This is a genomic window from Mycobacterium bourgelatii, assembly GCF_010723575.1.
Classification (GTDB): domain Bacteria; phylum Actinomycetota; class Actinomycetes; order Mycobacteriales; family Mycobacteriaceae; genus Mycobacterium; species Mycobacterium bourgelatii.
Genome location: NZ_BLKZ01000002.1, coordinates 1 through 56,893, shown reverse-complemented (window position 1 = coordinate 56,893; position 56,893 = coordinate 1). Strand labels below are relative to the sequence as shown.

Here is a 56,893-nt window from a genome sequence, read left to right as displayed (position 1 = left end):
CCGAGTCGCTCGTCCGGCACCCCGATCACCGCCGCGTCCGCCACACCCTCCATCCGGGCCAGCACCTGCTCGACCTCGGCGGGGTAGACGTTGAAGCCGCCGCAGATGTACATGTCCTTGAGTCGGTCGGTGATGCGCAGGTTGCCGCGGTCATCGACGGTTCCGATGTCTCCGGTGTGCAGCCAGCCGTCGGAATCGATTGCGGCAGCGGTGGCTTCGGGATCGTCGAGGTAGCCCAGCATGACATTCGGCCCGCGCAACAGGACTTCGCCCGTTTCGTCGATGCGCAGTTCGAAGTCGGCGAAGGGGCGCCCGCAGGTGGTTGCGACCGTCACCGCGTCGTCCTCGGGGCGACATGCCGTTCCCATCCCGTTGGCCTCGGTTAGGCCGTAGGCGGTCAGGACGATGTCGATGTCGAGTTCGGACTGCATGCGTTCCACCAGCACCACCGGCACCGTCGCCGCACCCGTCACTGCGAACCGCAGCGAGCTCAGGTCGTAGTCGCCGCGGGCCGGGTGGTCCAGCAGGGTCTGGTAGATGGTCGGGGGGCCGGGCAGCACGGTGATGCGGTGTTGCTCGATCGCCTGCAACGCGCGCAACGGGTCGAACGTCAGGTGCGGGATCAGCGTCGCCCCGGTTTGCAGGCACGCCAGGATGCCGGCCTTGTAGCCGAAGTTGTGGAAGAACGGATTGATGCACAGGTAGCGGTCGTCGCTGGTGATCTTGCCGTTGGCGGCCCACGCGGCCGAGGCCGCCAACGACTGGCGGTGCGCACACAGCACGCCCTTGCTGCGGCCCGTCGTGCCCGATGTGAACAGGATGTCGCTGATGTCGTCGGGGGAGACGACGGCCGCGCGGGCGTGAACGGCGCTCAGGTCGCTGCCGCGCGAGATGAAGTCATCCCACGTCCCGTCATCGGCTTCGATGGGAATGCGCACGATGTCGCGCAAGGCCGGTAACGCGGAGCGGTCCAGGTCCGCCGCACGATCGTTGCCCAGGAACCGCCCCGCCGCGAACAGCACCGGCGCCGCGGTACGGGCCAGGATGTCGGAGGCCTCCGAGGCGGTGTAGCGCGTGTTCAGCGGCACCATGGTGGCGCCCGCGTGGTGAATGGCCAGGCAGGCCACCACCCAGTGCCAGGTGTTCGGCGACCAGATGGCCACTCGGTCGCCCGGTTGGACACCCAGCGCTATCAGCGCGGCTGCGGCCCGGTGAACCTCTTCGCGCAGGGCGGTCGAGGTGAAGCTGCGGTCATCGGTGATCAGCGCGGCGTGCTCGGGGAGTTGCTGGACGAGACGATCCAACGCCGCGGGCACGGTGCGCGGATCGGTAGTCACGGATACTCCTAGGCCAGATGCTCCTAACAAAGCAAGTGCTTGGTAGGTTAGCCTACAAGACATGCAGGACGTCGAGGAGTTCCGGGCGGAGGTCCGCCAATGGCTCGCCGACAATCTGGTCGGCGAATTCGCAGCTCTGAAGGGTCTTGGCGGCCCCGGGCGCGAGCACGAGGCGTTCGAGGAACGTCGTGCGTGGAACCAGCACCTGGCCGCTGCGGGGCTGACGTGTCTGGGGTGGCCGGTTGAACATGGTGGTCGCGGATTGTCCGTCGCACACCGGGTGGCCTTCTACGAGGAGTACGCCCTTGCCAACGCTCCGGACAAGGTCAACCACTTTGGCGAGGAATTGCTGGGACCGACGCTGATCGCGTACGGGACAGAGAAACAGCAGCAGCGGTTCCTGCCGCGCATCCTCGATGTCACTGAGTTGTGGTGCCAGGGATACTCCGAACCCGGCGCCGGCAGCGACCTGGCGAACGTCTCCACCACCGCCGAACTAGACGGCGACCAGTGGGTGATCAATGGCCAGAAGGTCTGGACATCGCTGGCACACCTGTCGCAGTGGTGCTTTGTGGTGGCGCGCACCGAGAAGGGATCGAAGCGGCACGCCGGCCTGTCGTATCTGCTGGTGCCGCTGGACCAACCCGGGGTGGAGGTGCGGCCGATCGTGCAGATCACCGGTACCGCCGAATTCAACGAGGTCTTCTTCGACGACGCCCGCACCGACGCCGACATGGTCGTTGGACAGCCGGGCGACGGTTGGCGGGTGGCGATGGGCACCCTTACTTTCGAGCGTGGCGTCTCGACCCTTGGCCAGCAGATCGTCTATGCGCGTGAGCTTTCCAATTTGGCCGAGCTGGCACGGCGCACCGGTGCCGCCGACGATCCGCTCATCCGGGAGCGGCTGACCCGCGCCTGGACCGGGCTGCGGGCGATGCGCAGCTATGCGCTGGCCACCATGGATGTCGAGCAGCCTGGTCAGGACAACGTCTCAAAGTTGCTGTGGGCCAACTGGCATCGCGACCTGGGCGAGCTCGCGATGGATGTCGCCGGCAAGGCGGGGCTGACACTGACCGACGGCGAATTCGACGAGTGGCAACGCCTGTACCTGTTCACCCGGGCCGACACCATCTACGGCGGGTCCAACGAGATTCAGCGCAACATCATCGCCGAGCGGGTGCTCGGCCTGCCCAGGGAGGTTAAGGGTTGAGTCTGTCCGAAGCGCCGAAAGAGATTGCTGGACACGGACTTCTGGAAGGCAAGGTCGTCGTCGTGACGGCGGCTGCAGGCACCGGAATCGGATCGGCGACCGCGCGTCGCGCGCTGCTTGAGGGCGCCGACGTAATGGTCTCCGATCACCATGAACGTCGGCTGGGGGAGACCGCCGACCAATTGTCCGCGTTGGGTCTGGGCCGGGTGGAGAGCGTGGTGTGTGACGTGACCTCGACCGCTCAAATTGATGCCCTGATCGCTTCGACCACCGCGCGGTTGGGTCGCCTGGATGTGTTGGTCAACAACGCCGGGTTGGGTGGGCAGACGCCGGTGGCCGACATGACCGACGAGGAGTGGGACCGGGTACTGGATGTTTCGCTGACGTCGGTGTTTCGGGCCACTCGGGCCGCGCTGCGCTACTTCCGCGAGGCGACCCACGGTGGCGTGATCGTCAACAACGCAAGCGTGTTGGGTTGGCGGGCGCAACATTCGCAGTCGCACTATGCCGCCGCCAAGGCGGGCGTGATGGCCTTGACCCGGTGCAGCGCAATCGAAGCCGCCGAGTACGGGGTCCGGATCAACGCGGTATCGCCCAGCATTGCCCGGCACAAGTTCCTGGACAAGACAACGTCGAGCAAGTTGCTGGACCGGCTGTCGGAGCGCGAAGCCTTCGGTCGCGCCGCCGAGCCGTGGGAAGTGGCGGCCACCATTGCGTTCCTGGCCAGTGACTACTCGAGTTACCTAACGGGTGAGGTGATTTCGGTCTCCAGTCAGCACCCCTAGGCCGGTCGCGGAATCAGCGATCCGATCCGGTTTGGAGGCCCTGGTTGCGTGCGGGCGGTCCGGTCAACGCGTCAGGCCAGGTTCTTCAGCAGTTGAACAAGGCTAAAGAAGCCGGCCATGTCGTTGCCTATGTTGAGGAAGCCGGAGATTCTGCCGGCGATCAAGTCGCCTATACCTGTGTTGAAGAATCCCGACATCTGGCCGCTGATGGCTCCTCCGCTGGCGTTGTTGAAGAAGCCGGAGATAGAGCCACTGTCAAGCCCGCCGGGTGTGGTGTTGAAGAAGCCCGATCCTCCCAGATTTCCTGAGTTGCCAAAGCCCGAGGTAAAGATGCCGCTGTCGGTGGCGAACCCGCTGCCTGTGTTCCCGCTGCCCGAATTGAACAAGCCGGTGTTGAAGTTCCCCGAATTGCCGTCGAATGTGTTGCCAACGCCTGAGTTATGCATGCCGGTGTTCACTTGGCCGGAGTTTCCGAACCCGGTGTTTATATCGCCCGAGTTCCCGATGCCGGTGTTCGCGTAGCCTCCATTGCCAATGCCGAAGTTGCCTTGGCCGGCGTTTCCGAAGCCGATGTTGCCAAAACCGCTGTTACCTATGCCAATACCCTGGAGTTGGCCCAGGTGAGCAGGATTCGCATTGGAGCCTGAGTTGAAGATGCCGACGTTGCCGTCGCCGGAGTTGAAGAAGCCGATGTTGTTGGTGCCCGAGTTGAAGAGGCCGATGTTGCCGCTACCAGAGTTCAGTCCGAAGGTGAATTGACCAGTCGCGGTATCGTAGTACGTGCCACCGATACCGATCAGATTATTGCCGGTCAGGCCGAAACCGATGTTGTTATTTCCGGTATTTCCTGCGCCCTGGTTCCCGATGCCGTTGTTGCCTAAGCCGAAGTTACCGCTGCCCAAATTCCCAAACCCGATATTTCCGGGTTCATTAGCGGAGTAGTTGGCGTTCCCGAAGCCTCTGTGCCCGTGGCCGATGTTCCCGAAGCCAATGTTGTTACTGCCGGCGTTACCGCTGCCGATGTTCTCTTTGCCGATGTTGCCGCCACCGAAGTTGCCGTGGCCGAAGTTGCCGATACCGACGTTGCCGGCACCATCAAGACTGTTGTTGCCAAAGCCGATGTTGCCGCCGCCCTGGTTCCCGACGCCGAAATTCGGATCACCTGGTTCGGCCCGGCCGACCCCTCCGGCGCCGAACAGCTGGCCGATACCCGGCAGGCCCTGGAGCGTCTGCTGCCACGGCGCCAGCTGCGCGGCCACGGCCGAGACTGCGGAGTGATAGCCCGTCATCGCCGCCACGTCGGCAGCCCAAAACTCCTCGTAGGCGCCTTCGACCGCGGTGATAAAGGGCGCGTTGAAGCCGAAGAAGTTCGAACGCACCAGCTGAACGAACGCATCGCGGTTCGCCGCGACGGCCAGCGGATGAACGACAGCGGACTTGGCTGCCTCGAAGGCGCTGGCCACCGCCTTGGCCTGTCCGGCCGCATCCGCGGCGTGGGCCGAAGCTGCGTTCAAGAACGCCGAGTACGGCGAGGCGGCGGCGGCCATCGCGGTCGCGGACGGACCCTGCCAGGCGCCGCTGACCAAATCTGAAGTCACCGAAGAGAAGGAGTTCGCGGCCGCGCTGAGCTCTTCGGCCAACCCTGACCACGCCGCCGAGGCCTGCAACATCGGGGCCGAACCCGCGCCGAGGTACATCCGCAACGAGTTGATTTCGGGCGGCAAGACCAAGAAGTTGACCATTGTGACCTCCGTTAACGTCCGTCGTTTCGGATCGAGCAGCCTGCGACAGGTGTGAAGATACGGCGGCATAAGGGGCCAAATCTACGTTTTGCAAAGGTTTATTGTCGGTAAGGCAGAATTTGAAACACATGGTCAATTTCGATTGCAACACTTGGTCAATAGCCGCCCGGATCCGCAGTCGGCTGAATTGTCCTGAACGGACTGATCAGGACTCTCAACACGCGCGATCCTTGAAGGTCCCAGGGGGCCTGCGTTTCCATGTTTGGCAGGCCAAATACTGGCCGATAAGTCGGTCTGATGTCAGCCAGAATAAATGCCTATAACAGCTGCGGTTGCGCCTATCTATAAAGCCGGTACCGCTCAAATTTCCGCGGAAAAGCCCGAATTGCGGTTGCCGCTACTAGGGGAAGGTGCTTAACTCAAAGCGCTGGAAAACTACGTCAACGTGTCAGGTCAAGTCCTTCAACAGTTGAACGATGCTGAAGAAACCGGCCATTCCGCTGCCCCTATTCAAGATGCCAGAGATTTGGCCAGCAATCGCATTACTCACACCAGTATTGAAGAATCCTGAGATCTGGCCGTTAAGCACTCCGCCGCTGGCGCTGTTGAAGAAGCCGGATATTCCACCATCTCCGAGCCCACCGGGTGTTGTGTTGAAGAAGCCGGACCCTCCTGCGTTTCCTGAGTTGCCGAAGCCCGAGCTAGTGGCACCACTATTGGTGTTGAACCCGCTGCCGGTGTTCGCGTTGCCGGAGTTGAAGAATCCGGTGTTGAGGCTGCCCGAATTACCATCGAACGTGTTTAAGTTGCCCGAGTTCTCCATGCCGGTGTTCAGCAGCCCTGAATTTCCCAGGCCGGTATTCAGAGTGCCCGTGTTCCCGAATCCGGTGTTCGCGAAGCCCGTGTTGCCAATACCGAAGTTGCCTTGGCCGCTGTTTCCGATGCCGATGTTGCCGAAGCCGCTGTTCCCTATGCCAATACCCTGGAGTTGGCCCAGGTTGGCAGGATTCGCATTGAAGCCGGAGTTGAAGATGCCGACGTTGCCGTCGCCGGAGTTGAAGAAGCCGATGTTGCCGGTGCCCGAGTTGCCGAAGCCGATGTTGCCGGCGCCGGAGTTGAGGCCGGTGAATGTGAACTGGCCGTTCGCGGTGTTGTAGTAGGCGTTGCCGATGCCGATCAGGTTGTTGCCGGTCAGGCCGAACCCGATGTTGTTGTCGCCGGTATTCCCGGCACCCAGGTTCCCGACACCGTTGTTGCCGAACCCGAAGTTGTTGCTGCCGACGTTCCCGAATCCGATACTGCCGGGCCCGTTGGCGGAGTTGTTGACATTTCCGAAGCCCCTATTGCCGTTGCCGTTATTCCCGAAGCCAATGTTGCCGTTACCGGCGTTGCCGCTGCCGATGTTGCCGTTGCCGTTATTGCCGCCGCCGAAGTTGCCGCTGCCGGTGTTGCCGTTGCCGATGTTGCCGGCACCGTTGCCGCTGTTGTTGCCATTGCCGATGTTGCCGCCGCCCTTGTTGCCGACGCCGAGGTTGGGATCACCCGGGGCGGCCGGGCCGACTCCTCCGGCGCCGAACAGCTGGCCGATGCCCGGCAGGCCCTGCAGCGTCTGCTGCCACGGCGCCAACTGCGCGGCCACGGCCGAGACTGCGGAGTGATAGCCCGTCATCGCCGCCACGTCGGCAGCCCAAAACTCCTCATATGCGCCCTCGACGGCGGCGATAAAGGGGGCGTTGAAGCCGAAGAAGTTCGAACGCACCAGCTGAACGAACGCATCGCGGTTCGCCGCGACGGCCAGCGGATGAACGACGGCGGACTTGGCTGCCTCGAAGGCGCTGGCCACCGCCTTGGCCTGTCCGGCCGCGCCCGCGGCGTGGGTTGAAGCTGCGTTCAGGAACGCCGAGTAGGGCGAGGCGGCGGCGGCCATCGCGGTCGCGGACGGACCCTGCCAGGCGCCGCTGACCAAATCGGAAGTCACCGAAGAGAAGGAGTTCGCGGCCGCGCTGAGCTCTTCGGCCAAACCGGACCAGGCTGCCGAGGCCTGCAGCATCGGGGCCGAACCCGCGCCGAGGTACATCCGCAACGAGTTGATTTCGGGCGGCAAAACCAAGAAGTTGACCATTTTGACCTCCGTTGATGTCCGTCGTCAGGATCAGCACGCCGTCACACGTGTGAACATACGACTGCAAACGGGACCGCAGGTGAGTTTTGCCGAAGTTTGTTAGCGGGAACTTCGACCCGAAACCCCTCACTTTCAGCGAACGCACCGCCGCGTTGGCCAGCAGCCGTCAGCGCCCCACGCCGGCGGCCGGAAACTCGGCGGGGCTGTTAGCTCAAGCTCTTCAATAGCGAAACGATGTTGAAGATGCCGGGGATGCCTGAGCCCATGTTGAGCAGGCCAGAGATTTGGCCGGCTATCGTGACCCCGCCGGGGCCGGTTGGTGCTCCGGTGTTAAAGAAGCCGGAAATTAGGCCATTCGTGCCGATCACGGGGCTTGCGCCACTAGCGGTGTTGAAGAAGCCGGACATAAAGCCGTTGCCAGCGGCACCTGACGCTGTGTTGAAGAAGCCGGAGCTTCCTAGATTGCCCGTATTCCCGTAGCCCGAATGTAGGTTGCCGCTGTTCGTGGTGAAGCCGGAGCCCGAGTTTGCGTTGCCGGAATTGAAGAATCCGGTGTTTCTGGTACCCGAGTTTCCGTCGAACGTGTTCCAACTGCCCGAGTTTTCCATCCCCGTGTTGAAGGCGCCCGTGTTCCCGAAGCCGGTGTTTACGCTGCCTGTGTTCCCGAAGCCGGTGTTGCCGCTTCCTGTGTTTCCGATACCGAAGTTGCCTTGGACAGCGTTGCCGATGCCGATGTTCCCAAAGCCGGAGTTCCCAATGCCAATGCCCTGAAGTTTGCCTAGGTCGGCGGGATTGACGTTGTGACCGGAGTTGAAGATGCCGACGTTGCCGTCGCCGGAGTTAAAGAAGCCGATGTTGCCGGTACCCGAGTTGCCGAAGCCGATGTTGCCGCTACCCGAGTTCAGACCAATGGCGAATGTGCCATCCGCCGTGTTGTAGTAGGTACCGCCGATGCCGATCAGGTTGTTGCCGGTAAGGCCGAACCCGATGTTGTTATCGCCGGTGTTTCCGGCACCCCGATTCCCGACGCCGGTGTTGCCGAGTCCGATGTTGTTGCTGCCCTCATTCCCGAAACCGATATTGCCGGGGCCGTTGGCGGAGGTGTTGACGTTTCCGAAGCCTCTGTTCAGGTTGCCGTTGTTGCCGAAGCCAATGTTGCCGTTACCGGTGTTACCGCTGCCGATGTTGTTGTCGCCGGTATTGCCGCCGCCGAAGTTGCCGCTGCCGGTGTTGCCGTTGCCGATGTTGCCGGCACCGTTGCCGCTGTTGTTGCCATTGCCGATGTTGCCGCCGCCCTTGTTGCCGATGCCCAGGTTGGGATCACCCGGGGCGGCCGGGCCGACTCCTGCCGGTGCGCCGAAGAGCTGGCCGATGCCCGGCAGGCCCTGCAGCGTCTGCTGCCACGGCGCCAGCTGCGCGGCCACGGCCGAGACTGCGGAGTGATAGCCCGTCATCGCCGTCACGTCGGCAGCCCAAAACTCCTCGTAGGCGCCTTCGACGGCGGCGATGAAGGGTGCGTTGAAGCCGAAGAAGTTCGAACGCACCAGCTGAACGAACGCATCGCGGTTCGCCGCGACGGCAAGTGGATGAACGACGGCGGACTTGGCCGCCTCGAAGGCGCTGGCCACCGCCTTGGCCTGTCCGGCCGCGCCCGCGGCGTGGGTAGAAGCTGCGTTCAAGAACGCCGAGTACGGCGAGGCGGCGGCGGCCATCGCGGTCGCGGACGGACCCTGCCAGGCGCCGCTGACCAAATCGGAAGTCACCGAAGAGAAGGAGTTCGCGGCCGCGCTGAGCTCTTCGGCCAACCCTGACCACGCCGCCGAGGCCTGCAACATCGGAGCCGAACCCGCGCCGAGGTACATCCGCAACGAGTTGATTTCGGGCGGCAAGACCAAGAAGTTGACCATTGTGACCTCCGACGATGTCCGGCGTTCCGGATTAGAACGTCGTAACAGAGAAAAATACGGCTATACACGACACCGCATGTACGTTTTGCGAAAGAAACTTGGCGAAAAAAAGTCAGGATGGATTTTGTCGGACCAACGCCCGGGGCGCTCGTTGGCCGAGCAAGTGCTTGGTTGGTAGTCTGTCCGGGTGGACCGAGTGACCGGTCAGGCTAATAGCCGGCGAGACGAGCTGCTGGCGCTCGCCGCGACGATGTTTGCCGAGCGTGGGCTACGCGCGACCACCGTGCGAGACATCGCGGATGGTGCCGGAATCCTCTCGGGCAGCCTGTACCACCACTTCGCTTCCAAGGAAGAGATGGTGGACGACCTGCTACGCGGCTTCCTGGACTGGCTGTTCGAGCGCTACCAACAAATTATCGACAACGAGCCCAACCCGCTGGAACGCCTCAAAGGGCTGTTCATGACCTCTTTCGAAGCGATCGAGCACCGGCATGCGCAAGTCGTGATCTACCAGGACGAGGCCCAGCGGTTGTCGTCGCAACCCCGGTTTTCCTATCTCGAGGAACGCAACAGACAGCAGCGAAAGATGTGGGTCGACGTACTCAATCAGGGCATCGAGGAGGGCTACTTCCGGCGCGACCTCGACGTCGACCTGGTTTACCGATTCATCCGTGACACCACATGGGTGTCGGTGCGCTGGTATCAACCCGGCGGGCCGCTCACCGCAGAGCAAGTGGGTCAGAAGTATCTCGCCATCGTGCTTGGCGGGATCAAGACAGAAGGAGTCTGAAAATGCCCGAGGCGTACGTCGTAGAGGCCGTACGGACCGCGGTCGGCAAGCGCAACGGCGCCCTGGCCGGGATACATCCCGTCGACCTAGGCGCATTGGGGTGGCGCGGACTGTTCGACCGGGTCGATGTTGACCCCGCCGCCGTCGACGATGTGATCGCCGGTTGCGTGGACGCGATCGGCGGCCAGGCAGGCAACATCGCGCGGTTGTCATGGCTGGCCGCGGGCTACCCCGAAGAGGTGCCCGGAGTCACCGTCGACCGACAGTGCGGGTCCAGCCAGCAGGCCATTTCCTTTGGGGCCCAAGCGATCATGGCCGGCACGGCCGACCTCATCGTGGCCGGCGGAATGCAGAACATGAGCCAGATCCCGATCTCGTCGGCGATGATCGTCGGCGAGCAGTTCGGATTCACCACGCCGACAGCCGAGTCCAAGCAATGGCTGCACCGCTACGGGGATCAGGAGATCTCTCAGTTCCGTGGCTCGGAGCTCATCGCCGAGAAGTGGAACCTGTCTCGGGAAGAGATGGAACAGTACGCGCTGACCAGCCATGAGCGCGCGTTCGCGGCGATTCGCGGTGGCCACTTCGACAACGAAATCATCACTGTGGAAACCGAATCCGGCCCGTTCCGGGTGGATGAGGGTCCGCGAGAGACGTCGCTGGAGAAGATGGCCGGCCTCAAGACATTGGTCGATGGCGGCCGGCTGACGGCGGCGATGGCCAGTCAGATTTCCGACGGTGCCAGCGCTGTCCTGCTCGCGTCCGAACAGGCGGTCAAAGATCATGGACTGACGCCGCGCGCGCGCATTCATCACATCAGCGCCCGGGCTGCGGACCCAGTGTTCATGTTGACCGGCCCCATTCCGGCCACCCGCTACGCGTTGGAAAAGACCGGCCTCTCCATCGACGACATCGACACCGTCGAGATCAACGAGGCGTTCGCGCCGGTAGTGCTGGCCTGGCTCAAGGAGATCAAGGCGGACCCGGCGAAGGTCAATCCAAACGGCGGCGCGATCGCACTCGGGCATCCGTTGGGCGCTACCGGTGCCAAGCTGTTCACCACCATGCTGAACGAATTGGAACGAATCGGTGGTCGTTACGGACTTCAGACCATGTGTGAGGGTGGCGGTACGGCTAACGTCACCATCATCGAGCGGCTCTGAATTCGGCGAAGGTCCGTCGCTGGCCACGGTGTGTGGAAAGCTGCAGGTCTATGAGCACCAATCCGTTTGACGACGAGAACGGCCGGTTCGTAGTTCTGGTCAACGACGAGGAGCAGCACAGCCTGTGGCCGACCTTTGCCGCGATCCCGGAGGGTTGGCGGGTCGTGTTCGGCGAAGACTCTCGACAGGCATGTCTGGACTACGTCGAAGAGAATTGGCCGGACATCCGTCCGAAGAGCCTGCGTGACCGGCTCGCCGAAGGGTCAGGATAAGGAGCCCGACTTCTTGTATGAGTGCGTAATACCACTAACCGCCGCGACGCACAGGTCGGCGATCGCGGCGGCAAGTTCGGCAGGGGGTTCCTGGGGATCATCGAGCCAGTTTTCGATGAGCTGGTTTGCCCCGCCCACGATGAACTGTGCGACGCGTTTCCACTCTGGACTATTCGGTGTGTCGGGGCCTAGGACGTCCGGGGTGTACTGGACGACTGCATCGGCGATCATGTCGAGAATGCGCGTGCGGTGTTCGGCGAGGCCGGCGACGCTGCTCACGTCCTGGGTGGCGATGCGGTGGATGTGGGGGTCGGCGGCGAGGATCTCCAGGAACGCTTGGAGCGCCGAACGTAGCTTGTCCTTCAGGGTGCCCGGGTCGCCGATGCCGGCGAGGACCAGTGCCTGCAGCAACTCGTCGCGAACGTCGTCGGAAACGGCGAACAGCAGCGCTTCGCGGTTCGGGAATTGCTCGTAGAAGTAGCGGGGGGTCAGACCAGCTACTGAGCACACGCCGCGGATCGTGACGTCGGAGATTCCTGACTCACCCCAGATGCGCCGACCTGCGGCGAGCAGCTTACGGCGGCGTTCGGCGATGCGGTCGGCTGCGCTCACGCCGCCGTAACCGCGTACCACCTCCGCTCGCTTCATTGACAGTCAGGGTACCCGAAGCTAGTTTCTGACCACAGTTGTTATCCAAAATTTATTTTCGAGAATTTTCCGCGAGAGGAGCGTGGATGAACCAGGCGGTTCCGGCGCGCCATCCTGATGGACCGCGCCCGGTTCCTCCCGCCATCAGACTGCTTGCGCTGGTGCTCGGCTTGCGTGGACCCAATGCCGAGGAGATGCGGCGGCTCGGCGAGCGCTTGACCGTGGGCGACGAGCCGATGGACCGTCTGGTCGAGTGGATGTCGGCCGCCGGAATGGAGCAAACCCGGCCGTTGTTCGAGCGCGCCTTGCTTGACGGCATCGCCAACGTCCCCGACGCTCCGGAACCATTGCGCGATTTCTTCGTCGAGGTTGAGACGGTTCCAGACTGGGTCGACTGGGATCTCGTGCGCCGGGGCCAAAAGGCGCTGCGCAGTGGCGGCGCCGACGGCATGTACGTCGCGCGCGACGTGTCACTTCTTGGCGGGTACCAATTCGCGGCGTTCAACCAGACGCTGCTTCGAACGGGAGCGCTGGAGAAGGGGTCGAACAAACGGTTCGCCGAGACGATGCAGTGGGCGATGGACGTCATCTCCAAAGACGGCCTGGCCCCGCTCGGAGTGGGCTACCGGTCCACGCTCCGCGTCCGCTTTATTCACGCGTTGGTCCGACGGCACGTGGCGACAATGCCAGACTGGCGTGCCGACCTGTGGGGCCTGCCGATCAACCAGACGGACATGGCGGCCACGCTCGTCGGCGCACTCATTGCCCCACCGGTTGGCGGCATCGGCATGGGAATACTGCTTACGCCAAGGGAATTCGACGCAATCGCGCATGTGACCCGGTATGCCGGCTGGCTGATGGGTGTCCACGAGGAGTGGTTACCGCAGAGCTTTCGAGACGGTGTCCGCATCCTGTATCACACGCTGAGCGCGATCTCGACACCCGACGAAACCACCAAACAACTGGCGGTGCCGATGGCTGCGGACCCGCTGAGCTGGAACTACGAATGTCTGCCTAGCCTGCGCCGTCGCCTCGCTTGGGCCCAGCACTTGTCTGTTACGAGTGGCTTTCTCGGACGTGGTGGCATGGCCACGCTCGGCTTGCCGACCTACATTCCACCCGTTTATCCGCTCTTGCGGTTCCCGTTCAACGTCACCCGCAGCCTCGTCGCCCTGAGTTTGCCGGGCGGGCGCAGCCGCGCGGCGGTGCGCGGCGAGCGTGAGCATAAAGCGTTGATGCAAACCATGATTGGCGACAGCGGAGCCACCGTCGGTGAGGCCGCGACGCACGTGGATGGAGTCGCCTGAGGGCTAGCGCTTGGGCGTCTGGCCGTCTGGACGTGTGGACGCCGGGTGTGAATCTCTTGCGTTTGGTGCTAGGGCTCGACGACTACGCGGAATACTCCCTTGGACTTGTCCTGGGCTACCCGGAAAGCCTCCACGGCGTCCTCGATGGGGAACCGGTGTGTGATCAGGGTGCTGGTCAACTCCGGACGTGAGGCCAAGAGGGCCGCGGCCTCGGCGAAGTCCCGGCGCCGATAGTGACTGCAGTAGCCAAGCGAAGGACGTATCGCGACTTCTTTGCTGAACGCCGCGTCCATCGGCCACACCGTACCGGGGGGATAAAACCCCAGGTGCACGACCGTGCCACCCACTCTCGCCAGTTCGACGGCACGGCTGAGACCGCTTTCACTGCCTGCGGTTTCAATGACCACGTCGTATCCGCTCGTCGGCAGGCCGGCGCCAATGAGTTCGCGAGCGTCGTGCTGATGGGGGTGGCGCGCTTCTAGGTCGACCTCAGCCGCGCCCATCTGTTGGGCTGCCGCGGCGGTGAGGATTCCGATGGCGCCCGCTCCGACCACAGCTACCCGACAGTGTGGTCCGATCCCAGCTTGGTGGCAACTGTGCCAGGCCACGCTTGCCGGTTCGACAAGGCAGCCGTCGGCGGGGTCCAGCCCAGACGGCAACGGTACGAGCATGTTGCGCGGTGCCCGGAACCATTCGCTCATTCCGCCAGGGCTCAGCATCCCAGGTGCTGTCGGTCCTTCGATGCACATGTTGAAGAGGCCCTGTTCGCACTGTTCGCATCGGCCGCAGCCGAAGAAACCTTCGACGGCGACGGCCGTGCCGTCGTCGAGCAACCCGGCGAACTCGTGGCCCGCGATCTGAGTGCTGCCGAACTGCAAGTATTTCAGGTCCGACGCGCAAATCCCCGTCGCCACAACACGGACAAGCTCTCCGACGCCGTCCGGTTCATCGACATCGACGACCTCAATCGTGGGCGGGGCATTGCGCACTGCCTTCACGAGATGTCCTCCCCGGGTGGAGGGTGAGTCGTTCGTCGGTGGGTACAGGTGGCAGCGTATCGGGCCGGGGCGTGGTAGCCCAGTGATGAGTGGCGGCGGCGGTGGCCGGACGCTAAGCGTCGTAGTCGACGGAGACGAACGGTGTCGTCGGATGCGACTGGCAGGTCAGGATGTAACCCGCGTCCAGCTCGGACCGGCCCAACGCAAAGTTGTGGTCCATCTCCACTTTGCCCTCGACGAGTTTGGCGCGGCAGGTGCCGCACGCGCCGCCCATGCACGCATAAGGCGCATCGCTGCGGCGTTGCAGCGCGCCTTCCAGAATGGAGTCCCCGGGGGTTAGATCGAAGGTCTCCTGTTTCCCGGACAGCGTGAAGGTGACGGTCGCCGTGTCGTACGACTGCTGGGTAGTCGGCGCATCCGCGTACCCGAAGAAGAGCTCGACGTGAATGTGCTCGGGGGCCACGTCATGCTCGACCAACACATCCCGCAGATTCGAAATCATCTCGAGCGGACCGCAGAGGAACCACTCGTCAACATCGGCCGGGCGCAAGCGATCCGCCAGCCAGGTGCTGAGCTTGTCCCGGTCGATGCGCCCACGCAGCTCCGGAATGTGCAACGACTCGTTGGACAGCACATGCAAGATCTCGAGTCGGTCCGCATAACGAGACTCCAGCCGGTCGAGCTCGGCGCGGAACATCGTCGACTCCCAAGTCCGGTTGCCGTAGATCAGGGTGAACCGGCTTTCGGTCTCGACCTCGAGCGTCGTCGCGATGATGGACAGCACCGGCGTGATCCCGCTGCCGGCGACCAGACCGACGTAGTGCTTGCGGTTCAGCGGATTCAGCGGGGTGCCGAATCGCCCCGTCGGCGTCATCAGCTCCAGTACGTCGCCGGCCTTGAGGTCGTTGGCCACGAACGTCGAAAACGCCCCGCCCGGAATGTGCTTGACGGCAATCCTCAGCTGGGCACGGGTGGCAGGAGCGCAGATCGAATAGTTGCGCCGAACGTTCTGGCCGCCTAGGTCGGTGCGCACGGTGACGTGCTGTCCCGGCTCGAAGCGGAACGCGTCCTGTAGCTCCTCGGGCACGGCGAACGTGACGAGCGTGCTGTCGGCGGTGATGGGATCGACCGACGCGACCGGGATGCGGTGCAGCACCGCGTGCGTCGAGCTCGAGCGGGTAGGCATCCGCACCGGCAGCAGTTTCGCGAGCCGGCCGTTCAGTTCCTTCCACTCGCGGTATTCGTCCGGATTCAGTTGCTGCCCAAAGACCGTGCCGATGGCGGCATTGCGCTCGAGGTAGGCCTCCTCGTTGCGCCGCCACGTCCGCAGATACCGGTAGAACGGCACCGACGGGTGCAGATGGTGCACCAGGTGATAGTTCTGCGACAGCAGCACCGGGGTGAACAGCCACTCCGCGCCGACGCGGTTACGGGTCGCCCGGTAGCGGTTGGAACGCTGAGTGTCCTCCAACCCGTGGTGGGGCAGCCAGTCGAACCACCACGCCAGGATGGTGACGCCGATGCGTTGCGGAATCAGGAACACGACCGCCAGCGTCCAGAAGTGGCCGGTGACGATCGCGACGATGAGCCCGGTCAAGCTCAGGGTCAACATCACCAACGTCTCGGCGACCTCGGCGACTGGGCGACTGCGGGCACGCGGCAGGTAGTACCGCAGGTAGAAGTACTCCACCGCCGGCCAGCGAAACGGCAGCTGCCACCACTTGCCGTGCGACGCGAAGGTGTCGGGGTCCTGTTCGTCGTCGTTGGAGTGGCGGTGATGCTGGATGTGGATGTACCCGAACGACGGGAAGGCGACCACCGGCCCGACGAGCAGCCACGCCAGCCGGCCGAACAATCCATTGACCCAGCGCGTCGAGCTGATCGAGTAGTGCGAAGCGTCGTGCACGACGGTGAACATGACGAACGTGACTGCCGCGTTGACGGGGATGGTGACCCACGCGGGCGACCAGCCGTTGATGTAGCCGATCGTGGATACGACGAACGCCGTCAGCGCGGCGAAGTAGATCCCGACGGTGGGCAGAGCGAGCCTGGGAACCGACTCGCCGGGGTCCGGCAGAGCATGGGGCGCGGCCGACTCAGGCGCCGCGTGGTGCTTCTCGACGGTCGTCATAGCGCGTAGCCTAGCCCACGTACCCGACGACCTCAGAGTGTAAAGTTTTTGGACTTTCCGCTGGTTACTGGCGTTTTTGCGGTCTACCTGGGGCGTCGGTGACGTTCGCGTAGATTTGCCGAGCCTATTCGATGAGCGCGGACGCCTGCTGCAAATGCTCGATCGCGTCCCGCACGATCGACTCGATCAATTCGGCGCAGGACGGCAGGTCGTCGAGAATCCCGGCGACCTGGCCCGAGGCCAACACCCCGGCGTCGGTGTTGCCCTCGACCAACCCGGCCTTGAGCAACATCGGGGTGTTCGCCGCCATCACCACCTGCGACCAGGTCAACTCCTTGCCGTGGCGCATGGCCAAGCCGTCTTGAATCATCGACCGCCAAGTCATCCCCGACATCTGCTTGAACTTGGCGGCATTGCGCACCGCAGCAGTAAAGCCCCGGGCCCGCGAGCCACTCTCCAGCTTCTCCACCAGTCCCGTGCGCAGCACGCGGTGCGGCATGCCGTCGACGCGGGTGGTGACGACCGTGCCGTCCAGTGCCGACTCCAGGTAACGCCGCTTGACCGCTTCGGGCACGGTGGAGTCCGAGGTGAGCAGGAACCGGGTGCCCATGGCAACGCCCGCCGCGCCGTAGGACAACGCCGCGGCCAGTCCGCGCCCGTCGAAGAATCCGCCGGCGGCGATCACCGGGATGCCGGTGCCCTTGACCGCGTCGAGTACCGACGGCAGCAGCAGGGTAGTCGCGACGGGTCCGGTGTGGCCGCCGCCTTCGCCGCCCTGCACGATCATCGCGTCGGCGCCCCAGCTCGCGACCTTGCGCGCATGCTTGGCCGCACCGATGGACGGAACCACCACGGCGCCAGCTTCTTTGAGCCGGGCGATCAGCTCCTGCTTGGGTGCTAGGGCAAAGGATGCCACCTTGACGCCCTCGCGGATCATGAGCTCGACGCGATCGCCGGCGTCTGCGGCGTCCGCTCGGATGTTGACCCCAAACGGTTTGTCGGTGTTCGCCTTGACTTTCTTGATCGCCGTTGCCAATTCGTCCAGCGTCATGGTCGCCGAGGCCAAGATGCCGAGTCCGCCCGCATTGGCTGTCGCCGACACCAGTCGCGCGCCGGCCACCCAACCCATCCCCGTCTGCACCACGGGGTGTTCGATCCCGACGAGTTCGGTCAGCGGTGTGCGCAGTCTCACGACCGTATCTCTCTGTCGCGCAGCGCCTTCGGGTCGATCACCTCGCGAATCAAACGAAGTTCTTCCTCGGTGGGCTGCCGTGATTCCTCGGCCTCGTCGAGTCCGTGCACCTCAAACGACGTGGCTTCACGCACCTCGTCGGGGGTCACCCCGGGGTGCAAGGACAGGGCGCGCATGGTGCGGTCCGGGCCGCCGAAGTCGAACACACCTAGGTTCGACACCACCCGGTAGACGTTGACGAACCGGAATGCCGGATTGTCCTTGTCCACCTTGTCGTAACCGATACCGGAGACAATGTCGACGGAGTCGGTGAAGACCCGCTTGGAGTGGTTACCCACCCAGTAGCTGGTCGCGTGGTTGATGGTGTTGCCCGGCGAACCCCGCACGCCGAACATCTGCCGGGTTGGCTTCTGCAGCGGGCCAAATGCCGAAATGTTCTGATTGCCGTATCGGTCAACCTGATTCGCGCCCATCACAACGTGGCGCCAGCCCCAGGCCAACGTTTCGAACACCCGACCGAACGGCATCCAGCCCTCGACGGCTCCCGGCTTGCCCAGCGCTGGGGTGTCGGCCAGCAGTTGCGCCTCGCCGTCGGTCAGCAGGATGTCGGGAGAGAACGTGAGACGCGCCAAACGTGCTCCCACGGAGGCCATGTTCGTCATCGGGCTGATCATGATTTCGCCCGCATCCCGGAACAATTCGGCACAGGCGACCGCGCATATTTCTGCTCGGGTGCTCACTTGGCTGCCTCCTCACCGAATGCGCGCACGGCTTTCTGGTAGTCCTCTTCGCTGCCGGACAGGTACGTCTGAACGAACTGCTGCCAGCCCTCTTCGGAACCTGCGGCCTCGGCGTAGTGCCGTTGGAACTTCTCGTCGCGTCCGTAATCGGGTGCGGCGGTGGTGAAGTGCGCCCCACCCGGTGCCTCCACCACGGCGTCGACCATCATGCGGTTGATCAAAAGTGCCTGCGGGGGTACGGCTTTGATGAGATCCTCGGTCGGGACAATCCGCTCGACGGAGAGGAAGCGCTTGTCGGCGGCCATCAGGAACAGGTCATCGAAGTAGGGGTCGATGCCGGTGTAGGCCGCATTGCCTTTGGCGTCACCGATATTGAGGTGGGCGAAGGCCGCGTCCAGGCGCAGTGCCGGCATCGCGATCAGCTTCTCGTACCCGCCCCCGGGCGCAGGGTAAGGGCTGGTCACCGTTTGCAGCTCACCTTCCCAGAAGTCGAGCACCGAGCTGCCCAGACCGGCCCGGATGGGCAGGAACGGAAGCCGTTGTGCGGCAGCCTGTAAGCCGCAGCGCAGCATGCCCTCGTCCATCTCGCGGGCCTCGATCGCGCCGCTGGTGCGGGCTTTGGCGAACCACGGGTCGTAGAACGGCGGCGAATCCAGCGAAACGAACCCGTAGTAAACGCGTTTCACCTTGCCTGCCGAGCACAGCAACCCCAGGTCGGGACCGCCGTAAGTGACTACCGTCAGGTCTTTGATATCGGTGCGCAGGATGGCGCGCACGAAAGCCATCGGTTTGCGCCGCGAACCCCAACCGGCGATGCCGATGGTCATACCGCTTTCCAACTGGGCTACGGCCTCGTCCAGGGTGGTGACCTTGTTCGTCATTCCTTCTTGCCCTTCGACGTGCCGGCGAACGCGTCGCGGTGCTCGTCGGCGACACCGGCGAGGTTGAGTTCGAACGTAAAGCCTTGTTCCATGCGATAGCTCGAGTTCACTCGTTGTACGTCAATGAAGTTCAGCGCTTCCTTGGCGGCACGGATGACCCGGGTGTCCTTCGCGGCGATGTCGCGGGCAACCCGTAGCGCCGCCTCATCCAGCTGGTCGCGGGGGACCACCTCGTGCACCGAGCCGAAGTGGTGCAGCGTGGCCGCGTCCACCGTCGCTGCGGTGAAGAACAACCGTCGCATCATGTGCTGTGGCACCAACCGGGACAGGTGGGTGGCGGCGCCGAGTGCGCCACGTTCCACTTCCGGCAAACCGAAGGTGGCGTCGTCGGAAGCGACGATGACGTCCGAGTTGCCCACCAGGCCGATGCCGCCGCCGACGCAGAAGCCGTTCACCGCCGCAACCACCGGCACCGCGCACTCGTAGACCGCACGGAATGCGTGGAAGCAGCCGCGGTTGGCGTCGATCAGCGCGGTGAATCCCTCGGTCCGCTGCATCTCCTTGATGTCCACACCGGCGTTGAAGCCGCGGCCTTCCGCGCGCAAGATCACCACGTGCGTCTCGGGATTGGCGCCGGCGGCTGTGATCGCGTCGCCTAGCTCGAACCATCCGCGCGAGGGAATGGCGTTGACGGGCGGATAGTCGACGGTGACGGCGACTATGCCGGGTTCCACGGTGGAGGATGTGATGGTCATGGCACTTCCTGCTGGGGTCCAAGTTACCTAAGCAAGCACTTGCTTGGTACGCTAGCACAGTGGACGGCATCAATTTCGGGCTGGCTGGGCGAGTGGTGCTGGTGACGGGGGGCGTTCGCGGCGTCGGCGCAGGTATCAGCTCGGTGTTCGCCGGGCAGGGCGCGACGGTCGTGACATGCGCCAGACGTGCAGTCGAAGGCTTGCCCTATGAATTCCATTCCTGCGACGTTCGCGACGAGGAGGCCGTCAAGGCCCTGATCGACGCGATCGTGGACCGGCACGGCCGGCTCGACGTCGTGGTCAACAATGCCGGCGGTTCGCCGTATGTGCTGACTGCGGAGTCCAGTCCGAAGTTCAACCGCAAGATCATCGAGCTGAATCTGATTGGTGGGCTGTTTGTTTCGCAGTACGCCAACGACAAGATGCAAGCTCAGCCTGAGGGTGGGTCGATCGTCAACATCTGCAGCCTCAGCGGTCGACGCCCGTCACCGGGCACCGCCGCGTACGGCGCAGCGAAGGCCGGCCTGGAGAGCCTCACGCAGACGTTTGCCGTCGAGTGGGGCCCGAAGGTCAGGGTGAACGCCTGTGTGGTCGGCATGGTGGAAACCGAACAGGCGGACCTCTTTTACGGCGACGCCGAGTCGATTGCCGCGATATCCGAGAACGTGCCGTTGGGCCGACTAGCCAAGCCCGACGACGTCGGTTGGGCCGCAGCGTTTTTGGCTTCAGACGCGGCCTCATACATCAGTGGTGCCACGTTGGAGGTGCACGGTGGCGGCGAGCCGCCGCACTACCTGGCCACCACGAACGCCAGTGCGGTCAAGTAGAGGAGAGCAAAAATATGGGAGTGGTTGACGGCCGGGTAGTCATCGTCACCGGGGCGGGCGGCGGTATCGGTCGCGCACATGCGCTTGCTTTCGCGGCAGAAGGCGCGCGTGTGGTGGTCAACGACATCGGGGTGGGGCTGGACGGCTCACCCGCAAGCGGTGGCAGCGCGGCGCAGGGCGTCGTGGACGAAATCGTCGCCGCCGGTGGCGAAGCCGTCGCCAATGGATCCAACGTGGCCGACTGGAACCAGGCAGCCGAACTGGTTCAGACTGCCGTCGACACCTTCGGTGGACTGGACATCCTGGTGAACAACGCCGGCATCGTGCGCGACCGGATGATCGCCAACACCAGCGAGGAGGAGTTCGACGCCGTCATCGCCGTGCACCTCAAGGGTCACTTCGCCACGATGCGGCACGCGGCGTCCTACTGGCGCGGGCTTGCCAAAGCCGGTCAGGCGGTGGACGCGCGCATCATCAACACCAGTTCCGGCGCCGGGCTGCAGGGCAGCGTCGGACAGGGCAACTACAGCGCGGCCAAGGCCGGCATTGCGGCGTTGACGCTCGTTGCGGCGGCCGAACTCGGACGCTATGGGGTGACCGTCAATGCCATTGCGCCGTCGGCCCGCACCCGCATGACCGAGACGGTCTTCGCCGAGATGATGGCAACGCAGGACCAGGATTTCGACGCGATGGCGCCGGAGAACGTCTCGCCGCTGGTGGTGTGGCTGGGTAGCGCCGAGTCGCGTGACGTCAACGGGCAGGTGTTCGAGGTCGAGGGCGGCAAGATCCGGGTCGCCGAGGGATGGGCGCACGGTCCGCAGATTGACAAGGGCGCCAAGTGGGACCCCGCCGAGTTGGGCCCCGTGGTCGCGGATTTGCTGGCCAAGGCGCGCACGCCGGTCCCGGTCTACGGCGCAGGTGCCTAGAGCATGTCGTCAACTCAGGCGTTGAGACTGCGTCCTGGGCGGAGAAATGCGAGTAGACACCGCCCAAAGCGCAGACTCAACGCAGAATTGACTAGGGTTCGCAGACTACGAGCGGGATGACGCGATCGGTCCACGTCTTGTAGTCGTCGAGCGGCGGATAAACGGCCGCGAGCTGAGACCAGTATCGTTCGCGCTCTTCGTCATTGGCGTCGCGGGCCTGCAGCTGCAGCACCTCTTTGCCGATCTGCACCTGTACCTTCGGGTTGGCCTTCAGGTTGAGGTACCACAACGGGTGTTTGTCGGAGCCGCCCCGTGACGCGGGCACAACTACGCGGTCGCCGTCACGCACATAGATCAACGGAGTCACCCGCGGTTCGCCACTCTTGCGGCCGATGGTGGTCAGCAGCGCGACCGGGGCCTTCTGAATCGTGCCGCCGAGCTTTCCGTTGCTGAGCCGGTACAGCCGGGTGTTGAAGCGCGACATCCACTTGATGAAGAAGTCGGCGAACGGCGAATTCAAGAACCGTGGTGCTGTTTTCGGCATGGCGGTAATCCTAGCTATGACTGGCTACGAAGGAATGGCTTGAAGTGTGCCCGGATGTGCTGAATCTCAGCCTTCCCGCTGGGACTCTCGGCAGGGATCACGAAGGTCTCGTCGACCCGTGCGGCGATCCGCCGGCCGGCCACCGCCGCCTTGGTCAGCACGTCGTAAACGGCGTGCACCTCGTCGCCGTCGATGCGGTAGTCCGGCGTTGTGGCGTCGGCGATGATCCGGTACTGAAGGCCGCGATTGAGGCTGCGCCGCAAGTGATTTCCGGAGAAGCCATTCTTGAGGCCCAGCTCGATGCGGGTGCAGCCAGCCGCGAACGGGACCGCCGCGGCGTCATGACTGACTAACGCATCGATGTATGCCTGCGCGGCCCCGATCCGGCTTTCGTCGGAGACAAGCACTGACTAGATGCGCTCGATGATGGTGCCCGTCGAGAGGGCGCCACCGGCGCACATGGTGATCAACGCGGTGCTCTTGTCGGTGCGCTCCAGTTCGTGCAGCGCGGTGGTGATCAGCCGGCTGCCGGTGGAGCCCACCGGGTGTCCCAGCGCGATGGCTCCGCCGTTGACGTTGACGCGATCCATGTCGGGCTCGTGGACCCGGGCCCAGGACAGCACGACGGAGGCGAAGGCCTCGTTGATCTCGACGATGTCGATGTCGCCGATCTTCATGCCAGCCTTCTCCAGCACCTTCGCCGTCGACTGCACCGGACCGTCGAGGTGGTAGTAGGGCTCGGCGCCGACGAGAGCGTGGCTGACGATCCGGGCGCGCGGGCGCAGACCGAGTGCCTTGGCCTTGTCTTCGTCCATCCACAAGACCGCGGCCGCGCCGTCGGAAATCTGCGACGACGTGCCGGCCGTGTGGATGCCGCCTTCGATCACCGGCTTGAGCTGGCTCAGGCCCTCCAGGGTGGTGTCGCGCAGGCCCTGGTCGCGGGTCACGGGTGCGCGCTCGTCCGTAGGCCGCTTGTTCTCGTCCAGCACCGGGGCCTCGATCGGCGAGATCTCCCGGTCGAAGCGGCCCTCGGCCCACGCCAGCTTGGCCTTGCGCTGCGAGTCGAAGCCGAACTGGTCGATGTCCTCGCGCGTGATGCCGCGGCGCTTGGCGATCCGCTCGGCGGCGGTGAACTGGTCGGGCAGGTCGATGTCCCACGATGCGGGCCGCAGGATGCTGCGGTCGGGACCCGCATTGGCGCCGAGGCCCACCCGGCTCATGGCCTCGATTCCGCATGCGATGCCGATGTCGATAACGCCGGCCGCGATCAGGCCGGCTACCAGACCGTTGGCCTGCTGACTGCTGCCGCACTGGCAATCCACCGTCGTAGCGCCGACGTGCTCGGGCAGGCCGGCCACGAGCCAGCTCACTCGGGTGATGTTGTTCGACTGCTCGCCGAACTGCGTTACGCAGCCACCGACGACCTGTTCGACGTCGCCGGCGTCAATACCGGCCTTCTCCACCAGCGCCTTCTGAGTCGCCCCGAGCAGCTCGGTGGCGTGCAGTCCTGATAGCCATCCCCCGCGCTTGCCGATCGGGCTGCGAGTGGCTTCGACGATTACCGGGTTACCCATGTGGCAAGGCTAGAACACGTTTCATTAATATGACAAGCAAGGATGCTCTGATGCCTTTTGCCTACGGTGAAGGCATGTTTTACTGGCATCAGAAGATCACTAGGACAACTAGTGCTTGAAACCTGAGTTGTACCGGTCGGTCAGCGAAGACTGTAGAAGGAGAACTACCGTGCCCACCCCCAATCTTCCCCCCGGGTTCGATTTCACCGATCCCGACATCTACGTGAGTCGGCTGCCGGTCGAAGAGTTCGCGGAACTGCGGGCGAAGGCCCCGGTCTGGTGGACCGAGCAGGCTCCTGGCAATGGCGGCGGCTTCCATGACGGCGGGTACTGGGCGGTCACCAAGCTGAACGACGTCAAGGAGGTGTCGCGTCGCAGCGACATCTTCTCCAGCTACGAAAACGGCGTGATTCCCCGGTTCAGCAACGACATCGCCCGCGAGGACATCGAGGTGCAGCGGTTCGTCATGCTGAACATGGACGCGCCACACCACACCCGGCTGCGCAAGATCATCTCCCGCGGGTTCACTCCGCGTGCCGTCGGGCGGCTCAAGGACGAGCTGAACGCGCGCGCGCAGAAGATCGCCCAGGCGGCGGCCGCCGCGGGTTCCGGTGACTTCGTCGAGCAGGTGGCCTGTGAGCTGCCGCTGCAGGCAATCGCCGATCTGCTTGGAGTGCCCCAGGAGGACCGCGGCAAGATCTTCGACTGGTCCAACGAGATGACCGGTACCGAAGACCCCGAGTTCGCCCACGTCGACCCGAAGATGTCGTCGGCGCAGTTGATCGGCTACGCGATGCAGATGGCCGAGGAGCGGGGCAGGAACCCGGGCGACGACATCGTCACCCAGTTGATCCAAGCCGACATCGACGGCGAGAAGCTCTCCGACGACGAGTTCGGCTTCTTCGTGGTGATGCTCGCGGTGGCCGGCAACGAGACCACCAGGAACTCCATCACGCACGGCATGATCGCGTTCTCGGAGAACCCCGACCAGTGGGAGCTGTACAAGCGGGAGCGCCCAGAGACCGCGGCCGACGAGATCGTCCGATGGGCCACCCCGGTGACCGTCTTCCAGCGCACCGCACTGGAGGACTACGAGCTGAACGGCGCGAAGATCAAGAAGGGCGACCGGGTGCTGATGTTCTACCGGTCGGCCAACTTCGATGAAGAGGTCTTCGAGGACCCGTACAAGTTCAACATCCTGCGTAACCCCAACCCGCACGTCGGCTTTGGTGGGACCGGTGCGCACTACTGCATCGGCGCAAACCTGGCGCGCATGACGATCAACCTGATCTTCAACGCGATTGCGGACAACATGCCCGACCTGAAGCCGATCGGGACGCCCGAACGGTTGCGGTCGGGGTGGCTCAACGGCATCAAGCACTGGCAGGTCGACTACACGGGCAAGTGCCCGGTGGATCGTTGAGTCTTTTGAATACGACGATGGATTTCGATCTCAGCGCAGAACAGCAAGCCGTCGCCGACGTCGTCACGTCCGTCCTTGATCGTGAGATCTCTTGGGAGGCACTCGTTCAGGGTGGCGTGACGGCGCTGGCGGTGCCGGAGCGTCTCGGTGGTGACGGATTGGGCCTCGCGGAGATCGCGACGGCCCTGACCGAGGTGGGACGCCACGGTGCCATTACGCCCGCGTTGGCCACCCTGGGTTTCGGTTTGGTGCCGCTGCTGGACGCGGCCTCCGACAAACAGCAGGACCGTTTCCTGTCCGGCGTTTCCAAGGGCGCGGTGTTGACGGCGGCGCTCAACGAGCCCGGCGCGGCGTTGCCGGACCGGCCGTCGGTGAGTTTTTCCGACGGTCGGTTGGCGGGCACCAAAGTCGGTGTCGCGTATGCGGAGTCGGCGGATTGGATCGTGGTGACCGCCGACAGCGCGGTGGTCGTGGTGTCGCCGAAGGCCGATGGTGTGCGGTTGGTTCGCACACCGACGTCCAATGGGTCCGACGAGTACACCGTGACGTTCGACGACGTCGCGGTCGCCGATTCGGATGTGTTGGCCGGGGTGTCGGCGGCGCGGGTAAATCAGTTGGCACTGGCGGCGATTGGCGCCTACGCCGACGGGTTGGTGGCGGGCGCGCTGCGGTTGACCGCCGATTATGTGGCAAACCGGAAGCAGTTCGGCAAGCCGTTGTCGACGTTCCAGACGGTGGCGGCACAGCTCGCTGAGGTCTACATCGCTTCCCGCACCATAGATTTGGTGTCCAAGGCCGTGGCATGGAAGCTGGCCGAAGGGCTGGATGCCGACGCAGATCTGGATGTCCTCGGATACTGGTTGGCGTCGCAGGCGCCACCGGTCATGCAGATCTGCCACCACCTACACGGCGGCATGGGCATGGACGTCACTTACCCGATGCACCGCTATTACTCCACGATCAAGGACCTGACCAGACTGCTGGGTGGGGCCTCTCATCGACTCGATCTCGTGGGAGCGCAATGTACATAGACCTCACTCCCGAGCAGCGGAAGCTGCAGTTGGAGCTACGGGAATACTTCTCCAACCTGATTTCGTCCGACGAGGCGAAAGCGATGGAGCAGGACCGTCACAACGAGGCCTACCGCGCGGTGATCCGCCGGATGGGTAAGGACGGCAAGCTCGGCGTGGGATGGCCAAAGGAGTTCGGCGGCTTGGGCTATGGGCCGATCGAGCAGTCCATCTTCGTCAACGAAGCGCATCGGGCCGACGTGCCGCTGCCCGCGGTGACGCTGCAGACGGTCGGTCCCACGCTGCAGCAGTTCGGCAGCGAGATGCAGAAAAAGAAGTTCCTGCCGGCAATCCTGGCCGGCGAGGTGCACTTCGCAATCGGCTACACCGAACCGGACGCGGGCACCGACCTGGCGTCGCTACGGACCACGGCGGTGCGCCAGGGCGACGAGTACATCGTCAACGGCCAGAAGATCTTCACCACCGGCGCACACGACGCCGACTACATTTGGCTGGCCTGCCGCACCGACCCGGAAGCCGCTAAGCACAAGGGCATTTCGATCCTGATCGTCGACACCAAGGACCCTGGCTACTCCTGGACGCCGATCATCTTGTCCGACGGCGCGCACCACACCAATGCCACGTACTACAACGACGTGCGGGCGCCGGTCGACATGCTGGTCGGTGAGGAGAACGGTGGATGGCGCTTGATCACCACCCAGCTCAACAACGAGCGGGTCATGCTCGGTCCCGCCGGTCGCACGGCCGGCATCTACGACCGGCTGCACGACTGGGCATCCAAGCCCGGCAGTGACGGCGTCGCCCCGATCGATCATCAGGACGTCAAACGGGCGCTCGGCGAGATCTATTCGCTGTGGCGGATCAACGAGTTGCTCAACTGGCAGGTCGCCGCGGCCGGCGAGGACATCAACGTGGCCGATGCCGCGTCGACGAAAGTGTTTGGCACCGAACGTATTCAGCACATTGGTCGGCTCGCGGAGGAGATCGTCGGTAGGTACGGGAACCCGGCCGATCCGGAGACCGCCGAGTTGTTGAGTTGGTTGGACGTACAGACCAAGCGCAACCTGGTGATCACCTTCGGTGGCGGCGTGAACGAAGTTATGCGAGAGATGATTGCCGCCGCCGGCCTCAAGGTGCCGAGGGTGCCACGATGACCGAATTCCAGGACGCTATCGCGGAGATTTGCTCGGCTGGCGCCGTCAAGCCGCGCGTCGGCCGTGATCCGGTGAACCAACCGATGATCAACAACTGGGTCGAAGCCATTGGTGACCGCAACCCGATTTACGTCGATGAGGCGGCGGCCCGCGCCCAGGGGCACCCGGGAATCGTCGCGCCGCCGGCGATGATTCAGGTGTGGACGATGTTCGGTCTGAACGGACAACGGCCGGACGACGACCCCATGGGTCCGCTCATGAAGCTGTTTGACGACAACGGGTATGTGGGTGTGGTCGCAACAAACTGCGAGCAGACCTATCACCGCTACCTGCGGCCCGGTGAGGAAGTGAGCGTCACCTCCGAGATGGGTGATGTCGTCGGACCCAAGCAGACCGCGCTCGGCGAGGGCTTCTTCATCAACCAGCACATCATCTGGCGGGTGGGCGATGAGGATGTCGCCGAGATGAATTGGCGCATCCTAAAATTCAAGCCTGCTGAGTCGGCTTCGGCTGCTTCGACTTCGACCGTGCCGGATGACCTGGACGCCGACGCCATGATGCGTCCCTCGTCGTCGAAGGACACCGCCTTCTTCTGGGAAGGGGTGAAGGCGCACGAGCTGCGGATCCAGAAGCTGGCCGATGGGAGCCTGCGCCACCCGCCGGTGCCGGCGGTGTGGCAGGACCCCGCGGCGCCGATTGACTACGTGGTATCCAGTGGTCGAGGCACGGTGTTCAGCTTCGTCGTGCACCACGCGCCGAAAGTGCCCGGCCGCACTTTGCCGTTCGTCATCGCGCTGGTCGAGCTCGAGGAAGGCGTGCGCATGCTGGGCGAGTTGCGCGGCGTCGATCCTGCCGCGGTGGAGATCGGAATGCCGGTCCGTGCAACGTATATCGACTTCCCGGCCGGCGACAGCGGGCCGGAGTGGACTCTCTATGCGTGGGAGCCTGAGGCATGAGCGCACCTGTTGTAGAAGTGGGTACGAAGCTGCCCGAGCTGAAGCTGGAAGGGACCCCGACCTTCATCGTCTCGACGGCCTTGGCTACCAGGGACTTTCAGGATGTGCACCACGACCGCGATCTGGCGCAGGCCAAGGGGTCGAAGGACATCTTCGTCAACATTCTCACCGACACCGGACTGGTGCAACGCTACATCACTGACTGGGCCGGGCCGTCGGCGCTGATCAAGTCGATCGGGTTGCGGCTCGGTGTGCCTTGGTACGCCTATGACACGGTGACGTTCTCCGGCGAAGTGACGGCCGTGGAGGACGGATTGATCACGGTGAAGGTGGTGGGCGCCAACAGCCTTGGTAACCATGTCATTGCGACCGCCACGTTGACGATTGGGGATGCGTAGTGTCGTCGGGTTTGTCGGGTCGAGCGGCCATCGTCGGCATTGGCGCCACTGACTTTTCGAAGAACTCGGGTCGCTCCGAATTGCGGCTGGCGGCCGAGGCTGTGTTGGATGCGTTGGACGACGCCGGTTTGACGCCCGCGGACGTCGACGGGTTGACCACCTTCACGATGGACACCAACACCGAGATCGCTGTCGCGCGTGCCACGGGAATCGGTGAGCTGAAGTTCTTTTCGAAGATCCACTACGGCGGCGGCGCGGCGTGTGCCACCGTGCAGCATGCGGCAATGGCTGTGGCCACCGGTGTGGCCGATGTCGTGGTGGCGTACCGGGCCTTCAACGAGCGTTCCGGCATGCGGTTCGGCCAGGTGCAGACGCGGCTGACGGAGAACGCCGATTCGACCGGTGTCGACAACTCTTTCTCGTATCCGCATGGGCTTTCGACGCCGGCCGCGCAGGTCGCGATGATCGCTCGTCGGTATATGCACCTTTCGGGCGCTACCAGCCGGGACTTCGGCGCGGTGTCGGTGGCCGATCGTAAGCACGCCGCCAAAAACCCGAAGGCTTACTTCTACGAGAAGCCGATAACCATTGAGGACCACCAGAATTCGCGCTGGATCGCCGAGCCGCTGCGGTTACTGGACTGCTGCCAGGAGACGGACGGCGCCGTGGCGATCGTGGTGACGTCGGTGGAGCGGGCGCGCGATCTCAAGCATCGGCCCGCGGTGATCGAGGGCGCGTCGCAGGGTTCGAGCCCCGACCAGTACACGATGGTCAGCTACTACCGACCGGAGTTGGACGGCTTGCCGGAAATGGGGTTGGTGGGCAAGCAACTGTGGGCGCAGTCCGGGCTTACTCCGGCCGATATTCAGACCGCGGTTCTGTATGACCACTTCACGCCGTTCACGCTGATTCAGTTGGAGGAGTTGGGCTTCTGCGGTCGCGGAGAAGCGAAGGACTTCATCGCCGACGGTGCGATCGAGATCGGCGGGCGGCTGCCGATCAATACCCACGGTGGACAGCTCGGTGAGGCTTACATTCACGGGATGAACGGGATTGCCGAGGGCGTAAGGCAATTGCGGGGGACTTCGGTGAATCAGGTGCCCGACGTCGAGCATGTGTTGGTGACGGCGGGGACTGGGGTGCCGACGTCGGGGTTGATTCTGGGGTAGGGCTTCGCGGCTGCTAGGCGTTGGCGTCGAGCGCCACGCTGGCGTGGCTGTGGGCGCCGAACGTCACGCTGGCGCAACGGCTGTGGACAACTGCCTTACGGTGACGTGACGGCCACCGGGTTCCGTGTGACGCTGACGGCGTGGGGCAGCCATTCATCGGCAGTGAGGCCGTCGCCAGTGGGGATCTGGCCAAAAGCGCACTTCGCACGCAGTACAGAAAGTTGCTCCGTGACGTGTACGTGGGCCGGAATGTCGAGCTGACACCAGAGGTGCGCGCCAGAGCAGCATGGCTGTGGTCCCGGCGGCGGGGCATCGTTGCGGGTCTGACCGCCAGTGCGGTGCACGGCGCGAAGTGGGTCGAACCCAGCGCGCCGTTGGAAATCCTGCACACGAACCGGAACCCATTGGCAGGAATCAAGGTTCGCAATGATCGTATCGAAGACGACGAGATCATTTGGCTGGACGGCATGCCGGTGACGACTCCGGCCCGAACCGCGCTTGATATGGGTTGCTGGTATCAAACGGACGACGCAGTGGCCAGGATCGATGCCTTGATATCAGCCACCGACTTGAAGCCTGCCGACGTGGAAGCGCTAGCCCAGCGGTATCCCGGGCGACGCGGAACACGGATGGCAGGGATCGCACTCGATCTGGCTGACGGTGGATCGCAGTCACCGAAAGAGACCTGGCTCCGGCTGCTGCTGATTCGCGCTGGCTTCCCACGTCCGAAGACGCAGATTCCCGTTTGTAACGACTTTGGCGAGCCCTTCGCGTATCTCGACATGGGTTGGGAAGACTTAAAAGTCAGCGCCGAGTACGACGGTGAACACCATTGGACTGATAGGCGGCAACAGGCCTGGGACATTCGTCGACAGGAAAAGGTCGAAGGTCGGGGCTGGATAAACATCCGGGTTGTCGCGGGGGAGCGGCCGGCAGACATCATCCAGCGTGTTGCGGCCGCCCGTGCCCGTCGAGGGTCGAGCTAGCGTGACGCTCGACGGAAGTGGTGACGCTCGCCCCACTCCGCGCCCGGCGAGGGTCGCGCTAGCGTGACGTTCGGCGTCGGCGGCCACGCTGGCGTGACGTTCGGCGGAGGTGATTGCGGGCGGCCCGCCCGCGCCCGTCGAGGGTCGCGCTAGCGTGACGTTCGGCGTCGGCGGCCACGCTCGCGTGACGTTCGACGGCAGGCAGCGGGAAGAGGGTTTACGACGAAACCGGCACCAGCTCCACGCCGCTGAGCACCGTGGCGTTGTCGCGCGCAGGCGCGATAACGGTGGCCAGGAAGCGGCCCCCGGACTCGCCAGATTCGTCCTTCCAGATGTTGACCGTAAGTGTCTCACCGGGGAAGGCCACGCCGGCAAAACGTGCACCGTAGGCCGCAACAGCCCCAGCGTCGCCGTCGAGCAGCGTATCTGTGATGGCCTTACACGTCATGCCGTAGGTGCACAGACCATGCAGGATGGGCCTGGGAAAGCCTGCGGCGGCGGCGAATTCGGGGTCAGAGTGCAGCGGATTGCGGTCACCGCAGAGCCGGTAGAGCAACGCCTGCTGCGGCAGGATCGGTATCGCCACCTCGAGGTCGGGTGCCCGGTCTGGCGGTTCGACGGACCCAGACGGCCCGCGCTCACCACCAAAGCCGCCCTCCCCACGCGCGAATATGGAGCGCTTCTGCTTCCACAGCAGCGTGCCGTCGGGTGCGGTCACTGTCGTCTCGCTCCAGATCACCGCGGCCTTGCCCTTGTCCCAGATGTCAGTGAACCGGGTAACAGAGCTCGCCGAACCCGAAGGAGGTAGCGGCGCAGGCACTTCCACACGCTCGCTGGCGTGCAGCACCTTGCTCAGCTCGATGTCGATGCCGGGAAACTTGACCGTCGGCGGCGTCGTCTGATGGAAGGTGGCGGCGACATTGCCGAACGTCGGCAGTACCTGTGGCTTGTCGTCGATCAGGTAGCGCAGCTCGCGGGGATCCATCGGATCCGCCCCAGCGCCCAGACCCAGGTGATAAAGCTGCACATCGGTGCTGGACCAAGAGAATTCGATCGGCTCCAGCTCAGCGTTCAGCGCGACGTCTACGTCGATTGGCATGTCAGCGAGCACCCTCCTGTTCGGCCAAATGCAGTGCGGCCAGATATCCGAATGTCATCGCCGGCCCGATGGTGCCGCCTGGGCCGGGATAGGTGTGTCCCATCACCGGTGCGCTGACATTGCCTGCGGCGTAGAGGCCTTCGATGACGCTGCCGTCGTCGCGTAGGGCACGCCCGTGCACGTCGGTGCGGATGCCACCCTTGGTCCCCAAGTCGCCCGGCACCAACTTGGCTGCGTAGTACGGGGCGTGCTTGATTTCACCAAGGTTGGGGTTGGGCTTGTTGGTGGGATCGCCGTAGTACTTGTCGTAGGCACTTTCGCCGCGGTGGTAGTCCTCGTCGACACCCGATCGTGCGAATCCGTTGAAACGCTCGACGGTCGCGGCAAATTCGGTGGCCGGCAGTCCGGCCTTCGCCGCCAGCTCCTCGAGCGTGTCGGCCTGAACGATGACCCCGGATTCCAGCCACTTACGCGGAATACGTTGCCCGGGCTGCAATCCCGCGAAAATGTAGCGCTCACGGTACTGCTGGTCGAAAACCAGCCAGGCCGGAATGTTCTCGCCGGGCCCAGGTCCTTGACCGTATTGCCCGCCGTACATGTGGTGGCACGCCTCGACATACGGCATCGATTCGTTCATGAACCGCTTACCGGACATGTTGACGATGATCGATCCGGGCGAATTGCGCTCGGACAGCGCGAACCACGGCGCGTTCACCAGCGGCACCGTCGGGCCCCACCAGGCGTCTTCCATCAGATCCAATGCGGCGCCCAGCTTTTCGCCGGCGATGATGCCGTCACCGGTATTGGCCTTGGCGCCGACCGTCCATTCGGTGGTGATGGGCGCACGTTGGTACTTGATTCGCATCTGCTCGTTGTGTTCGAAGCCGCCGGAGGCGAGGATGACGCCGCGCCGGGCGCGGATCAACCGCGGCTCGACGGACTCCGCTGCTTGGGTATCGCGCACGTAGATCCCGCGCACCACACCGTCTTCGACGTACAGATCGGTGAGCGCGGTGTTGAGCAGCACCGGAACACCCGCTCGCTGCAACCCGATTCGCAGCGGACCGATGAGCGCACGGCCCATTCCGACCAGGTTCTTGCCGGTCGATTTCGCCCACATGGTGCGAACGCCGACTTTCAGGCTGCGCAGCACACCGCGCGGGTGCCGCTTGAGCTGATTCAGCCGCACGTAATCCTGTTGCATCACGACCACATTGAGCGGCACCTTGCCGTACGGCGGCTCCAGACCGGCCTCGTCGGGGCCGAGTTTGCGCGCGTTGAACGGCTTGGGCTCGATGGAGCGGCCTTCGGCGAGGCCGCCCGGGGCCTCAGGGTAGTAGTCGGAATAGCGCGGTACCCAACACATCTTCAGCGGCGTGTGCTTGAGCACGAACGAAAGCATCTCGGGGCCACGTTCGAGGTAGGTGTCGATACGTTCCGGTTCGACGATGTCGCCGATGATGCCGTGCAGGTAGGTACGGGCCGCCTCGGGAGTGTCGTGCACGCCGGCGCGCTTGAGGATTTCGTTGTTGGGGATCCAGACCCCACCGCCCGAACGCGCAGTTGAACCGCCGTAGTGCGGAGCCTTCTCGACGACTACTGTCGAAAGACCTCGGTGCGCGGCGGTAAGGGCGGCTACCATGCCGGCGCCGCCGCTTCCGACCACGACGACGTCGTAGTCCTGTGCTGTCATGTAGAACACGTTATAGAATTGCCCGGGCCAGGCGCTACTTACCCGGTCAAAACGACGAAGGGACTTCGGTAAATGCTCACTGCTGAGACGCGTGAACGCTTGGCCGCCGACCTGGCCCAAGCCGAGCGAAGCCGTGAGCCCATCGACCAGTTGACGGCCGCGAACCCGGACATCGACGTCGTCGACGCCTACGAAATCCAGCTGATCAACATCCGGCGGCGGGTGGCCGAGGGCGCACGCGTGGTGGGGCACAAGGTGGGGCTTTCGTCGCCGGTCATGCAGCAGATGATGGGCGTCAACGAGCCGGACTACGGCCACCTGCTCGACGACATGCAGGTGTTCGAAGACACCCCGGTCAAGAGCGGCAAATACCTCTACCCCCGCGTCGAGGTCGAGGTGGGCTTCATCCTGTCCGCCGACCTGCCGGGCGCCGGATGCACCGAAGAGGACGTCCTGGCCGCCACCGAAGCCCTGGTCCCGTCCATCGAGCTCATCGACACCAGGATCAAAGACTGGCAAATCAAAATCTGCGACACCATCGCCGACAACGCGTCGGCGGGAGGTTTCGTGCTGGGCCAGGCACGGGTGAAGCCGGGCGACGTCGACATCCAGGGGATCGATGCGGTGCTGACGCGCAATGGCGAGGAGATCGCCCAGGGCCGCAGTGACGCCGTGCTGGGCAATCCGGCGACCGCCGTGGCCTGGTTGGCTCGGAAAGTGGAGAGTTTCGGGGTCCGGCTCAAGGCCGGCGACGTGGTGTTGCCAGGGTCATGCACCTTCGCTGTGGATGCGAACCCCGGCGACGAGTTCGTCGCCGATTTCACTGGGCTAGGTGCCGTCCGTCTGACGTTCGAATAGCCTTCAAATAAGGGAGTGATGAACATGCCGTCGAAGGCGAGTGTGGCCATCGTCGGGTCGGGAAACATCAGTACCGACCTGCTGTACAAGCTGTTGCGGTCCGACTGGCTGGAACCGCGTTGGATGGTGGGCATCGACCCGAACAGCGAAGGCTTGGCGCGGGCGCGCAAGCTGGGCCTGGAAACCAGCCACAAAGGCGTCGACTGGCTGCTGGAGCAGCCGGAGAAGCCCGACTTGGTGTTCGAGGCGACCAGCGCCTACGTCCACAAAGAAGCGGCGCCGAAGTACGAAGCCGCCGGGATCCGCGCCATCGACCTGACGCCCGCCGCCGTCGGTCCTGCCGTCATTCCGCCGGCAAACCTGCGCGAGCACCTCGACGCCCCGAACGTCAACATGATCACCTGCGGAGGACAGGCGACCATCCCCATCGTGTACGCGGTGTCCCGGGTGGTGAGCGTTCCCTACGCGGAGATCGTGGCGTCGGTGGCATCGGTATCGGCGGGGCCGGGAACCAGGGCCAATATCGACGAGTTCACCAAGACCACCTCGCGCGGTGTCGAGACCATCGGTGGGGCGGAGCGCGGCAAGGCGATCATCATCCTGAACCCGGCTGACCCCCCGATGATCATGCGCGACACGATCTTCTGCGCGATTCCGGAGGACGCCGATCGGGACGCGATCGCGAAGTCCATTCACGACGTCGTGGCCGAGGTGCAGACCTACGTGCCCGGCTATCGGTTGCTCAACGAGCCGCAGTTCGACGAGCCGTCGTTGAACTCCGGCGGACGGGCTGTGGTCACCACGTTCGTCGAGGTCGAAGGCGCCGGCGATTACCTGCCGCCGTACGCGGGCAACCTCGACATCATGACGGCCGCGGCGACCAAGGTCGGCGAAGAGATCGCCAAAGAAACTTTGTCAGTGGCGGGAGGCGCACGATGACTGGCCACATTTTGAAGGAGCGTGGGACGTTCGGATCACCGACACGTCGCTGCGCGACGGCTCACACCACAAGCGGCACCAATTCACCAAGGACGAAGTTCGCGCGATCGTGAGCGCCCTGGACGCCGCCGGCGTTCCGGTCATCGAGGTGACCCACGGTGACGGACTGGGCGGCTCGTCGTTCAACTACGGCTTTTCCAAGACACCCGAGCAGGAACTGATCAAACTCGCCGCAGAGACGGCGAAAGACGCCAAGATCGCGTTCCTGATGTTGCCGGGTGTGGGAACCAAGGAAGACATCAAAGAGGCGCAAGACAACGGTGGGTCGATCTGCCGGATCGCGACCCACTGCACCGAGGCCGACGTCTCGATTCAGCACTTTGGGCTGGCTCGCGACCTGGGGCTGGAAACCGTCGGGTTCTTGATGATGGCCCACACGATCCCGCCGGAGAAGCTGGCCGCGCAAGCCCGCATCATGGCCGACGCCGGATGCCAGTGCGTCTACGTCGTCGACTCCGCCGGCGCCCTGGTGCTCGACGGCGTGGCCGATCGGGTGTCGGCGTTGGTTGCGGAGTTGGGTTCCGACGCTCAGGTCGGTTTCCACGGGCACGAAAACCTGGGCCTGGGCGTGGCCAACTCGGTGGAAGCGGTACGCGCCGGAGCCAAGCAGATCGACGGCAGCGTGCGCCGGTTCGGCGCGGGCGCTGGCAACGCGCCGGTCGAGGCCCTGATCGGGGTGTTCGACAAGATCGGGGTGAAGACCGGTATCGACTTCTTCGACATTGCCGACGCCGCCGAGGACGTGGTGCGGCCGGCGATGCCCGCCGAATGCCTGCTCGACCGCAACGCGCTGATCATGGGGTACTCCGGGGTCTACTCCAGCTTCCTCAAGCACGCCGTTCGCCAGTCCGAGCGTTATGGTGTGCCGGCACACCAATTGCTGCACCGCGCCGGCCAGCGCAAGCTCATCGGCGGGCAGGAAGACCAGCTGATCGACATCGCCTTGGAAATCAAACGCGAGCAAGAGAGCGAAGCCGCGGCTACCCGCTAATTTTCTGCGGATTTCGTCAAACGCCAGTGAGATCGCTGCTGGTGTTCTAGCGTGACACGTGGGGATCGGGCTCTGAGGGGGACACAATCCGACGGCGTATTCGGTTACGCCGTCGGACGTTTGAGTCCTCGTCAAAGTTTCGGTGCGGGGGTCAGCCCCAAATAGCAAGTCGTGGGGGGCACGTCGGGGTCGGCGGGTCAGGCGTGGGAAGGTGCGGCGGCGGCGGCGTGGGGGGCCGCCGCCGCATCTTTTTGCGTCTGAGCGAATGCCCGGTTTCGGGCGCTAACAGCCAGCTAATGCCACTGCCGCGTCTCCCTTCTCCCGCGTAGCCTCGATATGGCGGGCTGGTGTGGGCCAACCGTAGAGAAGGAGCAATCCGATGACCGTCATGAAAGGCGTGCTAGCTGGTGGGCTGTTGAGCGTCGTCGCCTCGGCATTGATTGCGGTACCGGTCGCCAACGCGTGCGAGACAACCGTGGGTCAAACGGCGTCCGAACAGATCCAGAACTACCTGGACCGGCATCCCGACGTGAAGGCCACGCTTCAGGACCAGGCTGGGTCGGGCACCGATTTGATCGATTACCTCAACCGGCACCCGCACCAGCGACAGCTTCTGATCACGCTGGCCAACGAGTGCACCTCCTAGTCAGACTGGTGAGGATGCTTCGTCCTTAGCCGGTGCTGGCGACACGCGAGAATGTTCGCGGTTGACTCAAAATAGGAACACGTTCTAGCGTCGAGTGCGTGTTGCGTCCTGCAAGCTGGACTGAACTAGCGGGTGAGAGTCCCGTCCCGGTAGGTACCGGAGCGCCGGGTAGCAGGCCCCGGTTCGTCGTTGAGAAGCGGCGGGCTAAGCGGGGTGTCAAAAGCCTCTTTGGGGGGAGCAAGTGTGCGGGCCGTAGTGCCATTAGGCGCGAGTCCTGCAGCCTCGTCAAGATGTACAACGTAGGAGCCGAGCCGCTCATGTCACGGCGAAGGCCATGTCCGTCGAGCCCTGGTCCGGGGTCAGCTTGGCGGGTCCTTCCGGGGTACGGGGAGCGGCACGTGCACATAGTTCAGTCGGGAACAGGAGAGGCCCGTCTGCCCAGCCTGCGTCGGGCAAAGACCAAAGGTATAAGCCGATGGTGAAATCCTTTGGAGGGCAGCGGGAGTCCGAGGGGGTCGTAGTACCGCTGATCGGCGTGAGAGACACGCCGGGAGGGAAGGGCCCCTGCTTTGATCACGCGCGCGAAGCGGGTAAGCATCAGGGCATGACCGAGGTGACTCGGTCCAACTACCCCGGCAGGCCTTCGCTTGCCGTAGCCGACGACGAACCGTTGGTGGTGTCGCCGGTGAAAGTGCAACAACTGCAACGGGTGCTATGGGCTGCGGCCAAGCAGTCTGAGGGTCGGCGTTTCCACGCCCTGTATGACCGTATCTACAGGGGTGACGTCCTGTGGGAGGCGTGGGAGCGGGTGCGTAAGAACAAGGGGGCGCCGGGGTGGATCGGATCACCGTGGCCGCGGTGGAGGACTACGGCGTGGACCGCATGTTGCGCGAGTTGCGTCGTGACCTTCGCGAGGGTGTGTATCTTCCCGCGCCAGCCAGGCGTGTGGAGATTCCGAAACCACGAGGTGGTAAGCGGCCGTTGGGGATTCCTACGGTGCGAGACCGGGTGGCTCAGGCGGCGGCCAAGATCGTGTTGGAACCGATTTTCGAGGCGGACTTTTTTGCCGTGCTCGTATGGGTTTCGGCCGAGGCGGTCGGCGGTGATGGCTAAGGAACGCTTGCGGACCGGGTTCATCGAGGGCCAGGTGTTTGTGGTCGAGTTCGATATCGCTAATTTCTTCGGCGAGATCGACCACGAGCGTCTACTTGCCGAGGTGGGTAGGCGGGTCTCGGATCGGCGGGTGCTCAAACTGCTGCGTTTGTGGCTGCAAGCAGGGGTGTTGGTCGAGGGGGTGGCCCAGCGGACGGTCGCGGGCACCCCGCAGGGCGGGGTGATCTCGCCGTTGTTGGCCAATATCTATCTGCATGTGCTCGACACTGAACTCGCTGCCCGTGGGGTGGGTGAGTTGGTGCGTTACGCCGATGATGGTGTGGTGTTGTGCCGCACGGCGGCGCAAGCTGAGCACGCTTTGGCGGCGGTGGGAGAAGTCCTGGCGTCGTTGGGGTTGCGGCTGCATCCGGAGAAGACGAAGGTGGTTGACCTGCGGGCAGGACGTGAGGGCCTGGATTTTCTGGGTTGTCATTTCCGGGCGCGTATGTCGGGACGGCTGTGGGAGCAAAAGCGAGTGATCCGCTACTACTTGCACCGTTGGCCCAGCCAAGCGGCGATGGCCCGGTTGCGGGCCAAGGTGCGCGATCGCACCGGTCGTACCCGGGTCGGTCTCGATATCCGTGATGTGATCGCGGAGTTGACGCCGATTCTTCGCGGCTGGGGAAACTACTTTCGTACCGGTAATGCCGCTGAGAAGTTCCGCCAGATCGACCGGTACGTCTGGTGGCGGCTGTTCCGCTTGATGGTCAAGAAGCGGGGCCGCAATCTGCGTGCTGGACAAGCAGATCAGTGGACCGAGAAGTGGTTTAACGGGCACGGCCTGCACCGGCTTGGTGGCACCATCCGCTACCCAAAGGCTGCGTAACCATGTCTAGAAGATCATCGGTAAGCCGTGTGCGGGAAAATCGCACGCACGGATTGAAAGGGGGATGGGGAAACGGATCCACACTGTGGACACCGCGCCCCTGACTACCAATGGCCGTCAGTTCTGTCTCAGACCCGTTCACCGCAGCGATCGCCGAAGCCGAAAAATTGGTGGCGGAGGCACCCTTCATCGAAACCGAGGCCGACCTGCTCGAGGGTCTGCAATACCTGGCCGGCTGCATCGCGGCCTGTACCCACCTGGCCTTCGACTACGACCGTGACCACCCGTTCCTCCAATCGGGTACCGGGCCGTTCACCAAGATGGGTTTGGACAACCCCGACACCCTGTACTTCGGCACCCGGGTGCACGCCGACCACGACTACGTGGTCACCGGCCGCCGCGGCACAACCACCGACCTGAGCTTCCAGCTGCTCGGCGGTGAGTACACCGACGACAATGTGCCCGTCAGTCAAGCCGCGTTCGACGACCGGGAACTCGAGATCGCGCCCGACGGCACCTTTGAATGGCGGGTCCGGCCGAACAGCAACGGGCAATTGGTCATTCGCGAGGTGTACGGCGACTGGTCGGCGCAACGCGGCACGCTGGCCATCGCCAGGCTGGACACCGCGGGCACCGCGCCACCGCCGCTGACTCGGCAGACCATCGAAAAGCGTTACGCCACAGCGGGAAAGCAGCTGGTCCAGCGGGTCAAGACGTGGCTGCAGTTCCCGCAGTGGTTCTATCTCGACATCCCGGTCAACACCATGGTCCCGCCGCGGCTGACGCCGGGCGGCCTCGCCACCCAGTATTCGTCGGTGGGGCATTTCGATTTGCAGCCGGACCAGGCGCTGGTGATTACCATCCCGGTGAGCGACGCACCGTACCTGGGCTTTCAGCTGGGCAGCCTGTGGTACATCTCGCTGGACTACATTAACCACCAGACATCGCTGAACAACACTCAGGCGCAAGCGGATCCGGACGGCAAGGTGCGCATTGTGGTCAGCGATCAGAATCCCGGCGTCACCAACTGGGTGGAGACGCTGGGCCATCGGCGCGGCTTCCTGCAATTCCGCTGGCAACGTGTATCCCGGCAACTCACCGACACCGACGGACCCACCGTCGAATTGGTCGATGTCGGCGCCGTACCTGCGGCGCTGCCCTTCTACGAGCACAACAAGATTTCCGAGGACGGTTGGCGTGCGCGAATCGCACTGCGTCAGCAACAAATTCAGGCAAGGATGCTGGGATGACCAATCTGCTTGACGGCAAGGTAGTCGTGATCAGTGGTGTGGGTCCCGGTCTGGGCACCACCCTGGCACGCCGATGTGCGAACGAAGGCGCGGACCTGGTGCTTGCCGCCCGCAGCGCAGACCGGCTGGATGACGTTGCCAAACAGATCGTCGACCTGGGCCGCAAGGCGGTGGCGGTGCCCACCGACATCACCGACGACGACCAGGTGAGCAACCTCGTCGACGCCACCCTGGAGGCCTTCGGCAAGGTGGATGTGCTGGTGAACAACGCCTTTCGGGTGCCGTCGATGAAACCGTTGGCCGGAACCAGTTTTCAACATATCCGTGACGCGATCGAACTCAGTGCGCTGGGCGCTCTGAGGCTCATTCAGGGCTTCACGCCGGCGCTGGCCGAGTCGAAGGGCTCGGTGGTCAACGTCAATTCCATGGTTATCCGACACTCACAGCCGAAGTACGGGGCGTACAAGATGGCCAAGTCCGCCTTGCTGTCCATGTCCCAGTCGCTGGCCAGTGAGCTCGGCGACCGCGGCATTCGTGTCAATTCCGTTGCACCCGGCTATATCTGGGGCGACACACTGCAGAGCTACTTCAATCACCAGGCGGGCAAGTACGGCACCACCGCCGAGCAGATCTATCAGGCGACGGCGGCCAACTCCGACCTCAAGCGACTGCCCACCGAGGACGAGGTGGCGTCGGCAATCTTGTTCATGGCAAGCGATTTGTCCAGCGGCATCACAGGCCAGACGTTGGACGTCAACTGCGGGGAGTACCACAACTGATGGCAGATTTAGCTGGCCGGACCGACATTGGCACCGTCGAGGACTTGCACGCGTCGGCAACCAAACTGACCGGGCTGGACGACTTCGGCTCCGATGACGACAATTACCGCGAAGCGCTGGGGGTGCTGCTCGACTCCTACCGGCGCGAGGCGGGCTTGACGGTGTTGGGCAGCAAGATGAATCGGTTCTTCCTGCGCGGCGCCCTGGTGGCCCGGTTGTTGTCCGAAGCGGCATGGAAGCAGTACCCGCAGTATGCGGACATCGCCATCGAGCGGCCAATTTTCGTTACCGGCTTGCCGCGCACCGGGACCACCGCGTTACACCGGCTGCTGGGTGCTGACCCCGCGCATCAGGGCCTGCACCTGTGGTTGGCCGAGTTTCCGCAACCGCGACCGCCCCGCGACACCTGGGACTCGAATCCCTGGTATAGCCAACTGAACGAGCAATTCAACAAGCACCACGCAGAGAACCCGGACTACACCGGGTTGCACTTCATGGCCGCCTATGAGTTGGAGGAGTGCTGGCAGCTGCTGCGGCAGTCGCTGCATTCGGTGTCCTACGAGACGCTCGCGCACATACCCAGCTATTCCCAGTGGTTGTCGCGCCAGGACTGGACCCCGTCCTATCAGCGGCACCGTCGCAATCTGCAGCTGATCGGGTTGAACGACGCCGACAAGCGTTGGGTGCTCAAGAATCCGAGCCACCTGTTTGCGCTGGACGCATTGATGGCGACCTATCCCGACGCACTCGTGATTCAGACCCACCGGCCGGTGGAGACGATCATGGCGTCGATGTGCTCGCTGGCCCAGCACACCGCGCTGGAATGGTCGACGACGTTCCAGGGCGCCCAAATCGGGGCTGACCAAATGGAAACCTGGTCGCGCGGGCTGGAACGCTTCAACGCCGTGCGGGCCAAGTGCAACCCGGCGCAGTTCTACGACGTCGACTATCAGGACTTGATCGCCGACCCGTTGGGCAGGGTGGCCGAGGTGTATCGCTACTTCGGCCTGACGCTGACCGACGAGGCGCGAAAAGCGATGGAAGACAGCCACGCCGAGAGCCAGACCGGCCCGCGGGCACCCAAACACAAGTACTCGCTGGCCGACTACGGGCTTACCGCCGAAGAGGTGAAGGAGCGATTCGCCGGGCTGTGATCAGTCTGGTTCCGGGTAGTCCAGGTAACCTTCGGCGACGGCGTGTTCGATGCTGTCGGACAGGCGCGGGCAGGCCTTGGTGCGCGCGGGATCCCCGCCCGCGGCACGAATCTCGGCGAAATAGGCGCAGCGGTGCGACGAGTCGGTATTCCACTGCACCGCAGTGTGTCCCGGCCCTAGCCGCCTGACATTGACAGTCACGTGGCAGAACCGGCAGTCCACCGGCTTCAGGCCTGAGGTCAGGTAGCGTTCGCGGTCAGCGCGGCTGGCCTCGGCCACAGCGGCGGCACGTTGCGGATCGTTGCTGAAATCCCTTGACTTCGACCAGGATCGGGAACCGCCGGTGCTCGGGGTCCGGTCGTGATCGTTATCGTGGTGATCACCGTGCAGCGCCAACATCGACCGGGCTAGCCGGTCGACGTCGGGGACAGCCGGCCGATCGTCAGACATGCTGATCGGCGTTACTGCGCGGGCACTTCGTCCGAGACCGACTGTTGCGCATCTCTTGCCTTCAGATTCTCGGCGACCTCTTTGTTCCAGAACTCGTTGGCCCGGGTGGTGTCCACCTCAATCTCAAAGCGCTCCACCATTTCCGGCTGGATGTCGGCCACGTCGACATAGAACTGCTGGTACCAGCGACGCAGCTGATAAACCGCGCCGTCTTCCTCGACCAACAGGGGATTCTCGATTCGCGTCTTGTGCTTCCAGATCTCCACGTCTTGCAGGAAGCCCTTGCTGACCCCGTCGGTGAAGACGCGGGAGAGCTTGTCGGTCATCTCCTCGCTCATGCCTTTCGGCTTTTCGACGATGACACCCCACTGCAACACGAAGGAGTTCTGCGTGACCGGGTAGTGGCAGTTGATCAGGATCGACTCGGCCTTATAGTCGCCGTACTTGTTGTGCAGCCAGTTGATCATGAACGACGGGCCGAAGTAGGACGCCTCGGAGTCCAGGTGCGCCTCACCGTAGGAGGTGCCCAGGTCGTCGACGTCCGGCCGGCCCACGTTGTGCAGGTACTGCGACGCGATGTGACCCTCGAAGACGTTCTTGAAGTACGTCGGCAACCCGAAATGGATGTAGAAGAAGTGCGCCATGTCGGTGACGTTGTCGATGATGTCGCGGCAGTTGGACCCCTCGATGAGGATGCTGTTCCACCGCCAATCGGTCCACTCGTCGGAGTGGGCCTCGGGAATGTCGGGGATCCGGACTGCGGGGTCCGGGGGATTGCCCTCGTGGTCGTGCCAGACGAACAGCAGACCGCCGCGCACGTCGGTCGTCCACGACCGGGTGCGTGCGGTCTTGGGTGTGCGCTTGGCGTAGGGCACCAGCTTGCAGCGCCCGTCGCCGCCCCAGCGCCAGTCGTGGAACGGGCACGCGACCTCGTCGCCCTTGATGGTGCCTTCGGACAGGTCACCGCCCATGTGGCGGCAGTAAGCGTCGAGAACCTTGAGCTCGCCCTGCGAGTCGGCGAACACCACCAACTTGGTGCCGAACGCGTTTATCGCATGGGGCTTGCCGTCGCGGAAGTCCTTCGCGACGCCCAGGCAATGCCAGCCTCGGGCATACCTGGTTGGTAAGGCGCCGGGATCGATTTCCCGGACACCGACGCCCTTCGTGTCGGTACTCACCCTGTCACCTCCAGATCGCGGGCTACTAACTAGAACACGTTACAGTTTTGCGGCCAGGGAGCGCAACGACGGCTGGTCCGGCCGGGTTAACTGGCAGGTTATACGCATTGCGGTATATGTAATTGATGCCGCTGTTTTCCTTCGAGGGTCGTTCACCAAAGGTCGACCCCACCGCTTTTGTGGCGCCCACCGCCACCCTGATTGGCGATGTCACCGTCGAGGCAGGTGCCTCGGTTTGGTACAACGCCGTGCTGCGGGGCGACTACGCGCCGGTGGTGGTGCGCGAAGGCGCGAACGTGCAGGACGGCTCGGTGTTGCACGCCCCGCCCGGCATCCCCGTCGATATCGGGCCAGGGGCGACGGTGGCGCATCTGTGCGTCATTCACGGGGTCCACGTGGGTCCAGAGGCGTTGATCGCCAACCACGCCACGGTCCTGGACGGAGCGGTGATCGGGGCCCGCTGCATGGTCGCTGCGGGCGCGCTGGTGGTGCCGGGCACGCAGATACCCGCCGGGATGCTGGTGGTCGGTTCGCCCGCCAAGGTGAAGGGGCCTATCGAAGGAACCGGGGCGGAGATGTGGGTCAACGTGAACCCGCAGGCCTACCGTGACTTGGCTCAGCGGCATCTGACTGGGGTGGAGCCGGTTTGAGTTCCGGCAGCGTTGCGGGCCGGCGTGGTGGGCCGTGCGGGGCGCAGTGTGCCCGCCTTTCCGCGACAACTCTGGTACCTGCATTGATGCGCTGAAATGGCTCTCGTCTGCGCGCGCTCGAAACGGCGCTGACGTGCGCAAATGCAACTGTCGCTTAAAGGCGGGCATGGCGACAGCCGCTTCCCGGCGAGACCAGTGTGGCTGTGTGACGGCGCGGCTGGATGCGCACCTCGAGTGCGAACGACGTGGCGCGCTCGCGGCGTGTCGCGCAGCAGAATTCACACCCGGCGGCACGCTCGGTGGCCGCGAATGTGTTGGCCGGCCGCCTAGTCCTGCCACCCGGAGTGGATATAGGTGTCGGCGAAGCGCTTGAGCGAGTCCTTCTTCTTGTCCAGCGGCGCGTCGAAGCCCAAGCCGTCGAAGACCCACGGAATGGTGATGTAGTCGGTGACACCGATCTCGGCAAGCTCGCGATGACCGTCCACTCCGAACTTGTCCAAGCAGACGGCCTGGTACTCGAACGGGTCATCCGCACGGCCGTTCTCGGCAAGTAACGCCTTGAGCTTTCGGATGGTTTCGTCCAACTGGGCGTGCGTCATCATCGCGCTGGTCCAGCCGTCGCCAACGCGGGCGGCGCGCTTGAGGGCCACGTCGGTGTGTCCGCCGACGTAGAACGGCACCGGCTCGCTGGGGGCGGGGCTCATCTGCAGGCGGTCGAAATCGTAGAACTCGCCGTGGAATTCGACCATGCCACCGGCCAGCACCAACTTGATCACTTCGATCATCTCGTCGACGCGCTTGCCGCGGCGCGCATAAGGCACCCCGCACCACTCGAATTCCTCTGGCGCCCAACCGATCCCGACGCCGAACCCGAAACGGTTGTTGGTCAGGTTGGCCACCGAGCCGACCTGGCGGGCCAGCAGCAGCGGATTGCGCGAACCGAGCTTCATCACGTTCGTGTAGAACCGCAGCTTGGAGGTGACCGCGCCCATCGATCCCGCCAGGATCAGTGGATCGACCCACGGGCTGTTTTCGTCGAACATCCGCTTGCCGTCGGCCGTGTACGGATAGTCGACGGACTGCTCTTCGAAGTAGAAGATCGAGTCAGGCAGCGCGATGGAATCGAACCCGACTTCCTCTGCGATCTTCGCTAATTCGAGCAGCTGGTCGATGGGGCTGAACGCGATGGAAAGCGTGTACTTCATCCGCGTCATGGCTTGTCAGACCCAACCACCCACATGGAGTAGTACTGCGACCCGCCGCCGTAGGCGTGTCCCAGAGCCTTCCGCGCATTCGGGACCTGGTGGTCGCCGGCCTTGCCCATCACCTGAATCGCAGCCTCGGCGAAGCGAATTAGACCCGAGGCGCCGATCGGATTGGAGGACAACACGCCCCCGGACGGATTGACCGGTAGCCGTCCGCCGATCGCGGTCTCGCCCGCCTCGGTCAGCTTCCAGCCCTCGCCCTCGGCGGCAAAGCCGAGGCTCTCCAACCACATCGGCTCGAACCAGGAGAACGGCACGTAGATCTCGGCGGCATCGATCTCGTCGATCGGGCTGGTGATGCCGGCGGCCTTCCACAGGGCGGCGGCCGCGTCGCGGCTGGCCTGCGGGTTGACTTGGTCGCGACCGGAGAACTGCAGCGGCTCCGTGCGCAGCGCGGTGGCGTGAATCCAGGCGACCGGATGCCCTTCGGTCACACGGGAATCGGCGATCTCCTCATTGCCGATCACCACCGCGCAGGCACCGTCGGACGACGGGCACGTCTCGTCGAAGCGGATGGGGTCCCACAGCATGGGGGAGGACATCACCTTCTCGACGGTGATGTCGGGCTGATGCAGGTGCGCCAACGGGTTTCGGGCGCCGTTGCGTCGGTCCTTGGTCGCGACTATCGCGCCGATGTTGAGGGGAGCGCCGGAGCGGCGGATGTAGGAGCGGACGTGGGGGGCGAAATACCCGCCGGCGCCTGCTCCCACCGGCTTGATGAATGGAATCGGGATCGACAACGCCCACATGGCGTTCGATTCCGACTGCTTCTCCCACGCCACCGCCAGTACCCGGCGGTACTTGCCGGACTGCACCAGGCTGGCCGCGACTATGGCGGTAGAACCACCGACCGAACCCGCAGTGTGCACGCGGATCAGCGGCTTACCGGTCGCCCCCATGGCGTCGGCCATGAACAGTTCGGGCATCATGACGCCCTCGAAGAAGTCGGGAGCCTTGCCCACGACAATGGCGTCGATGTCGTCGAACGTCGACCCTGAATCGGCCAGCGCCCGGTCGATCGCCTCGCGCACCAGGCCGTTCATCGAAACGTCCTTGCGCTTGGCGACGTACTTGGTCTGTCCGGTGCCCAGCACCGCGGCGAGGTTCGCCCCTGCGCCTGCCATCAGTTCTTCCCTTCCAGGACCGCGACCAGATTCTGTTGCAGTGCCGGCCCGCTCGTGGCGTGTGCGAGCACCCGCCCCGCCGAGCCGTTCCAGATGTGTTGAGCGGCAAACCCGATGCGCTCCAACCCGGCGGAGAACATCGGGTTGGCGGCCAGTGCGCCGCCGGACGGATTCACCTTGGTCGAGTCGGACAGCCCGATCGCCTCGGCCAGAATCAGATGTTGGTGGGTGAACGGGGCGTGGATCTCGGCGACGTCGATCGCGGTGTCACCGCCGGTGGCCGCCTTTGCCGACGCCGCTGTGGACGGCGACGCGGTCAGGTCGCGCGCGCCCAGCACCGGGGTCTCGATGCGGTGGTCGAATCCCGTTATCCACGCCGGGTTTTCGCGGAGTTCCCGAGCGCGGTCATCGGCGGCCAGCACGATGGCGGCGGCGCCGTCGGTGATGGGCGCGATGTCATGCCGTCGCAGCGGATCGTTGAAGAACGGTCGGGAGAGCAGTTCGTCGATGCTCTTGGCCGGCTTCACGGAATCGTTGCGTTCCGCATGTGCGAACGAGTCGAGCGCCACCTGCGCCATCTGCTCGGCCGTCCACTTGCCGGAGTCCAGACCGATTCGGGCTTGAAGTCCCGCCAGCGACACCGAATCCGGCCACAGCGGCGCGACGGTGTACGGGTCGGTCTGCCGGGACAGGATCTGTCGGAGGGTGCCCGCCGAAGACTTGCCGAAGCCGTACACCAGCGCGGTGTCGACCTCGCCGGTCAGGATCTTGATGTAGGCCTCGAAAAGCGCCCACGCCGCGTCCATTTCGACATGCGACTCGTTGATCGGCGGCACGGCGCCGATCGAATCGATCGCGGAGATGAAGGAAAACGCCCGTCCGGCAAGGTAATCGGAGGAGCCCGAGCACCAGAAGCCGATGTCGGACTTGGTGATTCCGAGGTCGTCATACAGCTGGGCGAAGCACGGCATCAACATCTCGACGCCGTTGGTGGTGCCGTCGGTACGGCGAACGTGCGGGGCGTGGGCGAAGCCGACGACCGCCACATTGCGATCACTCATAGGTAGGTCAGCCCTTTACAGGTGGTGTTTGTAGGTGTCGTAGTCAGCGTCGGGTTCGCCGGTAGGCCGGAAGTATTCGATGTTGTCGATGCCATATCCCCACTCCTCGCGGGGCTTCCAGACCGCCTCGACCCGCATGCCCATCCGGACCTCGTGCGCGTCGATGTCGGCGACGAGGTGCAGGAACGGGATGTCCGCGCCGTCAAGCAGCACGTAGGCCGCCACGTAGGGCGGTTTGATGCGCTGGCCCTGGAACGGGATGTTGATGATCGCGAACGTCGTCACCGTGCCCTTGTCCGGCAGCTCGACGAATTCCGTCGTCGGCAAGCCGGTGGCCGGGTCGGCACCGTGCGGCGGGAAGTAAACCTTGCCGTTCTCGCCCGTCCGTGCGCCGAGTAGCTTGCCCTGGGCGATGGCCCGCAGGTAGGCGCTCTCCTCGTGCGAGGCGGTGTGCTGGATGGTCAGCGATATCGGCGTGACGATCATTGTCACCGGCTCGCCGTCCGTGGCCGGCGGCTCGACCTTCTCTTCCTCATCGCCGAGCTTGAAGTAGGCGATGTCGGTGATGGCGCCAACGGTCTCGTCGGCCCAATGCACGTGCACCCGGGCGCCGGTGCTGATAGCGGAAGGGCCGGCGTCGCCAACATCCACGGCGTGAATCAGCGACGTGTCGGCGCCGTCCAGCTTGATCAGCGCCCAGGCAAACGGCCTGTCGAGGGGCTGGCCCTCGAGGGGTTCGGGCTGCCAGGTCCAGGACACGACGGTTCCGACGCTGGCCACCGGTACCATTTCGCTCAATGGCTCGTAGGTGACCGGGTCGTACTCGGCCGGCGGCACGAGCACCCGCCCGTCCGATCCGCGAACCCCCAGAACGCGGCGCTCACGCAGGGCGGTGAAGAACTCGCCTAGCGTGGGCCCCACCGAACGGGTGTAGTCGAAGGACAACGTCAAAGGCGCGGAGAGAGGCGGCTCAGGGTGATCGATCAAGTTCAGGCCGCTTTCAGTGGCTGTCACGCCTTCGAGTAGAACAGGTTCTAAGAATCGTTTCAACTAGGGATGATCGCAAGCGCGGCGTAGCCGGGCGCGGCGGGTCATCACAATTGAACTAGGCCCTTTTCCCAGGCATAGGAGGCTGGCAATGAAGCTCGGACTGCAGCTCGGATACTGGGGCGCTCAGCCGCCGGAGAACACGGCGGAGTTCGTCGCCGCAGCCGAGGACGCCGGCTTCGACGCCGTCTTCACCGCCGAGGCGTGGGGTTCGGACGCCTACACGCCGCTGGCCTGGTGGGGTTCGTCGACCTCGCGCGTCCGGTTGGGCACCTCGGTGGTGCAGCTGTCGGCGCGGACGCCGACGGCCTGCGCGATGGCCGCGCTGACGCTGGACCACCTGTCCGGTGGACGGCACATCCTCGGGCTGGGCGTGTCCGGGCCCCAGGTGGTCGAAGGCTGGTACGGCCAGAAGTTCCCCAAGCCGTTGGCCCGCACCCGCGAGTACATCGACATCATCCGTCAGGTGTGGGCCCGGGAGGCGCCGGTCACCAGCGACGGACCGCACTACCCGCTGCCGCTGAAGGGCGAGGGCACAACGGGTTTGGGCAAGCCGTTGAAACCCATCACCCACCCGCTGCGCGCCGACATTCCCATCATGCTGGGCGCCGAGGGGCCCAAGAACGTGGCGCTGGCGGCCGAGATCTGCGACGGCTGGCTGCCCATCTTCTACTCGCCGCGGATGGCCGACATGTACAACGAGTGGCTGGACGAAGGGTTCGCACGGCCGGGCGCGCGGCGCACTCGCGAGGACTTCGAGATCTGCGCAACCGCGCAGATCGTCGTCACCGAGGACCGACCGGCCGCGTTCACCGCGATCAAGCCGTTCCTCGCGCTCTACATGGGCGGCATGGGAGCCGAGGACACCAACTTCCACGCCGACGTCTACCGCCGGATGGGTTACGCGGAGGTGGTCGACGAGGTCACCAGGCTGTTCCGGTCGCAGCAGAAGGACAAGGCCGCCGAGGCCATCCCGGACGAACTCGTGGATGACGCCATGATCGTCGGCGACCTGGACTACGTGCGTAAGCAGATCGAGGTCTGGGAAGCCTCCGGTGTCACCATGATGGTGGTGGCCGCTCGTAGCGTTGAGCAGGTACGCGACCTCGCAAACCTGGTCTAGTGTTCGTTCTGCGTCCTCCCTTGCCAGGGACTAGAACACGTTCTAGATTGGCCGAATGACGCCCTCGCAACACACCATCGCGGGCACGGTACTCACCATGCCCGTGCAGATCCGCAAGGCGCAGCAGCACATGGCGATGTTCTCCGTGGACGCCGACGCCGCCCAGCGCATGATCGACTACAGCGGCCTCCGGGTCTGCCGGGTCACGCCCGGGCGTGCGATTGTGGTGCTGATGCTGATGCACTACCTCGACGGCGACCTGGGCCAGTACTACGAGTTCGGCACCAGCGTGATGGTCAACCCGCCCGGGGCTCCGCCTGGGTCAAAGACGTCCGGTTTGCAGGCGTTGCGGGAGGCTGGCGCCTTCATTCACCATCTGCCCGTCGACCAGGAATTCACGTTGGAAGCGGGAACCAAGATCTGGGGTTACCCGAAGGTGCTGGGTGACTTCACCATCCGCGGCGGGCGGCAGTTCGGCTTCGACCTGAGCATCGACGGGCAGTTCGTGGTGGGCATGGAATTCAAGTCTGGCCTGCCGTTCCGGATAGCGCCGCGCACACAAGCACAGCGGTCGTACTCGCACCGCGATGGCATCACCCGGGAGACGGGGTTCGAGCACACCTTGGATGGCGTGCGCACTCGGCTTGGGGGAGTGCGCATCCGGTTGGGCGATCACCCGTACTCGAAAGAACTGGCGGCGCTTGGTCTTCCGAAGCGCGCGATCTTGTCTAGTTCGGCCGCGAACGTAAAAATGACATTCGGCGACGCTCAGGAGATTTCATGACGGCAGCAGAAGTGGAAACCAGACCCGACGTCGACCTGACCGACGGCGCGTTCTATGCGGGTGACTCCCGTTCCGTCTACCGCTGGATGCGAGAGAACGAGCCGGTTTTCCGTGACCGCAATGGGCTGGCCGCCGCGGCGACCTATCAGGCGATCATCGATGCCGAGCGGAATCCCGAGTTGTTCTGCAACGGCGGCGGTTTCCGGCCGGACCAGGACGCGCCGCCGATGATGATCGGGATGGACGACCCGGAACACCTGCTGCGCCGAAAGCTGGTCAACGCCGGCTTCACCCGCAAGCGGGTGAAAAACCTTGAGGGATCGATCACTTCGCTCTGCGACACGCTGATCGACGCGGTCTGCGAGCGGGGGGAGTGCGACTTCGTTTGGGACATAGCCGCCCCGCTGCCGATGGCGGTGATCGGCGACATGCTCGGGGTGCGCCCGGAGGAACGTGAAATGTTCCTGCGCTGGTCGGACGACATGGTCAGCTTCTTGAGCAGCACCACCTCACAAGACGACTTTCAGGTATCGGTGGATGCCTTTGCCGCCTACACCGAATACATGATGGGCATGATCAACTCCCGCAGGACCGAGCCGACAGACGACCTGGTCAGCGTCCTCGTGCACGCGGAGGTCGAGGGTTCGCGGCTGGCGGACCACGAGATCGTCACCGAGGTGCTGCTGCTGTTGATCGGCGGTGACGAAACCACCCGTCACACGCTGTCCGGCGGAACGCGGCAACTGCTCTTGCACCCCGATCAGCACCAGCGTCTGGTGAACGATCTGACGTTGTTGCCCAACGCGATCGAAGAGATGCTGCGCTGGACCGCGCCGGTGAAAAACATGGCGCGCACGCTCACCGATGACACCGAGTTCCACGGCGCCCAGCTGCGGAAGGACGAGAAGATCATCCTGCTGTTCGAGTCGGCGAACTTCGACGAGAACGTTTTCGACGACCCGGAGACGTTCAACATCGAGCGCTACCCGAACAACCACCTGGCTTTCGGCTTCGGAACTCACTTCTGCCTCGGCAACCAGCTGGCGCGGTTGGAGCTGTCGATCATGCAGAGTCGGCTGCTGCAGCGCCTTCCCGACATGCGGCTGGCCTCCGATGACCCGCTGCCGCTGCGACCGGCGAACTTCGTCTCCGGGCTGGAGAAGATGCCGGTGGTGTTTACGCCGAGTGCGCCGCTGAACGCGTAATTCGCCGCCGTAGGCGCAATTCTTGGGACCGCCACGCAGCGGTACATAGCGGTACGTGGGCCGTCGTTGCCGGTTGTCGGGCGGAGTTATGGGCTGTCTTGGCCGTCGTCGCCCTTGCCCAAGCCGCCGTTGCCGGGAGCGCCCCCGCCTCCGACACCGACGGTGCCGCCATTGCCTCCGTCTCCGCCGCCGCCGGAGCCACCTGCCCCGCCGGCCGAACCGTCATCGCCGGCTTTGCCGTCAGTAGCACCGCCCAGGCCGGTAGCGAAGGCGCCGCTGCCACCTCCACCACCGGTACCGGCGCCGCCGATCCCGCCGGCGCCGCCGCTGGTCTCAATGGGGGGGCCGCCGGGGGACGCTTTGGCGCCGCCGCCGCTCCCACCGGTACCGCCGGTGGCGTTGGCGTCACCGCCGCCACCGCCAGCTCCGCCGCCGCCGCCGTACGCGCCGACAGAGGCGCCGGCGTCGAAGGCCTGACCGCCAGCACCGCCGCCACCGCCGGCGCCGCCCTTGGCCCCGGTGGGACCGCCAGAGCCATCCGCACCGCCGCCGCCGGTACCGCCCTCGCCGCCGGCGCCCTCTCCGAACGGGGTGCCGAGGACCGTGACGGTTGCGGTGCCACCGGTGCCGCCAGTGCCGCCGGTGCCGCCGTCACCGCCGTGGCCGCCGCTGCCGGTCCCGGTGCCGGCGTTCCCGCCGATGCCACCGGCACCGCCTCCGCCGCCGCCACCGCCCGAGAGGCCTTGTCCCATGGCCGCCGGCCTCGTGTTGTCGCCGCCATTGCCGCCGTTACCGCCGTACCCGCCTAGGCCACCGTCGCCATTGGTTCCGCCGTTGGGGGTGCCGCCGCCAACACCGCCGATGCCGCCTTGGCCGCCGGTTCCGCCGGTGCCGCCTTCGCTGTTGTCGGTGCCGGGGCCCTCGCCGCCGTCTCCGCCGTTGCCGCCGGTACCACCCTGGCCGCCAGTGCCACCCACGCCCGCGGAGCCGCCACCGCCCGCCCCGGCCGCGCCGGCGTCGCCGCCCGCACCACCGTCGCCGCCCTTGCCCCCATTGGCACCGTCGTCGCCGCCGGTGCCAGTGTTGCTGCCACCTAGGCCGCCTACGCCGCCCTGGCCGCCAGTACCGCCCATCCCACCGTTGCCTGCGGTGCCGCCGTTGGCGTCACCACCGGCGCCGCCGGCACCACCGGCACCACCCTGGCCGCCCTGACTACCCGCAGTTGGGGTGACCGGGTCATCGTTGCCGCCTTTCCCGGCGCCACCGGTACCGCCGTTCCCGCCGGTGCCGCCGACGCCCCCGGTGCCGCTGCTGCCGTTGAGGCCTCCGGTGCTGCCGATCCCGGCGGCACCAGCGGTGCCGCCTTGGCCGCCTTGGCCGCCTTGGCCGCCGATCCCGCCGCTGTCGCCGGTGTTGTTGCCACCGGTGCCGCCGGTGCCGCCCTGGCCGCCAATGCCGCCGTTGCCGCCGGCACCACCCTTATTGTTGAAAAATTCGACACCGCCGGTGCCGCCTTGGCCCCCGGCCCCACCTTTGCCGCCGATGCCGCCGCCGGTGGGTGCCAAGCTGTCGTCGCCGCCGGTACCACCGGTCCCGCCCATACCTCCGGTGCCGCCGTCGCCGCCCTCCCCGCCGGAGCTCAGGCTCAGCCCGGCGGCTCCACCAGCGCCACCTTTGCCGGCGTCGCCGCCGTCGCCGCCGGTTCCGGCGATACCGCCCTCGCCGACCACACCGCCCGCCCCACCGGCCCCACCGGTACCGCCTGTTCCACCTTTGCCTCCATTGCTCAAGGTCAGCAGTCCGGCGCCACCGGCACCGCCAATTCCGCCCTCCCCGCCTTTACCGCCATTGCCGCCTTTTCCGTTGGTACCACCGGCTCCGCCGTTGCCGGCGGCGCCGCCGGTACCGCCCATGCCACCGTCACCGGCCGCGGCATTGGTGTCGCCGCCGGGTAGGCCCCCGGTGCCTCCCGCGCCGCCCTTGCCGCCGTTGGTTCCGTTGCCCCCTTCGCCGCCGTTGCTGATGTCGTTGATCCCGGTGCCGCCTGACCCGCCGGTGCCGCCTTTGCCGCCGGTTCCGCCGGTGCCGCCGAAGCCCTCGTTGCCTGCTTTGATGCCGGCACCCCCGGCGCCCGGCGCTCCGCCAGTGCTGCCTTACTGTTCTTGTTGCCTTTGCCGCTGTCGCTCACGGCTGCCTGAGTGTCTTCGCTGCCGGTGCTGCTGAGGTGCCGTTTTGCCGTTGTTGCCGCCATTGCCGCCGAGGCCCTGGGCGCCGTCGGCCCCCGCTCCGGGGGCGCCGCCCGTGCCGCCGGTTCCGCCGGTGCCGCCAACCGCGCCCTGGCCGCCCTCGCCACCGTCGGCGAGGCCATCCTTCCCGGCGCCGCCTTGGCCGCCGGTGCCGCCTTTGCCGCCTTGGCCGCCCTGGCCCGCGGTGCCCGCAGCGCCGACGCTGCTGCCCGCCCCGCCTAGTCCGGCGTCCCCGCCGGTGCCGCCAGTGCCACCCTGGCCGCCCTGGCCGCCGGGAGTGTCGGGAGCGCCAGCGGCGCCGGTGCCGCCCTGGCCGCCGGTGCCGCCCTTGCCGCCTTTGCCGCCGGTGCCGCCGATGCCTTGGATGCCGCCACCGCCGGCGCCAGCTGCGCCGCCCGTGCCGCCGATTCCGCCCTGGCCGCCGACTGCGCCTTGACCGCCTTGCTCGCCGTTGGTGCCCGTGCTGTCCAGACCAGCGCCGCCCTGCCCGCCGGTGCCGCCCTTACCGCCTTGACCACCGGAGCCCGCACTGCCCGCAGCGCTGCCGTGGCATTGCCGTCTTCGCTGTCGCCGTGGCGTCGCGCCGCTGGTGCCGCCTGTGCCACCTTGTTGCCCTTGTCGGTGGTGTTGAGTCCACCGGCAGCGCCACTGCCGCCTTGACCGCCGATGCCGCCTTGGCCGCCGTTGCCGCCTTGGCCGCCGATGCCTTGAATGCCGCCGCCGCCAGCTCCCGCGGCGCCACCCGTGCCGCCGGTGCCGCCCTTGCCGCCGGCCGCGCCCTGGCCGCCTTGCTCGCCATTGGTGCCAGTGCTGTCGAGGCCGGCGCCGCCTTGACCGCCGTCGCCGCCTTTGCCACCTTGACCGCCCGAGCCGGCGGTCCCGGCGAGGCCCGGGGTGCTGCCGACGCCGGCTTGGCCGGCGGCCCCGCCGATGCCTCCCGTGCCACCTTGGCCACCCTGTTGGCCAGGGGTGTCGAGGTCGCCGTCGGCGCCGGTGGCGCCGGTGCCGCCGATCCCGCCGGTGCCACCGTTGCCGCCGTTGCCCCTTTGTTCTGGTGCTGCCGCCACTGGTGCCTCGCGGCGCTGCCGGTGCCGTTGCCGCTGCTGTCGCCGCTGGCGCCTTACTGCCCTGCGCTGTTGTTGCCGAGGGCATCGACGCCGGTGCCGCCAGTGCCGCCGGTGCCGCCGTTGCCGCCTTGACCGCCTGAGCCGGCGGTGCCCGCGTCTCCGGGTGTCGGGCCCGCGCCGCCTTGGCCGGCGGCCCCTCCGGTGCCTCCGGTGCCGCCTTTGCCCCCGCTGCCGCCGGGGGTGCCGGTGATGCCGGGGATGCCGCTGCCGCCTTGGCCGCCTATCCCGCCGACGCCGCCGTTGCCACCGCCGCCGCCGACAGCCGTTATGCCGCCGCCGCTACCGGCTGCGCCGCCAGTGCCTCCGGCACCGCCTGCGCCGCCTTTCGCGCCTTGCGTGCCGACGCCATCCAGACCTGCGCCACCTGCGCCGCCGGCACCGCCCTGGCCGCCTTTGCCGCCGGGGCCAGCGGAACCCGCCATCCCCGGGATGGGGCCGGCGCCAGCGTCGCCGGCATCTCCGCCGACGCCGCCGGTGCCGCCCTGGCCACCTGGATTGCCGGGGGCGTTCGGCGCCCCGTCGGCGCCGCTGCCGCCCTGACCGCCGATCCCGCCGGCGCCACCGGTGCCGCCGGTACCGCCGACGGCCTCGCTGCCACCGCCGCTGCCGGCCGCGCCGCCGGTGCCGCCTTTGCCGCCCGCGCCGCCGGTAGCACCTTGACCGCCTGTCCCATCGATACTCGCCCCGCCGGCGCCGCCGGCACCGCCCGTGCCGCCTTGGCCGCCCGGCCCAGCGGAACCGGCAGCCCCGGGGGCGCTGCCGGTTCCGCCGTCGCCGGCGTCCCCGCCGGTGCCGCCGGTGCCGCCCTGGCCACCTGGGTTGCCGGGGGTGTTGATCCCGCCGTCGGCACCGATACCACCGGTGCCGCCCTTGCCGCCTTGGCCACCGGTGCCGCCGACGCCGCCGATGCCTTGAATGCCGCCGCCGCCCGCGCCTGCGGCGCCGCCGATGCCGCCGGTGCCGCCCTTGCCGCCGGCCGCACCCTGGCCGCCTTGGCCGCCTTCGTCGGGGCTGTCCAGACCGGTGCCGCCCTGGCCGCCGGTACCGCCTTTGCCGCCTTGACCACCCGAACCGGCCACACCCGCGGTGCCGGGGCTGCTGCCGACGCCTGCGTCGCCGGCGTCGCCGCCGGTGCCACCGGTGCCGCCCTGACCCCCCTGACTGCCGGCGGTGTTGAGCCCACCGGCAGCGCCCGTGCCGCCTTGCCCACCGATACCG

Annotated in this window: 51 protein-coding genes and 3 pseudogenes (1 of these 54 cut by a window edge); 29 read left to right on the top strand and 25 right to left on the bottom strand. The window is 65.2% G+C overall.

Annotated features, from left to right (window positions below; all coding sequences use genetic code 11):
- Positions 1-1,337 carry the 5' portion of a 3-((3aS,4S,7aS)-7a-methyl-1,5-dioxo-octahydro-1H-inden-4-yl)propanoate--CoA ligase FadD3 gene (gene fadD3, locus G6N68_RS25285; RefSeq protein ID WP_163718978.1) on the bottom strand. Its footprint begins 184 nt before the window's first position, so 1,337 of the gene's 1,521 nt are visible here — the first part of the coding sequence; the start codon lies at positions 1,335-1,337; its stop codon lies off the left edge, out of view.
- A 61-nt stretch (positions 1,338-1,398) separates the two neighbouring features.
- Here fadD3 and ipdE1 point away from each other — a divergent pair, with 61 nt between their 5' ends.
- Both ipdE1 and ipdF read left to right on the top strand, forming a co-directional pair.
- Entirely contained in the window at positions 1,399-2,547 is a 1,149-nt protein-coding gene (gene ipdE1 / locus G6N68_RS25280) for an acyl-CoA dehydrogenase IpdE1 (RefSeq protein ID WP_163718977.1), read from the top strand.
- On the top strand, positions 2,544-3,332 hold the full coding sequence (gene ipdF, locus G6N68_RS25275) for a (5R,7aS)-5-hydroxy-7a-methyl-1-oxo-2,3,5,6,7,7a-hexahydro-1H-indene-carboxyl-CoA reductase (RefSeq protein ID WP_163718976.1): 789 nt from the start codon (positions 2,544-2,546) through the stop codon (positions 3,330-3,332). The genes ipdE1 and ipdF overlap by 4 nt, the downstream gene beginning before the upstream one ends.
- A 71-nt stretch (positions 3,333-3,403) precedes the next feature.
- On the opposite strand, the gene G6N68_RS25270 is transcribed toward ipdF, so the two are convergent.
- The 3 genes from G6N68_RS25270 to G6N68_RS25260 form a co-directional block, all read right to left on the bottom strand.
- The gene (locus G6N68_RS25270; protein WP_163718975.1) at positions 3,404-5,074 is read right to left on the bottom strand and encodes a PPE family protein; all 1,671 of its coding nucleotides are present in this window, start codon (positions 5,072-5,074) and stop codon (positions 3,404-3,406) included.
- 448 nt (positions 5,075-5,522) lie between these two features.
- A complete protein-coding gene (locus tag G6N68_RS25265; protein ID WP_163718974.1) occupies positions 5,523-7,196 on the bottom strand; it encodes a PPE family protein in 1,674 nt (557 codons plus the stop codon).
- Between the two features lie 206 nt (positions 7,197-7,402).
- Positions 7,403-9,103, bottom strand: coding sequence for a PPE family protein (locus G6N68_RS25260; protein ID WP_163718973.1), 1,701 nt, complete (start codon positions 9,101-9,103; stop codon positions 7,403-7,405).
- 187 nt (positions 9,104-9,290) lie between these two features.
- On the opposite strand from G6N68_RS25260, the gene kstR2 reads away from it, so the two are divergent.
- The 3 genes from kstR2 to G6N68_RS25245 are packed head-to-tail and all read left to right on the top strand — an operon-like array spanning position 9,291 to position 11,328.
- Positions 9,291-9,893, top strand: coding sequence for a TetR family transcriptional regulator KstR2 (gene kstR2 / locus G6N68_RS25255; RefSeq protein ID WP_163718972.1), 603 nt, complete (start codon positions 9,291-9,293; stop codon positions 9,891-9,893).
- A gap of 2 nt (positions 9,894-9,895) precedes the next feature.
- A complete protein-coding gene (gene fadA6 / locus G6N68_RS25250; protein WP_163718971.1) occupies positions 9,896-11,056 on the top strand; it encodes a steroid 3-ketoacyl-CoA thiolase FadA6 in 1,161 nt (386 codons plus the stop codon).
- 50 nt (positions 11,057-11,106) lie between these two features.
- On the top strand, positions 11,107-11,328 hold the full coding sequence (locus tag G6N68_RS25245; protein ID WP_163718970.1) for an MbtH family protein: 222 nt from the start codon (positions 11,107-11,109) through the stop codon (positions 11,326-11,328).
- Here G6N68_RS25245 and G6N68_RS25240 read toward each other — a convergent pair.
- Positions 11,320-11,976, bottom strand: coding sequence for a TetR/AcrR family transcriptional regulator (locus tag G6N68_RS25240; protein ID WP_163718969.1), 657 nt, complete (start codon positions 11,974-11,976; stop codon positions 11,320-11,322). The two genes, G6N68_RS25245 and G6N68_RS25240, sit on opposite strands and share 9 nt — an antisense overlap.
- Positions 11,977-12,062: 86 nt before the next feature.
- Here G6N68_RS25240 and G6N68_RS25235 point away from each other — a divergent pair, with 86 nt between their 5' ends.
- Positions 12,063-13,283, top strand: coding sequence for an oxygenase MpaB family protein (locus G6N68_RS25235; RefSeq protein ID WP_163718968.1), 1,221 nt, complete (start codon positions 12,063-12,065; stop codon positions 13,281-13,283).
- Positions 13,284-13,351: 68 nt separating this feature from the next.
- Here G6N68_RS25235 and G6N68_RS25230 read toward each other — a convergent pair whose 3' ends face one another.
- The 6 genes from G6N68_RS25230 to echA20 form a co-directional block, all read right to left on the bottom strand.
- Positions 13,352-14,281, bottom strand: coding sequence for a zinc-dependent alcohol dehydrogenase (locus G6N68_RS25230; RefSeq protein WP_163718967.1), 930 nt, complete (start codon positions 14,279-14,281; stop codon positions 13,352-13,354).
- Between the two features lie 112 nt (positions 14,282-14,393).
- Positions 14,394-16,412, bottom strand: a complete 2,019-nt coding sequence (locus G6N68_RS25225; protein WP_163718966.1) for a fatty acid desaturase — start codon at positions 16,410-16,412, stop codon at positions 14,394-14,396.
- 124 nt (positions 16,413-16,536) lie between these two features.
- On the bottom strand, positions 16,537-17,604 hold the full coding sequence (gene ipdC, locus G6N68_RS25220) for a (3aS,4S,5R,7aS)-5-hydroxy-7a-methyl-1-oxo-octahydro-1H-indene-4-carboxyl-CoA dehydrogenase (RefSeq protein ID WP_163718965.1): 1,068 nt from the start codon (positions 17,602-17,604) through the stop codon (positions 16,537-16,539).
- The gene (ipdB, locus tag G6N68_RS25215) at positions 17,601-18,344 is read right to left on the bottom strand and encodes a cholesterol ring-cleaving hydrolase subunit IpdB (RefSeq protein WP_163718964.1); all 744 of its coding nucleotides are present in this window, start codon (positions 18,342-18,344) and stop codon (positions 17,601-17,603) included. Before ipdB ends, ipdC begins: the two co-directional genes overlap by 4 nt.
- A complete protein-coding gene (gene ipdA / locus G6N68_RS25210; protein WP_163718963.1) occupies positions 18,341-19,225 on the bottom strand; it encodes a cholesterol ring-cleaving hydrolase subunit IpdA in 885 nt (294 codons plus the stop codon). The genes ipdB and ipdA overlap by 4 nt, the downstream gene beginning before the upstream one ends.
- A complete protein-coding gene (gene echA20 / locus G6N68_RS25205; RefSeq protein WP_163718962.1) occupies positions 19,222-19,980 on the bottom strand; it encodes a (7aS)-7a-methyl-1,5-dioxo-2,3,5,6,7,7a-hexahydro-1H-indene-carboxyl-CoA hydrolase in 759 nt (252 codons plus the stop codon). Before echA20 ends, ipdA begins: the two co-directional genes overlap by 4 nt.
- A gap of 11 nt (positions 19,981-19,991) precedes the next feature.
- Here echA20 and G6N68_RS25200 point away from each other — a divergent pair, with 11 nt between their 5' ends.
- Together G6N68_RS25200 and G6N68_RS25195 are read left to right on the top strand one after the other, a co-directional pair.
- A complete protein-coding gene (locus G6N68_RS25200) occupies positions 19,992-20,807 on the top strand; it encodes an SDR family oxidoreductase (protein WP_371871753.1) in 816 nt (271 codons plus the stop codon).
- Between the two features lie 14 nt (positions 20,808-20,821).
- On the top strand, positions 20,822-21,733 hold the full coding sequence (locus G6N68_RS25195) for an SDR family oxidoreductase (protein WP_163718961.1): 912 nt from the start codon (positions 20,822-20,824) through the stop codon (positions 21,731-21,733).
- A gap of 91 nt (positions 21,734-21,824) precedes the next feature.
- Here G6N68_RS25195 and G6N68_RS25190 read toward each other — a convergent pair whose 3' ends face one another.
- The 3 genes from G6N68_RS25190 to G6N68_RS25180 are packed head-to-tail and all read right to left on the bottom strand — an operon-like array spanning position 21,825 to position 23,851.
- On the bottom strand, positions 21,825-22,277 hold the full coding sequence (locus G6N68_RS25190; RefSeq protein ID WP_163718960.1) for a nitroreductase family deazaflavin-dependent oxidoreductase: 453 nt from the start codon (positions 22,275-22,277) through the stop codon (positions 21,825-21,827).
- 14 nt (positions 22,278-22,291) lie between these two features.
- Positions 22,292-22,684, bottom strand: coding sequence for a DUF8021 domain-containing protein (locus tag G6N68_RS25185; RefSeq protein WP_163718959.1), 393 nt, complete (start codon positions 22,682-22,684; stop codon positions 22,292-22,294).
- A gap of 3 nt (positions 22,685-22,687) precedes the next feature.
- Positions 22,688-23,851, bottom strand: coding sequence for a steroid 3-ketoacyl-CoA thiolase (locus G6N68_RS25180; protein ID WP_163718958.1), 1,164 nt, complete (start codon positions 23,849-23,851; stop codon positions 22,688-22,690).
- A gap of 169 nt (positions 23,852-24,020) precedes the next feature.
- Here G6N68_RS25180 and G6N68_RS25175 point away from each other — a divergent pair, with 169 nt between their 5' ends.
- From G6N68_RS25175 to G6N68_RS25145, 7 genes are all read left to right on the top strand, one after another.
- The gene (locus tag G6N68_RS25175) at positions 24,021-25,274 is read left to right on the top strand and encodes a cytochrome P450 (protein WP_163718957.1); all 1,254 of its coding nucleotides are present in this window, start codon (positions 24,021-24,023) and stop codon (positions 25,272-25,274) included.
- Positions 25,275-25,291: 17 nt separating this feature from the next.
- Positions 25,292-26,305, top strand: coding sequence for an acyl-CoA dehydrogenase family protein (locus tag G6N68_RS25170; protein ID WP_163718956.1), 1,014 nt, complete (start codon positions 25,292-25,294; stop codon positions 26,303-26,305).
- Positions 26,296-27,459 (top strand): acyl-CoA dehydrogenase FadE29, encoded by a 1,164-nt coding sequence (gene fadE29, locus G6N68_RS25165; protein WP_163718955.1) that lies wholly within the window; start codon positions 26,296-26,298, stop codon positions 27,457-27,459. The genes G6N68_RS25170 and fadE29 overlap by 10 nt, the downstream gene beginning before the upstream one ends.
- Entirely contained in the window at positions 27,456-28,415 is a 960-nt protein-coding gene (locus G6N68_RS25160) for a bifunctional MaoC family dehydratase N-terminal/OB-fold nucleic acid binding domain-containing protein (protein ID WP_163718954.1), read from the top strand. The genes fadE29 and G6N68_RS25160 overlap by 4 nt, the downstream gene beginning before the upstream one ends.
- Positions 28,412-28,813, top strand: a complete 402-nt coding sequence (locus tag G6N68_RS25155) for a MaoC family dehydratase (protein WP_163718953.1) — start codon at positions 28,412-28,414, stop codon at positions 28,811-28,813. Before G6N68_RS25160 ends, G6N68_RS25155 begins: the two co-directional genes overlap by 4 nt.
- A gap of 11 nt (positions 28,814-28,824) precedes the next feature.
- Positions 28,825-29,982, top strand: coding sequence for a 17-hydroxy-3-oxo-4-pregnene-20-carboxyl-CoA lyase (gene ltp2 / locus G6N68_RS25150; protein WP_205351556.1), 1,158 nt, complete (start codon positions 28,825-28,827; stop codon positions 29,980-29,982).
- 140 nt (positions 29,983-30,122) lie between these two features.
- A complete protein-coding gene (locus G6N68_RS25145; RefSeq protein WP_163718951.1) occupies positions 30,123-30,968 on the top strand; it encodes a type IV toxin-antitoxin system AbiEi family antitoxin in 846 nt (281 codons plus the stop codon).
- Positions 30,969-31,185: 217 nt separating this feature from the next.
- On the opposite strand, the gene chsH3 is transcribed toward G6N68_RS25145, so the two are convergent.
- Complete coding sequence (chsH3, locus tag G6N68_RS25140; RefSeq protein WP_163718950.1) at positions 31,186-32,067, bottom strand: enoyl-CoA hydratase ChsH3; 882 nt, start codon at positions 32,065-32,067, stop codon at positions 31,186-31,188.
- A gap of 1 nt (position 32,068) precedes the next feature.
- On the bottom strand, positions 32,069-33,760 hold the full coding sequence (gene kstD / locus G6N68_RS25135; protein ID WP_163718949.1) for a 3-oxosteroid 1-dehydrogenase: 1,692 nt from the start codon (positions 33,758-33,760) through the stop codon (positions 32,069-32,071).
- 72 nt (positions 33,761-33,832) lie between these two features.
- Here kstD and G6N68_RS25130 point away from each other — a divergent pair, with 72 nt between their 5' ends.
- From G6N68_RS25130 to G6N68_RS25095, 9 genes and pseudogenes are all read left to right on the top strand, one after another.
- Positions 33,833-34,618, top strand: coding sequence for a 2-keto-4-pentenoate hydratase (locus G6N68_RS25130; RefSeq protein WP_163718948.1), 786 nt, complete (start codon positions 33,833-33,835; stop codon positions 34,616-34,618).
- Positions 34,619-34,642: 24 nt separating this feature from the next.
- Positions 34,643-35,557 carry an acetaldehyde dehydrogenase (acetylating) gene (locus tag G6N68_RS25125; protein ID WP_163718947.1) on the top strand — a complete coding sequence of 305 codons (915 nt, stop codon included), beginning with the start codon at positions 34,643-34,645 and terminating at the stop codon, positions 35,555-35,557.
- Between the two features lie 22 nt (positions 35,558-35,579).
- Positions 35,580-36,608 (top strand): annotated as a pseudogene (gene dmpG / locus G6N68_RS25120) (4-hydroxy-2-oxovalerate aldolase); the annotation flags it as partial.
- A 379-nt stretch (positions 36,609-36,987) separates the two neighbouring features.
- Complete coding sequence (locus G6N68_RS25115) at positions 36,988-37,254, top strand: hypothetical protein (RefSeq protein WP_163718946.1); 267 nt, start codon at positions 36,988-36,990, stop codon at positions 37,252-37,254.
- Between the two features lie 834 nt (positions 37,255-38,088).
- A complete protein-coding gene (locus G6N68_RS30340; protein ID WP_205351514.1) occupies positions 38,089-38,367 on the top strand; it encodes an RNA-dependent RNA polymerase family protein in 279 nt (92 codons plus the stop codon).
- Positions 38,360-39,232, top strand: a complete 873-nt coding sequence (locus G6N68_RS30335) for a reverse transcriptase domain-containing protein (protein ID WP_205351513.1) — start codon at positions 38,360-38,362, stop codon at positions 39,230-39,232. Before G6N68_RS30340 ends, G6N68_RS30335 begins: the two co-directional genes overlap by 8 nt.
- A 110-nt stretch (positions 39,233-39,342) precedes the next feature.
- Positions 39,343-40,482, top strand: a complete 1,140-nt coding sequence (locus G6N68_RS25105; RefSeq protein WP_163718945.1) for a hypothetical protein — start codon at positions 39,343-39,345, stop codon at positions 40,480-40,482.
- Positions 40,479-41,261, top strand: a complete 783-nt coding sequence (locus tag G6N68_RS25100) for an SDR family oxidoreductase (protein ID WP_163718944.1) — start codon at positions 40,479-40,481, stop codon at positions 41,259-41,261. The genes G6N68_RS25105 and G6N68_RS25100 overlap by 4 nt, the downstream gene beginning before the upstream one ends.
- A complete protein-coding gene (locus G6N68_RS25095) occupies positions 41,261-42,415 on the top strand; it encodes a sulfotransferase family protein (RefSeq protein ID WP_163718943.1) in 1,155 nt (384 codons plus the stop codon). The genes G6N68_RS25100 and G6N68_RS25095 overlap by 1 nt, the downstream gene beginning before the upstream one ends.
- On the opposite strand, the gene G6N68_RS25090 is transcribed toward G6N68_RS25095, so the two are convergent.
- Both G6N68_RS25090 and G6N68_RS25085 read right to left on the bottom strand, forming a co-directional pair.
- Positions 42,416-42,865: a hypothetical protein gene (locus tag G6N68_RS25090; RefSeq protein WP_163718942.1), complete on the bottom strand. Its 450-nt coding sequence runs from the start codon at positions 42,863-42,865 to the stop codon at positions 42,416-42,418.
- Positions 42,866-42,876: 11 nt separating this feature from the next.
- Positions 42,877-44,043: a 3-ketosteroid-9-alpha-monooxygenase, oxygenase component gene (locus G6N68_RS25085; protein ID WP_163718941.1), complete on the bottom strand. Its 1,167-nt coding sequence runs from the start codon at positions 44,041-44,043 to the stop codon at positions 42,877-42,879.
- A 125-nt stretch (positions 44,044-44,168) separates the two neighbouring features.
- Between G6N68_RS25085 and G6N68_RS25080 the strand changes: the two genes are divergently transcribed.
- Positions 44,169-44,693: a gamma carbonic anhydrase family protein gene (locus G6N68_RS25080; protein ID WP_163718940.1), complete on the top strand. Its 525-nt coding sequence runs from the start codon at positions 44,169-44,171 to the stop codon at positions 44,691-44,693.
- Positions 44,694-45,019: 326 nt separating this feature from the next.
- On the opposite strand, the gene G6N68_RS25075 is transcribed toward G6N68_RS25080, so the two are convergent.
- Genes G6N68_RS25075 through G6N68_RS25060 form a run of 4 tightly spaced genes read right to left on the bottom strand, consistent with a single transcriptional unit; the run spans position 45,020 to position 49,157 of the window.
- On the bottom strand, positions 45,020-45,898 hold the full coding sequence (locus G6N68_RS25075; protein ID WP_163718939.1) for a TIGR03619 family F420-dependent LLM class oxidoreductase: 879 nt from the start codon (positions 45,896-45,898) through the stop codon (positions 45,020-45,022).
- 5 nt (positions 45,899-45,903) lie between these two features.
- The gene (locus tag G6N68_RS25070; RefSeq protein ID WP_163718938.1) at positions 45,904-47,082 is read right to left on the bottom strand and encodes a thiolase family protein; all 1,179 of its coding nucleotides are present in this window, start codon (positions 47,080-47,082) and stop codon (positions 45,904-45,906) included.
- Positions 47,082-48,143 (bottom strand): thiolase family protein, encoded by a 1,062-nt coding sequence (locus G6N68_RS25065; protein ID WP_163718937.1) that lies wholly within the window; start codon positions 48,141-48,143, stop codon positions 47,082-47,084. The genes G6N68_RS25070 and G6N68_RS25065 overlap by 1 nt, the downstream gene beginning before the upstream one ends.
- A 15-nt stretch (positions 48,144-48,158) precedes the next feature.
- Complete coding sequence (locus G6N68_RS25060; protein ID WP_205351512.1) at positions 48,159-49,157, bottom strand: Zn-ribbon domain-containing OB-fold protein; 999 nt, start codon at positions 49,155-49,157, stop codon at positions 48,159-48,161.
- Positions 49,158-49,281: 124 nt separating this feature from the next.
- Here G6N68_RS25060 and G6N68_RS25055 point away from each other — a divergent pair, with 124 nt between their 5' ends.
- The 3 genes from G6N68_RS25055 to G6N68_RS25045 are packed head-to-tail and all read left to right on the top strand — an operon-like array spanning position 49,282 to position 52,302.
- Positions 49,282-50,313, top strand: coding sequence for an LLM class F420-dependent oxidoreductase (locus G6N68_RS25055; protein WP_163718936.1), 1,032 nt, complete (start codon positions 49,282-49,284; stop codon positions 50,311-50,313).
- 55 nt (positions 50,314-50,368) lie between these two features.
- The gene (locus tag G6N68_RS25050) at positions 50,369-51,097 is read left to right on the top strand and encodes an acetoacetate decarboxylase family protein (RefSeq protein WP_163718935.1); all 729 of its coding nucleotides are present in this window, start codon (positions 50,369-50,371) and stop codon (positions 51,095-51,097) included.
- Positions 51,094-52,302, top strand: coding sequence for a cytochrome P450 (locus G6N68_RS25045; protein ID WP_163719877.1), 1,209 nt, complete (start codon positions 51,094-51,096; stop codon positions 52,300-52,302). The genes G6N68_RS25050 and G6N68_RS25045 overlap by 4 nt, the downstream gene beginning before the upstream one ends.
- A gap of 86 nt (positions 52,303-52,388) precedes the next feature.
- Here G6N68_RS25045 and G6N68_RS32430 read toward each other — a convergent pair.
- Positions 52,389-54,215: pseudogene (locus G6N68_RS32430) on the bottom strand (hypothetical protein); the annotation flags it as partial.
- Positions 54,216-54,500: 285 nt separating this feature from the next.
- On the opposite strand from G6N68_RS32430, the gene G6N68_RS32425 reads away from it, so the two are divergent.
- Positions 54,501-54,770 carry a hypothetical protein gene (locus G6N68_RS32425; protein ID WP_205351568.1) on the top strand — a complete coding sequence of 90 codons (270 nt, stop codon included), beginning with the start codon at positions 54,501-54,503 and terminating at the stop codon, positions 54,768-54,770.
- On the opposite strand, the gene G6N68_RS32420 is transcribed toward G6N68_RS32425, so the two are convergent.
- Together G6N68_RS32420 and G6N68_RS32415 are read right to left on the bottom strand one after the other, a co-directional pair.
- Positions 54,767-55,615, bottom strand: coding sequence for a hypothetical protein (locus tag G6N68_RS32420; RefSeq protein ID WP_163718932.1), 849 nt, complete (start codon positions 55,613-55,615; stop codon positions 54,767-54,769). The two genes, G6N68_RS32425 and G6N68_RS32420, sit on opposite strands and share 4 nt — an antisense overlap.
- Positions 55,616-55,668: 53 nt before the next feature.
- A pseudogene (locus G6N68_RS32415) lies at positions 55,669-56,893 on the bottom strand (PE family protein); the annotation flags it as partial.

Bases quoted from the DNA above. Each gene is read 5' to 3' on its own strand.
- ipdE1 (WP_163718977.1), top strand. From the start codon at position 1,399: ATGCAGGACGTCGAGGAGTTCCGGGCGGAGGTCCGCCAATGGCTCGCC.
- G6N68_RS25270 (WP_163718975.1), bottom strand. From the start codon at position 5,074: ATGGTCAACTTCTTGGTCTTGCCGCCCGAAATCAACTCGTTGCGGATG.
- G6N68_RS25265 (WP_163718974.1), bottom strand. From the start codon at position 7,196: ATGGTCAACTTCTTGGTTTTGCCGCCCGAAATCAACTCGTTGCGGATG.
- G6N68_RS25260 (WP_163718973.1), bottom strand. From the start codon at position 9,103: ATGGTCAACTTCTTGGTCTTGCCGCCCGAAATCAACTCGTTGCGGATG.
- fadA6 (WP_163718971.1), top strand. From the start codon at position 9,896: ATGCCCGAGGCGTACGTCGTAGAGGCCGTACGGACCGCGGTCGGCAAG.
- G6N68_RS25245 (WP_163718970.1), top strand. From the start codon at position 11,107: ATGAGCACCAATCCGTTTGACGACGAGAACGGCCGGTTCGTAGTTCTG.
- G6N68_RS25240 (WP_163718969.1), bottom strand. From the start codon at position 11,976: ATGAAGCGAGCGGAGGTGGTACGCGGTTACGGCGGCGTGAGCGCAGCC.
- G6N68_RS25235 (WP_163718968.1), top strand. From the start codon at position 12,063: ATGAACCAGGCGGTTCCGGCGCGCCATCCTGATGGACCGCGCCCGGTT.
- G6N68_RS25225 (WP_163718966.1), bottom strand. From the start codon at position 16,412: ATGACGACCGTCGAGAAGCACCACGCGGCGCCTGAGTCGGCCGCGCCC.
- ipdA (WP_163718963.1), bottom strand. From the start codon at position 19,225: ATGACGAACAAGGTCACCACCCTGGACGAGGCCGTAGCCCAGTTGGAA.
- echA20 (WP_163718962.1), bottom strand. From the start codon at position 19,980: ATGACCATCACATCCTCCACCGTGGAACCCGGCATAGTCGCCGTCACC.
- G6N68_RS25195 (WP_163718961.1), top strand. From the start codon at position 20,822: ATGGGAGTGGTTGACGGCCGGGTAGTCATCGTCACCGGGGCGGGCGGC.
- G6N68_RS25190 (WP_163718960.1), bottom strand. From the start codon at position 22,277: ATGCCGAAAACAGCACCACGGTTCTTGAATTCGCCGTTCGCCGACTTC.
- G6N68_RS25180 (WP_163718958.1), bottom strand. From the start codon at position 23,851: ATGGGTAACCCGGTAATCGTCGAAGCCACTCGCAGCCCGATCGGCAAG.
- G6N68_RS25170 (WP_163718956.1), top strand. From the start codon at position 25,292: ATGGATTTCGATCTCAGCGCAGAACAGCAAGCCGTCGCCGACGTCGTC.
- fadE29 (WP_163718955.1), top strand. From the start codon at position 26,296: ATGTACATAGACCTCACTCCCGAGCAGCGGAAGCTGCAGTTGGAGCTA.
- G6N68_RS25160 (WP_163718954.1), top strand. From the start codon at position 27,456: ATGACCGAATTCCAGGACGCTATCGCGGAGATTTGCTCGGCTGGCGCC.
- G6N68_RS25155 (WP_163718953.1), top strand. From the start codon at position 28,412: ATGAGCGCACCTGTTGTAGAAGTGGGTACGAAGCTGCCCGAGCTGAAG.
- chsH3 (WP_163718950.1), bottom strand. From the start codon at position 32,067: ATGCCAATCGACGTAGACGTCGCGCTGAACGCTGAGCTGGAGCCGATC.
- kstD (WP_163718949.1), bottom strand. From the start codon at position 33,760: ATGACAGCACAGGACTACGACGTCGTCGTGGTCGGAAGCGGCGGCGCC.
- G6N68_RS25130 (WP_163718948.1), top strand. From the start codon at position 33,833: ATGCTCACTGCTGAGACGCGTGAACGCTTGGCCGCCGACCTGGCCCAA.
- G6N68_RS25125 (WP_163718947.1), top strand. From the start codon at position 34,643: ATGCCGTCGAAGGCGAGTGTGGCCATCGTCGGGTCGGGAAACATCAGT.
- G6N68_RS25115 (WP_163718946.1), top strand. From the start codon at position 36,988: ATGACCGTCATGAAAGGCGTGCTAGCTGGTGGGCTGTTGAGCGTCGTC.
- G6N68_RS30335 (WP_205351513.1), top strand. From the start codon at position 38,360: ATGGCTAAGGAACGCTTGCGGACCGGGTTCATCGAGGGCCAGGTGTTT.
- G6N68_RS25105 (WP_163718945.1), top strand. From the start codon at position 39,343: ATGGCCGTCAGTTCTGTCTCAGACCCGTTCACCGCAGCGATCGCCGAA.
- G6N68_RS25100 (WP_163718944.1), top strand. From the start codon at position 40,479: ATGACCAATCTGCTTGACGGCAAGGTAGTCGTGATCAGTGGTGTGGGT.
- G6N68_RS25095 (WP_163718943.1), top strand. From the start codon at position 41,261: ATGGCAGATTTAGCTGGCCGGACCGACATTGGCACCGTCGAGGACTTG.
- G6N68_RS25090 (WP_163718942.1), bottom strand. From the start codon at position 42,865: ATGTCTGACGATCGGCCGGCTGTCCCCGACGTCGACCGGCTAGCCCGG.
- G6N68_RS25080 (WP_163718940.1), top strand. From the start codon at position 44,169: ATGCCGCTGTTTTCCTTCGAGGGTCGTTCACCAAAGGTCGACCCCACC.
- G6N68_RS25075 (WP_163718939.1), bottom strand. From the start codon at position 45,898: ATGAAGTACACGCTTTCCATCGCGTTCAGCCCCATCGACCAGCTGCTC.
- G6N68_RS25070 (WP_163718938.1), bottom strand. From the start codon at position 47,082: ATGGCAGGCGCAGGGGCGAACCTCGCCGCGGTGCTGGGCACCGGACAG.
- G6N68_RS25065 (WP_163718937.1), bottom strand. From the start codon at position 48,143: ATGAGTGATCGCAATGTGGCGGTCGTCGGCTTCGCCCACGCCCCGCAC.
- G6N68_RS25055 (WP_163718936.1), top strand. From the start codon at position 49,282: ATGAAGCTCGGACTGCAGCTCGGATACTGGGGCGCTCAGCCGCCGGAG.
- G6N68_RS25050 (WP_163718935.1), top strand. From the start codon at position 50,369: ATGACGCCCTCGCAACACACCATCGCGGGCACGGTACTCACCATGCCC.
- G6N68_RS25045 (WP_163719877.1), top strand. From the start codon at position 51,094: ATGACGGCAGCAGAAGTGGAAACCAGACCCGACGTCGACCTGACCGAC.